This is a genomic window from Dyella japonica (assembly GCF_040545895.1).
GTDB classification, from domain to species: Bacteria; Pseudomonadota; Gammaproteobacteria; order Xanthomonadales; family Rhodanobacteraceae; genus Dyella; species Dyella japonica_D.
Genome location: NZ_JBEPMU010000001.1, coordinates 284,866 through 341,811 on the forward strand (window position 1 = coordinate 284,866; position 56,946 = coordinate 341,811).

Below are 56,946 nucleotides of genomic sequence, written 5' to 3' on the forward strand. Positions count from 1 at the left end.
ATGGGCGCTGGAAGCAATGCTTTTGGCATCGGCGCTTCCGCGCTCGGCTCGCTGGCGTCAACGGCGAGCGACTACGCCACCGCTGTTGGCTACAACGCGACAGCCGCAGGCCTCAATAGCCTTGCCAGCGGCAGCAGTGCGCTGGCCGAAGGTCCGTCGAGCACGGCAGTCGGCGGGCAGTTGTACATCACCGATCCGGACACTGGCGAGGTGCTTCTGGATGGCCCGACCTATGCCTCGGGCATGGGCGCGACGGCATTCGGTGCGGGTGCACGCGCGACGGATTCGTTTGCGACGGCGGGCGGCGCTGCCTCGCAGGCCATGGGCAAGCAATCCACCGCGTACGGCTACATGAGTCTGGCGGAAGGCAACTATTCCGCTGCCCTGGGTGCTTTCAGTCAGGCGTCCAATGACTACACCACCAGCGTGGGCTATCTCTCCACGGCCGATGGCTACCTCAGTACGGCCATCGGTGAAGAAGCAGCCGCGCACGGTGCCTACGCCACGGCCGTGGGAACGTCCGCACTGGCCGAGGCCGACCAGACCGTCGCACTGGGCGAATACGCCCGGGCGCAGGGTCCGTCGGCGACCAGCGTGGGCTACCTCAGCATTGCCACCGGCAACGAGAGTGTTTCCGTGGGTGGTGTGTCCAACACCATCTTCCATGCCACGGAAGCGTTTGGTTTCGGTGCGGTGGCCGTCGGTTCCGGTACCTACGCGCCACAGGATCTCTCCACCGCCGTGGGCTGGATCTCATCCGCCAACGCGTTGCAGAGCACGGCGCTGGGCGCCGCGGCCCACGTCAATTACGACGCGGACAACGCGGTGGCCATTGGCGCTTCATCCGTGGCTGACCGTGCCAACACGGTGTCCATCGGCGGCGGCTTCACCGGCAATCGCCAGATCGTCAACGTGGCGGCCGGCACGGAAGACACGGATGCCGTGAACGTTGCGCAGTTGAAGGGCGCATTGAGCGGCGTCACCAACTTCGTCGCTGCAGATGGCGCGCTGGATGGCAGCGAGGACGCCTTGGCCGCCGGCCAGCATGCACTCGCTGCGGGCGCGTCCAGCGCGGCACTGGGGCAGGAAAGCACGGCCATCGGCTCCAATGCCGTGGCATTCGATGACAACACCGTGGCCGTAGGTGCGGGTGCAAGCGCGCTCGGCACGGGCGCGTCGGCCATCGGCAGCCTGGCCGCCACGGATGGTGACTACGCCACCGCGACTGGTTATGGCGCAACGGCCAGCGCACGCAATGCGGCCGCCTATGGCGCAGGCGCACAAGCGCTTGGTGCGGGCAGCGTTGCCATGGGTGGCGAAGCGGTCGACACCAATGGCAATCCGCTGCTGACGGATCTCGCTGGCAACCCGGTGACCGGTGCCGCTGCCGGCATGGGCATGGCAAGTGTGGCCGTGGGTGCGAGTGCGCATGCGGATGGCAATCTCTCCGTCGCCATGGGCGCAGGTGCGCATGCGGTGAGCGACAACGCGATAGCCGTGGGTCCGCTGGCGTATGCGGTGGGTTTCAATGCGTCCGCCATCGGCCATCAGTCGCTCGCGGCAGGGGATTCCAGTGCTGCGTTCGGTGACAACGCCATGGCGGTCGGTATCTACGCCACCGCCGTCGGCGCAGGCAGTCAAGGCATTGGCGGAGGTTCTGCCGCGATCGGCAACGGAGCACTGGCCGTGGGCGCCGATGGCGTTGCGCTGGGCTACTACGCTTTTGCGTTGGGCGACAACGCTACCGCGCTTGGCCCAGGAAGCAGTGCGTTGACGGAGCAATCGGTCGCCATCGGTTGGCAATCGGTGGCGGCGGGTGCGTCGACGACGTCGATCGGTGGCTTCTCGAATGCGGCGGGCGATTTCTCCACCGCCATCGGCATCGGTGCATCCACGCCGGGCACCCGGGGCATTGCCTTGGGTATGGACGCCTATGCGTCCGGATTTCACAGTAGCTCATTGGGCAGCGCCAGCCTGGCATGGGGCGATTACAGCGTCGCCCTGGGCGATAGCGCCGTTGCTGGCAGCAACGGCGTGGCGCTGGGCGCGTCCAGCGTGGTGAATGCAGCCAACAGCGTGTCCCTGGGTTACGGCTCGGTGGCGGATCGACCCAACACCGTGTCGGTGGGTGCGGCCGCGGACTGGACCGATGGCAGCGGCACGCATCCGGCCATCAATCGCCAGATCGCCAATGTCGCGGCGGGCACCGAAGGTACGGATGCGGTCAATGTCGATCAGTTGCACGCGGCGGTGGCCAGCACGGGCGTCAACGGATCGCATTATTTCAAGGCTGACGGCGCCTCCGATGGCAGCGACGATGCATGGGCCGATGGCGCCGGCAGCGTCGCCATGGGCAGCAACGCCGTGGCGGAAGGAAAGACCAGCGTGGCGCTTGGCAACGGCGCGACGGCATTCGACGAGGACACCGTCGCCGCGGGCCGCGGCGCGATTGCCATCGGGATCGGTTCGAGTGCGTTGGGAGCGGGCGCCAATACCAATGGTGACTACGCACTTGCCGCTGGCTACAACGCCGTTGCGGCGGGTGCGCAGGCCGTGAGTTACGGCGCCGGCGCACAAGCCACCGCCAATGGGTCGGTGGCCGTGGGCGGCCAGGCGCTGGATGCATCGGGCAATCCGTTGATCACCGTTGCCGGCCAGCCGCTGGGAGCTGCCTTTGCCAACGGCATTGCCGCCACCGCCCTGGGTGCCAGTGCACAGGCGCAAAGCGCGCAGACCACGGCGATAGGCGCCGGCAGTTTTGCGATCGGGCAGAACAGCACGGCGGTGGGTTATCTGGCTGAAGCACGTGGCGTGGAATCGTCCGCGCTTGGCGCCTATGCGTTTGCCGTGTCCGATTACAGCAACGCCTGGGGCGCGTGGTCGTATGCCAGCGGGACGGGCACGACGGCGCTCGGCTATTACGCCGACGCCGAGAACGAGTACGCCACCGCACTGGGTTACACGGCGTACACCACGGGAGATCACAGCACCGCCGTCGGCGGCCTTGCTTCTGCGCCGTACGATCACGCCACGGCCTTGGGCGCAAGCGCGTTTGCGCGGGGCTATGGATCCACCGCGTTGGGCTACAACACCTTCGTGGCCTCGGGAAGCAGCGAGGCCATCGGCAGCGAAAGCTTTGCCTATGGCGACCACTCCACCGCGCTGGGCGTTCAATCCATCGCGGACCGCGATTACTCGGTTTCCGTGGGCGCATCGGGCCTGGACAAGAACGGCAATCCGGTGAACTTCCAGCGCCAGATCACCAACGTGGCCGCGGGCACGGAAGACAACGATGCAGTCAATGTGCTGCAGCTGCGCCATGCCATCGATGCAGCCGCGACCGGTGATGGCGCCTTCGCCTCGACGGTTGCCAGCACGTTTGGCGGCGGCGCGGCCTGGGATGGCCAGGGCTTCGTGGCGCCTGCATACATGATCCAGGGCAGCAGCTACGGCAACGTCGGCGATGCATTCAGTGCCGTCGACGGCGCCTTGACAGCACTGACGGGCCGCGTGGGTCTGCTCGAGCAATCGGGTTCCGGTCCCTCGTCGCCGAATGTTCCGATGGGCAGCGGCAATGGCCTGGCCGTCGGCAACAGCAGCCTGGCGACGGACGGTCGCGACACGGCCATCGGCAATGGCGCCACGGTAGGTGCCGACGGCAGCACGGCATTGGGCAGCAATGCTTCCATCAGCGCGGCCGCCACCAATGCCGTTGCCGTGGGTGCAGACACCTCAGTCACCGCCGCCTCCGGCACCGCGGTCGGGCAGGGCAGCCAAGTCACGGCGTCCAATAGCGTGGCGTTGGGCGCGAACTCAGTGGCCGATCAGGCGGACACGGTGTCGGTGGGCAGCGCCGCCGCACAGCGTCGAATCACCAACGTGGCTGCCGGCGTGGCGCCGACCGATGCTGCCAACATGAGCCAGATCAACGAGGCACTGGCGACAGCCAAGACGTATGCGGATGCGGGTGACGTCAAGACGCTGAATCAGGCTAACGCCTATACCGACAGCAAGTTCGCCAACACCGTAAGCCAGTCCGACTTCAATCAATTCCGCAACCAGGTGAACGACCAGTTCTCCCATGTCAATGACCGGCTGGATCGCGTCGGCGCCATGGGCACGGCGATGTCGCAGATGAGCATCAACACAGCGGGCCTTGCCGGCGACAACCGTGTCGGCGTCGGTGCCGGCAACTACGGAGGCCGCTCGGCCATCGCCGTTGGTTATCAGCGTGCGTTCGCCGACCATCGCGCCAGCGTTTCGGTGGGTGCCTCGGCATCGGGGTCCGAGTCGTCCATCGGTGTAGGCGGTGGTTTCAGCTGGTGATCCATGCCGCGACGGTACCGGCCGGGAAACCGCGCCGGTGCCGTCGCGGCAACTTTCCCACCAGGAGTCGTTGCCAACCGCGCTCTTGTTTGCAGGCGCGTATGCCTAGCGGAACCCAGGGGCGGCATGACCAGGACAAGTCATCGCGGCTGGCACTCGGCCCATTCGCGCAACCCTCACTCGAACTCTTGTGGAAAAACTCAACGCGATGTGCGCTGACCGACGGCCAGTGCCACCGCAGCACGGGCGATCTGCACGCCGGCGTCGGCGTCTTCCTGATTGGACTGTGCCTGTGCCAGTGCCGCTTCGTCGCTCGTCAAGTCGGTGATGCTGGACAAGCCGTGCCGATACGCGTCGAGCGACGCCTGATAGGCCAGTTCGGCCGCCCTGGTGTAATCGAGTGCTTGTTCGCGATTCGCCAGGCTGGTTCTCAGGTCGTTGTAGCTTTGTGTCACCTGTTGGGTGGCGGCAAGCTTCGCGGCGGAAAGCGCGTCCTCTGCCTCGTCCCGCTTCGAGCGTGCCAATGCCACCTTGGTCGCGCGTCCGCCACCATCGAACAGCGGAACCTCGAAGGCGACGAATACGCTGTTGCCTGTCATGTTGATGCTGGAGAACGGGCTGTTGTCGCTGCTGGTCTTGCCGATGTTCTGGAAGACCTGGGCCTCGATGCTTAGCGTGGGGTGGTAGGCCGATCGAGCGGCCTGGACGTCGGCCGCGGCGGCGGCCACATGAGCTTGCGCGGCGATGATGTCCGGCCGCGAATTCAACGCTGTCGCTATCAGCGTGTCCAGTGCAGGGGGCGCTTCAGGCTCGGCGGGCACATCGCCGGCATCGTCCAGCTCGACGCGTGCGTTCGCACTCAGCCCCACCGTCGCCACCAGGGTGGCAAGTGCTGTCTGGGCGTCACCGGTGGCGCGTGTCTGCGCCAGTTGCATGGCTGCCGTCTGCCGATGCGCCTGCGCCACTTGCACCACGGTGGCGCGACCGTGGTGCCGCTGCTCGATAACGGCCTGTTCCGTCAGCTGCGCGGCATGCAGGGCCTTGTCGGCGGCGCGTACCTTGCCCTGCGCGGCGCTGGCGTCAAAGTAAGCTTTGGAGACCTCGAAGACCAGTTTCTCCTCGGCACCGAGCAGGCTCGCGTCGGCGGCCTGCGCCATCTGCATGGACGCTTCAACCTGATTCTTCTTGCGGCCGAAGTCGAGCAGAAGCCATTTCAATTGCAGCGAGGGAATGATCTCGCGCGAGGTCGACACGATATAGCCACGCGGCGATACATTGCGCGTGATCGCCAGCGGCGTATGTTCGTTGCCGGCCAGGGTCTTGATGTTCAACTGGGGTGCGTACTGGCTGCGTACCAGCGATGTTTCAAGGTGCGCCTGCAACGCGCCCTGTTCCGCCTCGTGGAACGACGGGTTCTCGTTCAATGCCAACTCGATGAGCTGTTGCAGCGAATAGCGCCGCGCTGCCGGGTCGCTGGCGTGCTGCGCCGGGGCGGCCCCCGTCGCATCCGATTGTGCCTGCGTGGCAGTAGCGTAAAGCGAGAGTCCAAGCGAAGCGGCCAACCAGCACCACGACGACGCCCGTGTGTCAGGTCGGGTGCGTGGCATGGGTAATATCCTCTTCAAGTTGCTGGCGCGCGCGATCAAGCGGCGACTGTGGTGTGGCGTCAGTAGTCGAACGCGTCTGTGGTGATGGATTCGTTTCACACAAGGCGTCGATCCTGTCGGCCAGGGCGTCGTCGATGCCATCCGAGGGCGCGATGGGTGGCGTGGATGCACGGATGCGCAGCAGGGCAAAGGCATGCGAGGCAATGCGTTCAATCGAGCCGGGACTCGCTTGGCGCGTGGAGTCGATTGGAAGGCGTCGCCATTCAAACTGCGCGCGCGCCTGCAGGACATCAGCGTGGGCAAGGTCCTGGCTCACGGCCACCTGTTGTTCCTGTGTCGGCGGCTCGGCCTGGCGCAGCAGTTGGCTGATCTTTTTCAGTGCGGCGATACGTAGCACAGCAGCCTGCTCCGCCGCACTGACGGGCCAGATCGAGGCGAATACCAGCGTCACCCAGAGGTTGCCGATCAGGATGCCGACGACGCGGTCGCGCAGACCGGTAAGGTCGGTGGCAGGAGCGTATCCCTGCAACACGCCGAGAAAGAACGCGAACGCGATCTGCATGCCGGCGTAGGAGACGAGCTCGCTGCCCGTGGCGATCCATGCGGCAAAGGCGGATACGGTGGCGATCAGCACGCAAAGCTCGCCGATGTCGGTCAGCAGCGGAAGGACGAACACGATGCACAAGCCGGCGATGAGTCCGCCGATGATGGCGCCCGAGGCGCGCAGCGTGAACTTGTGGACGCTTTCGCCAAACGTCGTGAGCGACACGAAGAAGCAGGTCGTCACCGACGTGCGGATACCAGGCCAGTCGAGCAGGGTGTAGGTGGCATACGAGGCGAGCACCGCAATCATCACCTTGAGCGCAAACCGGGCGTGCGCGCGATTGCTGAAAGCGTCGGGCACGAAGAACCCGTGCCTCGCAGCAGGAGCTTGAGGCGGGTTGGTTGCATCGCCCCCTTGAGCTTGGTTCAGCACCCGGGCCGATGCCTGCAGCAGCGCGACGCCGCGCACATCAGCCACTTGAAGCGGCAGTGTCGTGGCTATGTCCGCGCGTGCCGCCGTCGATGCCGCGCGACGTCGCGTGAATACGCGTCCGGCTTCACGGATGGATGCCGCCGCATGCCGACGGACCTCGATGGCGTCGTCATCGAGCACGCGGGCCACGCTCAGCACTTCCAGCAGCGCGGCGATCAAGGCCTCGTCTTCTATTGCAAGAGGCTTGAGGCGCTTGTCCCAAAGGAATGCCTTGTTCTTGAGCTGATCGAGCGCCAGCAGCTCCGCCCGTAACTGCTGTGAATCGTCGGTGCCGGGATGTCCCACCTGGCTGGCCACGCGCTCGAAGATGTCTGCAGCGCGCCTGCGTGACAGCGCCACGGGACTTTCGCCGAACAGCAGGTTCATCACTGCGGTGATCACGACCGGAGCCGTGACGACCACCCATAGCCATAGCACCTCATGCACTAGCGGGTCGGTGGCTGGAATGTCGTCTGCCAGCGTCTGCGTGAGCACCAGCACGTAGCCGGCAAGGAAAGCGATGGGCCCCAATGCGCTGGTGCGTGCGAAGAACGAACCGGCAAACGCGCTGAGGGCGAGCAGTGGCAGGCGCAAGGCCGGTTCCGACGCATCGAACACATAGAGCAGGATCGAGAGCCCGATAGCGAGGCTCGCTGCCACGATGCCGCCGATCGAAGTGATCAGCGTGGACGCGACGTCTTCCTGACTCGCGACGAATACCAGGTAAGCCGCGTAGGCGGGTAGGGGAATCTGGAACGTCATGGCCACCGCAACCATGAGCGCACTGGCGGCCGCGATGCGCGCGATGGCCCGCCCGCGCGCAGGCGTGAGCGCCAGCTCGCGTCGCCACAGCGATGTCCATGTGCCGGAGCGCGTGTCAGTTGGCGCGATCATGCGTTACCCGCACCGACGCCGTGGCACCCACGCGCAGCATGGGCGCGTCACCGTTTCGTAGATGCACCCATATGGGAAAGCGCTGGGCCACCACGACCCAGTTGAGGTTGCGGTCCACCTGGGGCAATCCGGGGCCGACGGAGCCCACCGGTTGCACGCCAGGGCCCAGGCTTTCGACCACGCCGTGCAAAGGCTGGTCGTCATGCCCCATCACCCACACCGTGGCCTGATCGCCTGCGTGCAGATGCGCGAGATCGGTCTCGCGGAAATTGGCGACCGCATACCAGTGGTTGTCGTCGATCAACGTCAGCACGGGATGGCCCGCCGTTGCGAACGACCCGAGTGCCAGGTTGAGGCCCGCGATGCGTCCGTCGATGGGCGCAACGATCGAGGTTTCACGCAGGTCGCGTGTAGCGAGCTGCTGGGCGGCCAGTGCGCCAAGCAACTGCGCTTTCAGGCTCTCGACGTCGCCAATGGCTTCCCGAGCCTGCGATGCCTGCTGGATCGCAGTATCCAGCTGCGCCTGCGCGCTGCGTTCGTCCGTACGCGCCTGGTCCATCTGTTGCGTGGTGGCGAAACCTTTGGCGTACAGCGGCTCGAGTCGCTCGCGCGTGTCGTGCGCCAGCGACAGCTGTTGGCGCGCGCGTTCCACCTGATGTGTCGCCGCCTGTGCGCCCGAACCCTGTGACGTCACCTGGCGGCCGGTCAGCGCGATCTGTGCCTGCAGCGCCTGCACCTGCGCGTTCGCCTGCTGCAGCCGATACTGGAACGGTTCGGGATCCAGCTGAAGCAGCACGTCGCCTTTGCGTACGGCCTGGTCGTTGCGGATATTGATGGCCACGATACGGCCACTGACTTCCGGCGTCAGCGAGGCGCTGTAAGCGTAGATGTATGCGTCGTGGGTGCGCGGTCGTCGGTCGACGACGATCACCGCGACCACGATCAGCACGATGGCCGCGATGACCGACACGGTTGCCACGGCTTGCCCGATGATGCGAGTGGAAGACATGTGCGCCGCCTCTTTCATGCGAGCCATGCCAGCCACACGGCCAGCGTGATGGCGATCCAGAGACTCAGGTAGACCAGCACCGGCACGGGCAGCTCGCGATCAACGCCCGTTCGAACCAGCACCACGCGTACCAGTACGACGCCCAGCACGCCGATCAGCGCGCACAGCATCCAGGTCGGGAAATAGGAACCCAGAATGTTGCGTGATGGCGATTCGCTGCAGGCCGTGATCAGCGCCGTGGCCGGTAGGGATGTCAGGCATCGCAGCATGAAACGCATGCGGCCCCATCGATGCCGTTGCATCGCCGGCATCATCTGGCGGCTTGTTGTCTTCATTGAAACGAGGCTCTGGGTTGGTGGCTGCGAGCTGCCTGGGTTGTGGCATGCGATCGACGGAATGGCATGCGGCACGCTGGGGGTCGACACGACAGGAGAGGAAGCGGGCCACCCCAAGGGGTGGCCCGAGCGGCATGTCTGCCAGGAAGACGGGCGGGCGTGTCAGATGTTTTCGCGGATCATTTCCAGCACATCGGCACCACGGCCATGCAGGATCGCGCGCGCCGAATACAGCGCCATCCCCATCACCGGCTTCAGCTCGATCATGGGCGGCTTGACCAACTCCAGCTGATTGACCAGCACGTTGAGCAAGGCAGGGCCGGGCTGCGCGAGCAACTCTTCGATGGCGGCATCGAGATCGGCTGCCTTGTCCACCGTCTTGCCCCACATGCCGATGGCCTCGGCGACCTTGCCGAAGTCGGGATTCTTCAACTTGGTGAACGTGTCGAGTATGCCTTCGGCCTTCTGTTCGATCTCGACGAAGCCCAGCTTGCCGTTGTCGAATACGATGATCTTGACCGGCACTTCTTCCTGCAGCGTGGTGATGAGCTCGCCGAACAGCATGGTGAGTCCACCATCGCCGCAGCACGCGATGACCTGGCGATCCGGCGCGGCCTTCTGCAGGCCGATAGCGCTGGGAAGTCCCGATGCCATGGTGCCGTGGAGCAGGCTGCCGAAGATGCGGCGCTTGCCGTTGGCGTCGAAACAGCGGATGGCCCACACGATCGGCGAACCATCGTCGGCCACCAGCAACGCATCGTCAGCGGCATGCTGGTTGATGCGCGACATCAGGTACGACGCGGGAATGGTGTCGTCGTGTCCCGGCTTCAAATGCTTTTGCCAGTCGGCCATGGCCTTTTCGTAGCGATGCACGTATTCGACCAGGAACGCATCGTCCGTGTTGTCCTGCAAATGGGGTAGCAGGGTCTGAAGCGATAGCTTGATATCGCCCACGGCTCCGAGCGTGACGTGGTGACGGCGGCCCAGATGCGTGGGCTTGATGTCGATCTGCACGATCTTGGCGTGATCGGGATAGAACTGACGCCACGCGAAATCTGCGCCGAGCAGCAGCAGCGTGTCGCAATCCAGCAGTGCGTGGTAACCGGCTTCGTTGCCGAGAATACCGGTCATGCCGACGTTATACGGGTTGTCATAAGCCAGGTCTTGCTTGCCACGCGAGGTGTGCGCCACCGGCGCCTTCAGCTTTTCCGCGACGGCCTTTATTTCCTCCAGCGCACCTTCGCAGCCCGAGCCGGCGTAGATCGCGACCTTGTTGCCCGCGTTGAGAATCGCCGCGATTTCAGCGATTTCATCGGGGTTGGGGCGGATGTCCGGCTTGGCGTGGTGCACGCGATAGGGGAAGTCTTCCTTCACTTCGCCGTGCGAGATATCGACGGGAACGATCAGCACCGCCACGCCCTTCTGCGTCAAGGCGGCCTGGCAGGCGGCCACGGCTTTCTTGCGTGCCTGCTCTGGCGTGTAGATCTGTTCGCAATGGACCGTGCACTCCTTGAATACGCTCTTGAAATCCACTTCCTGGATGAATTCAAAACCCAGTTCGCTGCTCATCACCTGGCTCGCAATGATCACCAGCGGCGCACGATTGCGATTGGCCTCGTAAAGGCCGTTGATGAAGTGGAGGCTGCCAGGCCCGCACGAACCTGCGCACGCGGTGAGTTCGCCGGTCAACAGCGCTTCGGCGCCGGCGGCGAAGGCGCCAGCCTCCTCGTGGCGAACATGCACCCATTCGATGGTGCTCCTGTCCAGGTTCTCGGCGATCAGGTTGAGCGTGTCGCCCACGATGCCGTAGCAACGCTTGACGCCTGCTTGTTCCAGAACTTCAACGATGATTTCGGCGACTTTCTTGCCCATTGCTCACTCCAGGGGATGAAGGCGTGACCAGGCCGCGGTCACGAGATCGATGGCGGTTGAGAGACGACGCGACGGGACGTGCGGGTCGTGCCGTGGGGACGCGACGTTCTGCTGGCTCTGCAGCGAAGTTTGCGCTGAGGGTCCGCGCCGCCCCATCCCCCTGATGGGGGTAATTCGTGGCGGAACGCGTCGTGCTACGCGTCGTCGCGCTTCGGTCTCGGTGGCGGCGCACCAAGCCAGCCCTCGGCACTCGTCGCATAGACGCGGCCGCGAGCGCGATTGAGGCTGCCGAGCGGGCGAAAAGGACGCGGGCAGTTCCACGGATTGAAGGGCAGGGCATTCACTGCCCGCTTCATGGCCACGCCCCGGGCGCCCAGTGCATCCTGTCGCGGAATGGTCAGCGTGGCGATGTCGATCATCGGTGAATCCGATTCGCGCCAGTGCGCGGCACCATTTTCGATCGGCGTGCGCGCGTCATCGACATAGCGTTGCACCGCCAGGCGATAGACCACGTCTCCCTTGGCGAGGCGCGAGGCAAGCTCGGCCTCCAGGTAATCGGGGTCCGTACCGATAGATGCGCCGTTGATATCGCTGGCGACAGGGCGCAACGAATAGCGGACGGGGCCGCCATCGCCCCAGAGCAGGGGCGCCCGGCTCCAGAACTGGAGCGTCGCCACGCTGTTGCAAGGCCGGCTGCCGGTGCGCACGTTGCGGATGATGCGCAACGCTTCGGCAAATCCTTGCGTCAGGATCAGGCGCGGCACGATCAGCCATTGCTTGCCGGTGGCAATCCTGGCGACCTCGACGAATTGCTTCGCATTGCGCGCGTGCGAGGCGGGGAAGCTCGTCATCAACAGGTCGTGGTGGTCATCGTTGTTGAAGTGAATGCGCACGGCGGCGCCCCGCATGTCCGGCAACCCGTCGCCAGCACACACTGGTGATGCATTGGACAGGCGCAGCGTCACCGGAAACTGGCGTCCCGCCTGGAAATAGCCCGTGGAGAGGTCCGTCGGCAGAGCATCGTCGACCAACAATCGGGCATTGTCGAAGCCAGCGATGATCTTCGCGTGCAGTGTGCGATGGCCCGGCTTGTTCGTCTTCCGGGCGACGCGCCGTTGGATGGCCAGCATGTCCTGCGCCCACTGCTGGATCAGCCTGCGTTCGGCCTCGGCTGACCCGCCTGCGTACACCTCTTGCCAATCGACCACGAATTCGCCCTCGTTTGCTGGCATGCCGGAATCACCCTCACTGCAGGGGCGCATCCGTCGTCATGGTCCACGCGGGCCCGCCTGCGCGACATCCCCTCGATGGGGGATGTTTCCCAGGATGCGCGCGGATCGTTTGGTCCGGCAGGGGTGCGCGAAGCCCGGCCATCGCGGCGAAAAACCGAGAAAAAACCTGGACGGAACCTGGATTTCACGACAGGCCTTGAGTGCTGACCTAGCTTTTGCATGCACGAATGTGGGCGCCAGGGAGCCGGCGCCGTGCATCGAAGATGGATCGCGATCACCCAAGAGAAGAACGCCGGAGACGCCACCGAGTGCATCTGCGGCAGTAGGGAGTGCAGATGAACCTGAGGCCGGCACTCAACGTCGAAGAGGCACTGCCTGCGTCGGTCGATCTGGCGGAGATCCAGCTGTACATGCCAACAGGCGCCGGCGCGGTGCAGGCGTCAGCGCGCCGAATGATGGACGAATGCTGGGACAGCCTGCGAAATTTTCATGCCGACAACATCCTGGCGGCGACAGCGCGTCTCGCAACGCTGCTGGAGAACGACAGGGTACTGGACGGTGATCTCGCGGACGAGGCGCGGGTGCTGCTGGTGATCGGCGATGTCTGGCGCGACGATCCTGCCAGGGCGCGGGGCGCCGCGTCGAGCCTGCTTCGACGAACCCGCTCGCCCCGGCTCCATGCCGTGCTGCTCTCCGTGCTTCGCTTCTGCCACTGGCGCACGCGGGATTTCCAGGCCTTCTATGAACTGCCGCCGTCGCCTTATTCACGATCGGCACAACTCTGCGCGCCAAGGGTCGCGTGCCTGTCGATCGAGTCCGCGGCGGAAGGCGAACAGCTGCGTTTCAAGCTGGCCGAACGCCTGGCGCGCGAAGCCATGGACCTGTCCGCGCGCGTCGCGGGCATCGATCCACATGTCGCACTGCTTTCGACCTGTGTCATGGCCACGATTGCCTACGAAATGGGCGCCATCGACGACGCCGATCTTCTCATTCGCGGCCGGATACCCACGCTCGAACAACACGGCTCCATCGAAAGTGCCTGCTGGGGCCTTGCCGTGGCGGCCAAGGTGGCTCATGCACGCGGCAACACTGCGTTGGCGTTGCTGACATGGCGAAGGGGCGCTGACATCGGAGCCAGCCGCGGCTGGCTGCGGCTGACCTTGCGATGCATGGCCGAGGAGGTGGTCATGCTCGTTGCCGAACAGCACCTGGAATTGGCTGAGCGCCTACTGGCCCGGGCGGATGCCAAAGCAGGGTTTCCGCACCACGGCGACAAGCTCACGGTGCTAGAGACCTGGCCACTGGAATTGGCACACTGCCGTCTGGCCATGGCGCAAGGCGCATACACGCAGGCACGTTTGGGCCTCGCCCGCCTGCGAGATGCCGCGCTCCATATCAATCATCCGGCGCTCGTCGCGCGAGTGACCACCGTGCTGGTGGGCGCGCTGTTTGCCGACGGATGCACGCAGGAAGCGCAGGCCGAGTTGCTGGGCGTGCTGCAGCTGGGCGCCAGCGCGGGACTGTATCGAACATTCATCGATGAATTGCCCATCATCGCGCCGTGCCTTCACGCATTGCGTCTCACGGACGGCGCGCGACTGGGCCATCTCAATCCCTATATATCCAGCCTCCTTTCGGCGTCCGGGCCGGCGCCAGCGGATCGAAAGAAATCGCTTGCCTGCCGCGATCAGGCGGAATTGCTGAGCACCAAAGAGACCATTATCTTAAGGCTCATACGTATGGGCCTGTCGAACAAGAGCGTCGCCCGCGAGTTGCGCATCGCACCGGAAACCGTCAAGTCCCATGCCAAGCGAATTTTCATCAAGCTTTCCACACGGACGCGTGCCGAGGCGGTTGCCCGGGCGACCGAGCTGGGGCTCATCTGACGCGTGTCATGGCTTGCCGTTGGACGCGCCAGCATGAGGGCATTTGGTTCCTTTCGACTCGACAGCCTCAATCACGTCCTGTCCCGCGTGACGGAGCAGGGCGAAACGCTGCCGGTGGCGATAACCGCCAAGGCATTCGACGTGCTGCGCTATTTCGTGGAGCATCCCGGCCGGCTCATCAGCCATGAAGAACTGCTGGAAGCGTTGTGGAACGGCGTGGCCGTGCAGCCCGAGGTGCTGAAGGGGCACGTGCTTGCCATACGCACGGCATTGCAGGACGACGCGCAGCATCCTCGCTTCATCGAGACGCAGCGCGGGCGGGGCTACCGTTTCATTGCACCCGTCGAGTCGCTGGTCAGGGAGCCGGTGGAAACGCCGCTGTCGACGCGCACGCTCGTCGGTCGCGGCGAGTCGCTGGCGCAGTTGCGCGACTGCTTCGAATGGGTGCGGCAGCGTCGTGCGCAGACCGTCTTCGTGCGTGGCGATGCAGGCATCGGCAAGTCGGCGCTGGTCGAGCATTTCTGCCGTGGAATCGAAGCGCAGGCCGCATTGATGTCCTTCGGCCGCTGCATCGAAGGTTTCGGCGGCGTGGAGCCGTTCTATCCCGTCATCGAATGCCTGGCCCGCCTTGTCAAAGGCGACCAGGGTTCGCGCGTGCAGGATGCATTGCTGTCTCACGCGCCTTCCTGGGCGTCGCTGCTGGGTGGTTTGATGTCGCGCGAGCGCCGCGCCCTGCTGCAACGCCTGCCGGGCGTCATGGCTCGCGGCCGTGCATTGGGCGAGTTCTGCGAACTGCTGGAATTCCTTGCTGAAGCGGGGCCACTGGTGCTGCTGCTGGAAGACGTGCACTGGGCCGATCACTCGACGCTGGACCTGCTGTCTGCGCTGTCGCGTCGGCAATCCCGCGCCCAGATTCTGTTGATCTGCACGGCGCGGTCGGACAACGGATTCCATCGGGCACCCGCATTCAAGCAACTCGTGGACGATCTTCACCTGCACCAGCTGTGCAGCGTCGTCGACCTGAAAGGCCTGCGTGAAGAGGACATTGCTGACTATGTCGCTCCGCACGTGATGCCCGGGGCTCCGGACATGACGGGTTTCCTCAGGCGCCGCACGGGCGGCAATCCGCTTTTCCTGAGCATCCTGCTAGGCCATCTGAGGGAAGGCCTGTCTGTCGGCGACACTGCCGTGCCGCCCACCATCAACGAGTTGATCGAATCGAAAATTGGCGGATTGAGCGAACAGGCGCGAAGAGCGCTGGAGGCGGCCAGCGCGGTAGGCGATACCTTCAATGCGCTCGTGCCCGCCACGGCGGCCGGCATGAGCGCACGGCGCTACGAGGATATCTGCGAGGAGCTCAGCCGCTCCGGCGATTTCATCGAGCGACAGCATCTTGAACGGACAGAGTCCGGCGAGACGGTGCGCGTCTACCGGTTCAGGCATGCGTTGTATCGAGAAGTATTGCTCTCCCGCCAGGGGCCGCTGCGTCTGGCGCAGAGTCATGCACTTATCGCCAAGGAACTGGAAGCGAGCTACACGCCGGCGGGTGACTCGCATGAACCCTTTGCCCTGGCTGAGCAGTTTTCCAGTGCGCACGATTGGTCCAAGGCCATCGCCTATCTCAAGATCGCCATTCAGACGGCCAAGAAACGTTTCGCGCACAAGGACGTCCTGATCATTCTGGATAAGGCCGAGCAGGCAGCTGCGCACATGCCGGATGCGTCGCGCGCGAAGATCGAGATGGACTTGATGGAAGATCGTGCGTCCATCTACGCCGCCAGCCATGACCGTCGCGCACTGCAGGTCTTCACCCAGCTGCGCGACACCGCCAAGGCGCTGGGCCAGGTCGACGCCCAGGCGCGCGCCGAGCTGGGTTGCGGCTTCGCCATAAGCTGGGCCGACGTGCCCGCGGCCATCGGTCATCTGGAAGCGGCGTTCGCACTAACCGAAGGCCAGACCAACTCGCAGTTGCGGGCGCGCATACGCCTGGCCAGCAACGTGTGGCGCATCTGGATGGCCGGGTGGACGAAGAACCTGTCCGAGCAATGCAGCCTCAATCTCAGGAACCTGCGCAACGGCGACGACCGACAGATCACGGCCTGGGGAATGATCGAATACAGCATGGTCTGCCTGGTATCCAGCCGCTATGGCGAGGCGCTGGAGACCATCGACGAGAATCTCGACATCCTCATGCAGCATGCCGCCGACCGGCCGGAGTTCAACGTGTTCCGCGCCATATGGATGGCACACCTGGGGCGGCCGTGGGCCCATATCATGCGGGGCGATTGGGGGCGTTCGCTGCGCGAGTTCGACGCCAGTGAAGCTCTCTTCGTCTCCAACGCCAATCGCTACAGCGTCTGCACGCTGGAGACATTGCGCGGCCTGCTGCATCTGCTGGCAGGTGATTTTTCGGGCGTCCGGCGCATCTGCGAAAAGCTGGGCTTTTATGGACGCGCGACTACCGAATCGCCCGCACCGCTGTACACGCTGCAGCTGCCCAATGAGATCCGCCATTGCACCTTGCTTGCCGGCGCTGCCGAAGCCGCGCGCGGCAACGCAGAGGCGGGCATCGATACGCTCCTGCAGTTGCGCAGGGACATGCTGGATCGACCGGTGATCATGGACTGGTACTGGCAATTCCTGCTGCTATGGACGCTGTCCGACACCCTGCTGAGGATCGGCAGGGTGCAGGAGGCGAGGTCCTTCGCCGACGAAATGGTGCGCACGGCTGCCGATACCGAAGAAGGAACGTGGCAGACGATGGCGCTTGAGCTGCGAGCGCGCGTGGCGATCGATCTGGGTTATCTCGACGATGCGCAGGTTCTCGTGGAACGCGGCGAACGCGTCATCGATGACCTGGGCGCACCCATTGCGTCCTGGCGCCTCTATCAGTCAGCCGCGGCATTGCAACGTTTGCAAGGTTCCGTTGACGTGGCGGAGAAATACGAGAGGCTTCGAGACGCCGCCATCCAACGACTCGCGGCGAGCTTGCCCGAGGCTGATCCCCTGCGAGAGGCGTTTGTGCATTCCACCGTTCAGCGCCGTTGATTTTCTCGTGGCTGATCCTGTGCCATGGTTGCCATGGCCGCTTTCGGACGCAGCTTCAGTCGGTCAACGTGCGCCTCAGGTCATGGCGTTCGCGATGGCCTGAGACAGGCTCTCGACGTCCGTCAGAAACGGCAGGCGACTGGTCCGAAGCGGGTGCTCGGTCGCGGCGGCGATAATGATGCCGGCAAAGCCGCAGCCAACGAGAACCGCCGGACACGAGACGTCACCCAAGGCCTGAACTGCCGTATCGCGGTAGAGGTGGAGACTCGACGACCGTCTTCTCTCTAGTGTCAGCGCCAGGCTTGATGCCGTGTGAAAAGAGTAGTCAGGGTGCCGGCGGCGAGATATATCATGGCCTCCGGTTTACATGATGGGTCGCCTCGGTGAACACCGATTTCGGAATGTCTGCAGCACGCACCGATGTGCTTTCGCAGGTGCTCACCCTGATCAGGCTGCGTGGGGACCTCGTCTACACAACGCATCTAAGCCAGCCATGGGGCCTGCGTTTTCCTCCTGGGCCTGCGCATTTTTGTTTCGTGGAGGTCGGCGGCGCCTGGGTGACGCCTGCGGGCCAGCCGCCGCTATGGATCGAGGCCGGCGACCTGGTGCTTTTACCGCTAGGAAAAGGTCACACGATTGCTCATGCGACGGACTCGCCGATAGATAACGTCGATGCGATTGCTCCCGATCACTTCGATCGCGACAAGCTCGTTCTCCGCCATGGCGGGGAGGGGTCGACAAGCCAGCTGGTTTGCGGCTTTTTCAGCTTCGAGGGCAGCCCACTGCCTGCGGTGATGTCGGCGCTTCCTGCCTTGATCCACGTGCCAAAGGGAGATGCGGGCGCGCCGCCATGGCTTGCCGCGATCTCGCATTTCCTTGTCGACGAAGCGAGGCGGCCGGATCCCGGTTCGTCGCTGATGATTTCCCGGCTGATCGACCTGCTGGTGATCCGCACGCTGCGCAGTTGGGCGGCCAGCGAAGCGAATCGCGTAGGGTGGCTTGGGGGCCTGGCTGAGGAGCGCATCGGGCGGGTGCTGGCGGCGATGCACGCCGATCCGTTCAAGCGATGGACGGTCGAATCGCTTGCCTCTGTGGCGGCGATGTCCCGCTCGATATTTGCCGAACGGTTTACCGCCGCCGTCGGCGAGCCGCCACTGCGCTATCTTTCGCGGTGGCGCCTGACCATCGCGGCGGACATGCTTCGAAGCGGTGGGCTCAAGGTCACGGAGGCCGCCTACAAGACTGGCTACGCCTCCGACGCCGCGTTCAGTCGGGCATTCAAGAGCCACTTCGGATACGCGCCCAGCGAGGCGAAGATCCAGCAAACGGCGGTTTGAGGCGTCTTCAACCTGGCAGCGCTCCCGTCGGAGCGCTATCCCGAGTCTTGTCGGACGCCATTCACCTACTGCTGGGTGGCGCGCGCGATAAGCGAATCGAACTTGGCATCCAGCAGCGTTGCCATGGCAAGCAGGGGAGGGTTCTCCTCGATCACCATCAGCGAAGAAGGGCGCACGTACGTCACCATCGTGCCCTGACGGTCCTCGGTCTCGGTGACCAGGATCTCGACGGGTGCGAAAAGACCGGCCGTGATGTCGTGCCGAATCATCGTGACGGCGATCAGCGGATTTCCAAGAATCCAGCGAACGGTGCGCCGGTTGATCTGGAAGGTCGATAGCCAGCCGCCATGGTCGATCTCGGCAAACAGCATGAAGCCGCTTTCACCTTCGAACCGCTCTTGCACGGCGCGGACGAATTCCGTTTCAGTGATACCCGATTGCGCCAGGGTCACGATCTCCGATGGATTGACGTGTCCCATCAGGGAGCGAAGGCGCGTCAGCACCTCGTCAAATTTCACCGAGGTGGCAACTTCGATGCGCACGCCTTCGAATGGCTTGTGTTCAATATCGCGGTTCATGTGTAGCTCCTGCGAGATGAGCGAGCAGTGTTGAGTCGCTGGATGGTGTGTGTCTGCACACGCACAGGGCGATACGTTTGGTCGCCCTGTGCGTGCCGAATGCTTGCCAGGTGGGACGACCGTATCAACGGGCGGCAGCGGCTTCGATATCAGCGGCCAGTTCATCGGGTGCCGTAAGAAACGGCGTGTGGCCGGTCTGCAAAGTGAATTCGCGACGCACCGGTGTGCTGGCGACCATCTGGGCCTGGAAAGACGGGCTGATCACTTGGTCATTGGCCGTATGAATATAGACCTTGTCGACCTGGCCGAACTTGCCTGCAGTGACGTGCACGGGCGTGGCCAGCGGCGCGAGCGGCTCGTCCAGGATCAAGTCGGGAATCGCTTTGCGCAAGCCTTCTGGGGCGCCATTGGCGAACAGGTCGGCGCGCGCGGCGTACTCGATCGAGGCGATGCCCTTTTCCTTGTTGATCTGCAGGTGCGGGCCAATCTTTGCATCGGCGTCCTTGTTGGCCATCGATACCAGCGAGTCGCCATCGTGAGGCAAATAGGCGGCCGTGAACACGAGGGTCTTGATCTTCGCCGGCGCCTTTTCGGCTGCGTCGGCGATGACGATGCCGCCGAAGCTGTGGCCCACGACGACCGCGGGGCGGTTGAGCTTCGTCAGTGCGCCCACCACGGTATCGCCGTAGAGGTTCAGGCTGACCTTGTCGGGTGCAGCAGGGTTTCCTGGGCGACCCGGCAGATCGACTGCCACGACCTTGTAGCCATCGGCTTCGAGTTTGGCAGTCACATGGCCCCAGACCGAGGCGTTTTCGAACGCGCCATGGACCAGCACGATCGGCGGCTTTTCTGCCGCCATGGCGTTGGTGCCGAAGGCGAGAGCGGAGGTGATGAAGGCAGCGAGAGCGAGTTTCATGGGGAAGATTCCTGTTTTTTGAGGTTCGTGGCGGCTAGGCCGGCGTGGTAGGCATAGGTTAGGTTTTTAAGAAAAACCAGCCATACCGAAACCTCCGGAATCCATGATGGACCGTCCGATACCCATGGCTGGCGGCGGGAGAGGGGAAGTGGAGGCGCCCGGGGCAAGGCATCGAGGGCTGCGAAGCTGCGCTTCGCCGTCATGGCGCCAACACGGCGCCGCCGATATCACGCCGGCCAAGACGGCGCTTGCAATAAGTCTTATATAAGACTATGTTGTCTTCCATTGACGCAGTGAGGGCGCATGTCATGGGTGTTGGCACGAAAGGGCGCAAAGATGCACTTCGATGCAATTTCACGTCGCTGCGCCAGGCTGCGCGGCACGTGTCGCGCTTCTACGACGCGCATCTGGCAAGCACCGGCCTGGGTACGAATCAGTACACGGTGCTGGCCAATCTGGTGCTGCACGGCCCGATGACGATGGGTGAAATGACGTCACTTTTGATACTGGACCGCGCGACGTTGGGCCACAATTTGCGTCCACTCGAGCGTGATGGGCTGCTGACGATCACGGTGGGCAAGACTGATCGTCGTGAGCGCGAAGTAAAGCTGACCGACAAGGGGCGTCGTGTTGAAGCGGAGGTCCGCCCGTATTGGGATAGAGCGCAGGCGTTATTCGAGCAGGAATTCGGCAAGAACGAAGCGCTCGCCATGCGGCAAACCATGTATCGAATTGCCAGGCTGGGCCTGGTCGAGCCCGACGGAAAGCTCGCGGTCGCCTGATGACACGACGTCATCAGCCTTATTAAATACGTGCATATAAGACTAATTGGCGCGGCACGGCGAGGAGAAGCAAGTGATAGCGCGCAAAGACGTTGAATTCATCGGTGACGGTGGCATCAGGCTAAGAGCGTGGCTGTATACGCCCGCAGACATGCACGGCCGACTTCCCGCCATCACCATGGCACACGGCTATGCGGGCACGCGGCAGCATGGCATCGAGCGCTTCGCACAGTTGTTTGCGGAAAATGGCTTCGTCGTGCTGCTGCACGATCACCGAGGGTTCGGCGCCAGCGAAGGCATGCCCCGGCAGGACATCGACCCGTGGAGGCAGATCGCGGACTGGCGACGTGCCATCAGTTTTCTGGAAAGCCTGGACCAGGTCGACCCACAGCGCATGGGCTTGTGGGGAACGAGTTATGCGGGAGGACATGCGCTGGTTCTTGGCGCAACGGATCGGCGCCTCAAGTGCGTCGTGTCCCAGGTGCCAACCATCAGTGGATTCGAGCAAGGATTGCGGCGCATTGCGCCGGAGGCAGTGTCGGCCATCGAGGAGGCCTTTGCCGAGGATGAGCGTGCACAGCTACGGGGTGAGCCACCGGCTCGCCAGGCAGTAGTCAGCCTGAACCCGAACACGCCAGCCGCTTATAGGACGCAGGAGGCGGTCGACTTCTATTTGCTAGAGGCCGCCCAGGCCGCGTGGGACAACAACGTTACGCTGAGATCGACGCGAGCGGCCCGGATGTACGAACCCGGCGCCTGGGTCGCACGCGTGTCCCCCACGCCTTTACTTATGGTCGTGGCATTGAACGACACGATCACTGTGACAGATCTCGCACTCGCCGCTTATGAGCGCGCACTGCAACCCAAGAAGCTCGTAACCATTCCGGGTGGCCATTTCGATCCGTACCTGTCGCAGTTCAATGGCGCGGGAGCGGCTGCGCTGGAGTGGTTCAAAGAACACCTTACGCGAATTTGAGAGGACATCATGCACCACCTGACGTTTGACATCGCGAACGACGTTGCAACCATCACGCTGAAGCATCCACCGCAAAACCGAATTGACGACCAGATGGTCGACGAGCTTGACGAAGCGCTGGACGCCATCGCTACCAGCGGCGCACGCGCTGTCCTGCTACAGGCCGATGGCGACAATTTCAGTTTCGGTGGAGACATTCAACTGTGGCCGGATGCTCCGGCGAACGAGCTGCGGGATCGCTTTGAGCGATACATGAATGTGTTCAACCGGTTCGAGCGTCTTCCGATGCCGGTGGTAGCCGCCGTGCAGGGCCTCTGCTTTGGAGGAGGCTTTGAACTTGTGCTGCGTGCCGATGTGATTTTTGCGGGCGATGGCGCGACGTTCGGGCATCCAGAACAAACCCTGGGAATCGTGACGCTACTGGGCGGCATCTATCGCGTGGCCGAGCGAGCAGGACGTGCACGGGCATCGGAGTGGGCAATGACTTCGAAGCCCATATCGGCTAGCGAGATGAAACAGGGCGGCGTGGTCAATCGCGTGATTGCCGATGGCGATCTTGCCCGCGAGGCAAGGGCATTTGTCGAGGATCTCGCTCGAGGCCCCACGCGCGCATACGCCGCTCATAAGGCCTTGCTGCGCGTGTGGGCAGTGGGCGGCATAAGCGCGGCCGACGAGGCGATGTTCGATATAGCGATGCCGCTGTTCGCAACAAGTGATGTGCAGGCTGGCATCAAGTCGGCAGTGGAAGCTTTTAAGGCGGGCAAGCCGCGTCCCGTGCTTCATTTTTCCGGACAATAGAGAAACCAAGGAACCAAGATGAAAGAGAACATCATCACGGCGAAAGACGTGGCAGAGATTCGCGCGCTATTCCTTCGCCAGGCAGCCGCCGAGTCGGCGCATGACATTGGCGGCATGGAGGCTGTTTTGGCCCAAGCCGAGCCAGGGCAGCCCGATCCGGTAAATTTTGTCGCACGAGCCTACCGATTTTGGGGACGCGAAGCGGTACTCGAACATTTCCGAAGCGTCTTTACCGGGACGTGGCGGTTCGAGCCTGAAGTGGAGGAAATCAAGGTGCTCCCGATCAGCGCGGATGTCGCTCATATCTTCGCCCCTACCCACATTACGGCCGGGCCCGCGGGAGGCGATGAGGCGACCTATCGCTTCCTAGTCAACGAATTTGCGGTGCGCACGAGCGACGGATGGCGCATCACATCGATTGTCCCCGTGCCTGCCCAATGACGTAAGTCTGTGGATGCGACACCGGCTTAGTCTGATCGGCCCGCCGAGAGCGAAGCGATCATCGGCTTTTTGGTCAATGATTTCGCCGTGCGCCGCTGGCCATGATTGCACCCGTTTCGCTCAATCGACCACTCACACAGCGACAGAGAGTCGGCCATGAAAGCAGCTGTCTATTACGAGAATGGTGGTCCAGAGGTTTTCCGCTTCGAGGAAATCCCTACGCCCGTCTGCCAGCACAATGAGGTGCTGATTGAAGTGCTGGCCGCGTCCATTGAGGGTGGCGACCTGGTCAATCGGGAAATCCGACCGCTGGCCCGGACGCCCCATACCGCGGGCTATCAATGCGCAGGCACCATTGTCGAGGTGGGTGCTGGCGTTACGGATCGCTCCACAGGCCAGCGTGTCGTCGCCATTCTTCCTTGGGGTTCGCACGCACAATTTGCCGTGGCGCCCGCCAAGGACACGTGGGTGCTGCCGGCGGGCATGGATGTCGACCAGGCATCCGCGATACCCATCGCCTGGGGTACGGCACACGAATGCCTGTTCGAATTTGGCCAATTGCAAGCGGGTCAGTCGGTGCTGATCCATGCCGCATCCGGTGCGCTTGGGCTGGCCGCTGTACAACTGGCCAAGCGGGCCGGTGCCCGCGTGCTCGCGACGGCTTCAAGCGCTGCGAAGCTGGAGCGCCTGCTTCCCTATGGTGTCGATGTCGGCATCGACTACACCCGCGAGGATTTTGTGGCTGCCGCGCGCGCCGCGACGGAGGAGAAAGGGGTTCATCTCGTCATCGACAGTGTCGGTGGCGAGAATCTGGCACGAAGCATCCAGGCGCTGCGCTATCGCGGTCGGGTGATCAGCGTCGGCGTATCGGGGCGTGACGAATCACGCCCCGATCCGGTTTCTCTATGGCGCGGCAATAACAGCATGCAAGGGGTGTATTTCCCGAGCTCGCTGAATCTGGAGCACGATCGCGTCCACACCATGGTGCAAAGCCTGATCGAGCAGGTGGCACGTGGCGAGCTTCAGGTCGTTATCGACAAGGTGTTCCCCTTGTCCGAGGCGGCCGATGCGCATCGATACGTGCTTGAACGGAAGGCTTTGGGCCGCGTTCTGCTGCGCCCTTGAGTTCTTCGCGATTGATCCACTCCATGGAGTGGAGGCGCGCGGCGTCGTGCCGCGAAACTCGGGTTGATGGCCTGAACACATCGAGCCATTTCGACCTCACAAGCCCTTTTCATCCAAGTAATTCATGCCGATGTTGGTGGCGCGATGACAATAGGTGGCCACCAGCACGACACCCGCCAGCCTTGTACCAAGCACGCGGCCAACCGCGATACGGCCGGCCAGATCGGCGAGCCATGCGAAGTAGGCTCGCCAGTCGTAGCGCTGCGCGCGGTGGCGTTGCAGATACCAGCCTTCAATGACCACCACGATCGCGACTATTGGCGGCGGAAACAGCAGAAATATGAAAAGGGAGCGGATGCCCATGCGGCTCGTCATTCCCGTCCACGTTGCGCTGCAAAGTAGGCGAGGATTTCAGTGGGTGTGACCTTGTCGTCGTGGTTGGTGTCTATCTCGTCGAAGTGCGACGAGATGCGCGGCATGGCCTTGGCCTCATCGCGAGTCAGCATGCCGTCGCCATCGCGATCGGCTGCAGTGAAACGTCGTTGCATCGCGTCCGCCAGATGCTGTTTCTGGTCGGTGCTTAGCTTGCTTTGAGCGCACGCGGGCAGGGCGAGGATCAACGACAGGGCGAAAGGAACGAAAAGATAGTTGCGCATGATCGAGTCCGGCTTGGGGAAGTGGCCGGAACGATAAGGCGGGTGCGCCCTTTAAGGTTTGTCGTTTTGGCGATGAGTTGTGAGCGCTTGTTGCTGAGTCAATGCTTGTCGTCACGCAGGGGCAGCACCAGTGTCGCTTCGAAGCCGCCCCCTGGGAGATTGCGCAGTACCAGTCGCCCGCCATGTTGCGTGGCGATACGCCGTGTACTTGCAAGGCCTAGGCCGCTGCCGATGGCATCACTTCGTGCTTCGTTGCCGCGCAGGAAGGGTTCGCCCAATCGCGGGATCAGGTGTTCCGCAACGCCTGGGCCGCCGTCGCTGATCGCGCAACGCACTTCATTGCCGGTCACCATGAGCGACGCCCGGAAAGGTGACGCCCCATGACGTATGGCATTGCGCATGAGGTTGTCGATGGCGCGGCGCAAGGCCATTGGCTTAGCGGTCAGTGGCATCTTGTCCGGCGCCTTCACCTCCCATGCGCGCCCAGCCACGTCATTCAGCGCGGCGAGATCGCGCAGCAGACTGGCCAGATCCACCTTGCTCGCGGCTTCTTCGCTGCCATCGCGCACATAGGCGATGAACTGTGCGCTGAGGGCGTCGATGGCCTCTATGTCGGCAACCAAACCGCCGTGCAATGATGGATCGATGGACGCACTCGATAGCTCCAGGCCTAGTCGCAGGCGGGCGAGTGGTGTGCGCAGATCGTGCGATATCGCAGCAAGCAACACATCGCGTTCGCGCGCGGCGCGACGCACATCCGCCGCAGCCATGCCGAGTGCTGCATTGAGTTCCACAAGCTCGCGTGCTGCGCTGCCCGGAAGTTCCGGCGGTGGCGTGCCCGCGACCACGGAGGGCGCCGCGTCGGCGAGTCGCCTCAGCGGCCGGGTGAGGCTGCGCGCGTAGGCTGCCGCGATAAGCACCACGACCAGCGTCGAGATCAACACCGTCAGCAGCGTGCTGCGCAGGAGCGGCGCCCGCAGGTCCACGAAGGGGATGCCGATCCAGCCCTGGCTGGGCTCTTGTGCGGAAACCCAAAGCATCGGTTCGCGCAGACCGGAGATCTGCATGTTGCGGCCGGGAAGGCGGGCATGCAGTACATCACGCACGTGCCTTGCCAATGGCATGTTCGGTTCACGACGGGCGGGCGGCGAGGCTCGATGTTCGATACCCAGTGCGGCCAGGGCGGCGTCGCTGCGGCCCTCCTGCAGCAGTGCGTCGGCCGAAGCGAGTTGCACGATGAGGACGCGCGCGGTGTAGTCGGCAGCAGAGCCTGCGCCGGTGATGCGCAGCGCAAACACGGCGATCACCAGCACCAGGCATGCCGTGCCAATCAGCAGCCATACCAGTCGGGTGAATAAACCACTGGCGGGCGCGTTCATTGAAGCGCCCCGTCAGGCACGAACACGTAACCGTGCCCCCACACCGTCTGGAGCCAGCGGGGCTGGCGCGGGTCGTCTTCGATCAGGCGACGCAAGCGACTCATCATTACGTCCATGCTGCGATCGAACGCGCCGTGCTCGCGGCCGCGCGCCAGGCTCATCAGCTGATCGCGGGTCAGCGGCTGGCGTGGGCGCTTGACCAGCGCGGCGAGTACCGCGAATTCGCCGGTGGTGAGCCGCAACACCTCGCCATCGCGGAGCAGGCGGCGCGTATCCAGTTCCAGCACAAACGCGCCGAAACGAACGCTGCCTCCTTCATCCTGCGGTGCGCCGAACGGTTGGCGACCACGGCGCAAAACAGCGTTGATACGAGCTACGAGTTCGCGCGGGTTGCCCGGCTTGGGCAGGTAATCGTCGGCACCGATTTCCAATCCAACGATGCGATCAATCTCGTCGCCGCGCGCGGTGAGCATGATGATGGGTATTTCCGTGCCTTGTCCGCGCAGGCGCCGGCAGATGGAAAGGCCATCCTCGCCAGGCATCATCAAGTCCAGCACGATCAGGTCGATATGGCATCGCGCCAGTTCCTTGTCCAGTTCGCGGCCATCGCTCGCGACATGTACGTTGAAACCTTGCTCTTGGAGATAGCGCTGCAACAGCTCGCGCAGACGACGGTCGTCGTCGACGATCAGCACGTGTGGAGCCGCGGCGGTGTTCATGGCGTGATTCTGCCGTGCCGGGACGATTGCCGCGAGCCTATTTGTAACAGGATGTTCCCGGTGGCGCTCCTGGCAATATCCAGTTGCACTCTTTCGCGGTTCCGATACGCCTGCCTGGCCGGGGCGGTAGGAGCATGGCGCTGGGCCCACGGCCTTTCTTCCACTACCGGAGAGCACCATGCACAAGATCATCGTGGCAACCGGAATTGCCTTGCTCCTCAATGCCGCAACGCTTGCGCCAGCCATGGCGGCGGGCCGTTTCGTCGCTCGCGGCGTGCTGGCCCAGTCCAATGGCGGCGTCGCAAGCGGCCATGTCGCAGGATTTCGCGGCGCCAACGGTGCCGAAGGCATCCATGGTCGACGCACGGTAACTGACGGGCAGGGCAACGCCGCCACTGCCAGCGGCGGCGCTTGGCGGGGTCCGAACGGCGGCACAGCCGCGCGTTCCGGCGAAACGACACGCAACAGCGACGGCTCGTGGCAGCATCAATCGGGGTTCGCTGCCCATGGCCCCGATGGCGGCAGCATCCACAGCCAGGGCAGCGCCAGCGGCAATGGACAGGGCGACGCCAACTTCTCGCGGCAGACGACCGCCAATGGCGCACGCGGCACCTATGACGGCACAACCAGCGGTGCGAGCGGTCAAGGCGTGACGCATACCACACAGGCAACCGGTGCTAACGGCAACACGTACAACGGCGAGACGACCGTGAGCAAAACGGGCGTGACTCACACGGGCAACTGTACGAACGCCAGCGGACAGACAATTACCTGTCCCTGAGCAGAGAGATCATGAGGAGAGGGTGATGACGATGGCGCGTTGGTGGTTGAGTGTGGGACTGCTGCTAGGCGGCCTCAGTGTCGCGCGGGCGATGGACGTGCGGCATGACCTGGCCTACGGCCCGTTGCCCGCCCAGCGCCTGGATGTCTATCTGCCAGCGAAGACACGAGCGGCGCCCATCATCGTCATGGTGCATGGTGGCGCGTGGATGTTCGGCGACAAAACGAGTCGCGGTGTGGTGGAGCCCAAGGCGTTGCATTGGACACAAGCGGGCTACGTTTTTGTCTCCATTGACTATCGCCTGCTCCCGCAAGCGGGTCCACTCGAGCAAGCCAACGATGTTGCCGATGCACTGGCCTACGTGCAGGCACATGCGGCCGAATGGGGCGCCGATCCTTCACGGGTTGTACTGATGGGCCACTCCGCCGGCGCGCACCTGGTGTCGTTGCTGTCCTCGTCGCCATCCGTCGCCACCGCGCGCGGCGCCAAGCGCTGGTTGGGCACGGTATCGCTGGACAGCGGCGCCATCGACGTGCCGGGCATCATGAATGGGCCGCACGCAGGCCTCTACGATCGCGTGTTCGGCAAGGACCAGGCGCAATGGCAGCAGGCGTCACCGATGGCTCGCCTGGAGGACGATGCCCTGCCCATTCTGCTGGTGTGTTCGAGCAAGCGGATCGAGTCGTGTCCCCACAACCGCGCCTACGCAACGAAAGCTCATGAGCTTGGCGTGCACGCTGACGTCCTCATGGAGCCGCTGACTCATGCTGAGATAAATGCAACGCTGGGAGAGCCCGGCAGTTATACCGACGCCGTGGACGGGTTTCTTCACGGGCTTGGCTTGCCCTGACACGGCGCTTGATTGGGGTGCGCACCCAACTGGAAATCAAATTCAGGACGAGTGACTGCTCGTTTCCTGGACAGAACTGCGATGGGTAGGTTGTCTTGAGTAAGCGCCATCGCCGATGAGGCGTTTTGTTTTCCCTTATAGCGGCTTTGCACTTCCAATGAGGGTAGCGTCCCAGTCAGAACATACGGCGCCCGCCTCATATGTGGAGTCAAAAAATGCGAGCAGATCGCCATCCGGATCTGTCGACGCACGCAAGTCGTCATAGTCCAGAATGAATTCGCCCATGGCTGAATCCCAGCGGGCACTTGGCGGATTGATTCGCATGTTTTCGATGCCGGCCGGCTGCGGGTACGTGAACGCGTAGAATGCTGCTCTCGGATATGCGGCGCTTCCAGCCCACCAACCCATCTCGATGAGCTCTGCGTTCATGGCATTGCGACGAATGTAGTCTGCGTTGGCAGGTCCAGGGGACGAAGGCTTGCCGTTGTAGCGAACGTCCCGGATATCCAGCGTCCCCCACATGAGGCCGACTGGCTGCATCTTTCCCTGGAACCGCCCCTGTGAAATCTGCATGACGCGCTGTGTGCTCAACAGGATGCGCCACCATGCATTCGCCAATCGGGCATCGTAAGGGCGTTGTGCCGTGTCCTGGTCAAAGGGTACTGGGTTGGGAACTTCCTGCGGGCGTAGGTTGATGGAAACTTCAACACCCGCTTCACGAAGCAGCTCAAAGAGTCGCTTGACGAACTCGGCGACGGCCATGGGGCCAAGTTCAAAGTGGCCATGAAATCCAGCGCTCGTATTGCAGCGAATGGCGTGCTCAATAAAGTCCGCCCGCACTTCGTAGGCTCCGCCGCCGTGCGACAAGGGCCCCGTCGTCAGACCCCGAGCATCGACCCACAATGGCAAACCAGACCATTGCGGCTGAAATGGCTCCCTCAGTTTCAACTTGCCTATGGCCTGCAGACCCATGTGTAGAAGGTACTGCGTGCCCGCAAATTCCTCATAGGGGAGGGCAAGCCAAGGGTCGTTCACGATATCGCTCAAGGGTGACATGGCAAGACTCCCGTGTAACGAGAAGCTGGGTCCAGGTGATAGAGGCGACGGCCCAACATACGCCTTCTCACGCCAATTCGGAAAGATGTAGCGCCTGGCAATGGAGGACCGAGCGCGACCCATCCGGGAGAACACCCCGCTTACGGCTGCACTTTTCGCAGGAGACGAAGCTCGTCCTTCAGCCAGTCTGCCGAGGTCTGTACGTTGCCATCGCAGTCCACCAGATAAGGTTTGCCGCTGAAGCTGCTTTGCGTACCAGCCTTCTCGATGAATTCGTCTGCTGAACTCACCTTGTTTTGCTCTATCAAGTATTTGAGCTTTAGCTCGAGGTGATTCTTCGCATCCGCGGCATGGTAGGTCTTGCCGTTACGGATGAACGTGCAGCGGCTCTGGCCTACAAATGAAAGCAAGGCCGCCACCTCACGCTGACCTTGAGCGTCCAGCTCAGCACGCGCAACGGTGGAGGCGAGTTGTAACGCGGCCAGCAGGGCGACACTTGCGAGCAATTGAGGATGTTTCATGGCGTCATCATCGATGGATGAGGCATGTGATGCAGTGGATGCATGCACGGCCCGCAGGTATTAGGCGTATGCGAATGGCTTTGGCGTCAATGCCTTTGATCGGAAGGAGTCTGCGGTGCTTGTCGAGCGGCGTCGTGACCCGTCCGAAAAGGATTTCTGAATGCGGAGCGACGCTGATGGCAATCAATGGCCATGAGCCTGCCGACAGTCAGCAAGGATAGGCATTGGCTATGTTAAATGAATGACGTATTGGAGCGAACGCATGATCCGTTAACGCCTGGAGCGACGCGAGGGTAGAAAGATGCCTGGATATCGCTGGATGGTCGTGTTGGCCTTCACCATCATTTGCCACTTCCTTCAGGCGTGCTCCACGCTGCCCGCGCCTGAGGATAAGGAGCAGACGCATCACCTGCCGCCTGCCACCGATACCGCATCGGCGCGGTACACACATGCGGAAGTAGACAAGCACCAACACCAATCGGGCTTCCGGCTGTTGACCTTGAGTACGAATGCGCTGCTCAGTCGCGTAGCGCTCGCAGATCATGCGATGCACTCGATCGACTTGCAGTACTACATCTTCGCCAATGACATGACGGGGCATCTGATGCTGCAGCACCTCCTTGCTGCGGCCGATCGTGGCGTGCGCGTGCGGATACTCATCGACGACAATAACTTCGATGACAAGGACCATCTATTCGAGGCATTGGACTCGCATCCCAATATCGAGATCCGGCTGTTCAACCCTTTTCAGACACGCAACCCGAGCCTGGTGTCACGATTCACCCAGTTCATGCTCGAGTGGCGCCGTCTTAATCGGCGCATGCACAATAAATCGTTCATCGTCGACAACGAAGTGGCCATCGTGGGCGGGCGCAACATCGGCGATCCATACTTTGATGCCGGGAGCGATACACATTTTCGCGACCTCGATGTGGTGGCCATCGGTCCCGTAGTTCAACAGGCGTCCGAAGCATTCGATGGCTATTGGAATTGCGATGCTGCGTATCCGCTGAACAAGCTCAAGAAGACAGATGGTTCCGATCAGAAGCTCGTTGCCGCACGGCAGCTACTTCAACAGGACGTGCGCGCGTTCGCACAATCCGACTACGCGCAATCTGTGCTGGACGAGCTGCCTGATGGACCAACAGCCGACAAGCGCGGCGCATGGTTTTGGGGAGATGCCGAACTTGTGGCCGACCAGCCTGAAAAGATCGAGGCAAAGCACGATGAGCCTGCGCTGCGCATCGGCCCACGACTGAAGGCCATGATCGATAGCGCTCAGCATGAAATACTCGCGACGACACCATACTTCGTCCCGGGTGATGCTGGTACAAAGCACCTCGTATCTCTGGCGCAAAGTGGCATCACGGTCAAGATACTTACGAACTCGCTCGCCTCCACCGACGAAACAGCGGCCCATGCGGGCTACGTGCACTATCGCAAGGCGATAGTCTCAGGCGGCGTAGAGCTCTATGAGCTCAAGCCATCGTCGGGTCAGAGCCAACCATCCACGTCACTGGGGCAATCGTCCGGAATCAGCTTGCACGCCAAGACCATTGTCGTCGACAGCCGTCAAGTCTTCATCGGCTCGCTCAACATGGATCAGCGCTCGAAGCTACTGAACACTGAAATGGGCGTCATCGTGGATTCGCCCGGTTTGGCCAAGGCTATCAGTGACTTCTTCCAAACGGCGACACAGCCTTCCAACGCTTACAGGGTGGAGATTGCGCCCACTTCCCATCAGCTCATCTGGGAAGCCGACGATGAAGGCAAGCCAGTGACCTATCAGGATGATCCCGGTGCGACCACGAAGCGGCGCGCCGAAGTGACATTGCTGCGCATGCTTCCTATCGAGGGCTTGCTCTAGTTACCCGGTAGTTGCCACTCGCTCCCGTGGGTGCGGTTTCGGCGCCCATCTGACGGACCTGTCGCTGATTGGGTCGGTCCGCAGGGATCCAGTACATGCTTTTGGGCAGGGCGATGAGGGCAAGTTTGAGGCCCTGGCCATGACGCCGGCGTGCTTGGCTGCATTCTTGAGCAGCGCCTCGAGTCCTCGACGTGGCGGGCACGTCAAGCTTGACCTCGTCCGGAGGCCGCATTGCGGATGCTGAATTTGCGGTGTACAGCGTACGCTTTAACGCGTACGCTGTACACATGAGCAAGGATCGCATCTTCGCCGCCGCCAGAGCCATTCACGACCACGAGGGGGTCGCAGGACTTACGGTGCGCAAAGTTGCCACGCGCGCCGGCGTCTCGCCCATGGCGATGTATCGACACTTCGCCGACAAGGGCGCTCTCTTGAACGCGCTGATGGACGACGGCCTCGCTGCGTGGGAGAAGATCGTCCGCGCCATCCGGGCCAACGATCCGATGGAGTGGCTGGAGGCTGTGACTGAGGCTTTCCTCAAATTCGCCCTTAGCCAGCCGCACAGGTTCGATGCCGCTTTCTTCCTTCCCGCGCCCGAGGCACGGCGCTATCCCGATGACTTCGTCGCAGGCCGTTCTCCGGTCATAGCGATGATCATGATCAGGATCGATCAGGCTAAAGCGGACGGACGCCTCGGCGACACGCCGGCGGTGGATATTGCCTTGGCGCTCGCAAGCCTGGCGCAGGGGCTGGTCTCCATGCAGCGCGCCAACCGATTTTCCAGCGACAGACAGTTCCGGATGCTCTTTCGCGCCCAGCTCCTCCATTGCCTTCAATCCTTTTCCTCACGGAGAAAACAATGAGTGCCATCGCCAAAGTCGTGGCCGCGATGACGGTCGCTGTCTTCGCTCTAGCGGGGGAAGCCGTTGCGAAGCCGCTCGCTATCGTGAATGCCGAGATCTATCCGTCGCCCAATGCTCCCCAGATACACGACGGCATAGTGCTCGTGCAGGACGGCAAGATCGTCAAAGTCGGTACCCGGTCAGAAGTTTCGGTGCCCAGGGCCGCTCGAGTGATCGACGCGCATGGCGCTGTTCTCACTGCAGGCTTCTGGAACAGCCACGTTCATATCATGCCTTCAGACCTCATGGGCGCGAAGACAGCCAAGGCGGCGGCGCTCGAAGGCGGCATCCAGGCGATGCTGACGCACTGGGGCTTCACCACGGTCTTCGATCTGGGGTCTTCGACTGAAAACACGTTGGCATTGCGCAAGCGCATTGTGTCCGGCGAGATCGCCGGGCCCATGATTCTTACGTGTGGCGATCCGTTCTTTCCCGAAGGTGGCACCCCGATCTACGTGCGGCAATACCTGGCTGATCACGGTTGGGCCAATGAGGAAGTCTCGACGCCGGAAGAAGCTGCCGATCGTGCGGTTCGACAGCTCGACCACGGCACGGACGCGGTGAAGATATTCGCTGGCGCTATCGTGGGCGGCGATATCGGCGTGCTGCCCATGCGCCTGGACATCGCCAAGGCCGTGGTGGCCGAAGCGCATAAGCGAGGCAAACCTGCTTTCGCGCATCCTTCCAACTATGCCGGCATCAACGTGGCTATCGACGCCGGCGCGGACATCCTGGCGCACACCACGGCGACCGAAAACGGAAGCCACGATCCTTACGGTTGGACGCCCACGCTTATCGCGCGCATGCGCGCCCGCAACATGGCCTTGACCCCCACCATGACGCTGTTTGAGTGGGAGGCGAAGAAAATCCACCAGAAGCCGGAAATCATGGCGCAGACAATCAAATTGATTACCTCCGAAGTGAAGGATTTTTCCGCCGCCGGTGGAGAAATCCTGTTCGGCACCGACGTGGGTTACACCGATGCCTACGACACCACCGAGGAATATCGCCTGATGTCGGGCGCTCTCGATTGGCGCCAGATATTGGCCTCGTTGACCACCGCACCGGCTTCTCGCTTTGGCTATGCCGCGCACAAGGGGCGCATTGCTCCGGGCATGGACGCTGATCTCGTGCTCCTCGATGGCGATCCGGCCAACGATCCAACCGCCTTCGCCCGCGTGCGCGACACCATCCGCGGTGGTCTGGTGATCTGGGGGACAGACCGCTAGTCACGCAAGAGCGTCGTGAAAGCTTGCTTCTCGCGCTGAAAATCGGCATCGCAAAGTCGTTGCCTTGATCCCCTGATCTCGTTGCAGCCAGAATGCAGCGCATCGGGTATCGATATCCAAACCGGGATTGCAACGCGCATGACGGATGAATCGAAAGTCACGAAGGAAGATCAGGGTAACTGCGCCGGAGAAACCATCGCCGGCATTGAAATAAGCGGCAAGATCTCACGCCGTGAGTTTCTCGCGGGCACGGCCATCGCCGCAGCCGCCGGACTGATGATCGTGCCTCGCCACGTCCTGGGCGGGCCCGGCCATACGCCGCCCAGCGATCGATTGAATATCGCTGGCATCGGTGTCGGCGGCATGGGCATGCACAACATGCGCGCCTTGGCTGGGGAGAACATCGTTGCACTGTGCGATGTGGACTGGCGCTATACGGACAAGTCCTTTCGCGGAATGGTCGATGGCCTGGGAAGAATGCAGGCGCGCCTCGACAAGGCGCAGACCGCGAAAGAGCGCCAGGAACTGCAAGACGAGATCGAGCAGACCAAACTGCTTTCCAGCAAGTTCAATTCGATCAAGCGTTATACCGACTACCGCCAGATGCTCGAACAGCAGAAGGACATCGACGCGGTGTTCATTGCAACGCCGGACCATCTGCATGCCGTGATCGCCAGCGCGGCGATGGGCCACGGCAAGCACGTGTATCTACAGAAGCCACTCACCTGGTCGATTTACGAAGCCCGCGAACTATCCAGGAAAGCGAAAGACAATCCCAGGCTCGTCACGCAGATGGGAAACCAAGGCCACTCGACTGACGATGCCCGGCTGATCAACGAGTACATCGCGGCCGGCGCGATCGGCGATGTTCGCGAGGTCCACGTTTGGACGAATCGCCCGCTTGCGTACTGGCCGCAGGGAATTCCACGTCCGCAAACCAGGCCGCAGCCGGACGATGCGAACTGGAACGAAGGCGCGGTGATGGATCGGCTTGCCAATGCCATGGTCGGTAACTATCCGAAGCCAGAAGGGCTGGCGTGGGATCTCTTCCTTGGCCCTGGTCCCGTCGTCGACTACCACCCTGTGTATCACCCGTTCAACTGGCGCGGCTGGGTAGATTGGGGCGTGGGCGCCATCGGCGACATGGGAGCGCACCTGATCGACTCCCCGTTCTGGTCGCTGGACCTGGGGTTTCCGACGTCCGTGGAGACCGTCTCCACGCCATTCAACGATGCCTCGTATCCCGTGGCGACAATGACGTATTACGACTTCCCCGCGCGTGGCAGCAGGCCGCCAGTGAAGCTCACCTGGTATGACGGCGCGTTGTTGCCGCCGGGGCTGCAAGCGTTAGGAGCCGGTCAGATGAGCAAGGATGGCGGCGTCCTGTACGTTGGGGACAAGGGCAAGCTCATCCACGAAACCTACGGCGCGAACCCGCGCCTGCTGCCACAGTCGTTGCATGATTCGGTGGGCACACCTCCCCAGACACTCGCGCGCATCAAGACTTCGCACGAGATGAACTGGGTGGACGCCTGCAAGGGGAGGGCGGAAGCATCGTCGCCATTCTCGTATGCCGCACGGCTGACGGAGGTCATGCTGCTGGGCGTCGTGTCCCTTCGTGCGGGCAGCAGGATCGAGTACGACGCACAGAACATGCGTATCACCAACATGCCGGGTGCCAATGCGTTTCTGCGCCGCGAGTATCGCGATGGGTGGTCTCTCTGAAACGACGAGATAACCACAGTCAGCGCGCGACGGCCAGCCAGTGTTACCGAGGGTGGATGATGCGTTCATGCCGGCGCCAGTAAAGCCTGCCTTAAATGATCAAGGGTCGGCTTGATGGTCGATGGCCTTATTGAAGTTGATGGGCGACGCGGGCTCGGTGGAGATGAAGATCCTAGAGCTCTTCGGGCAACTGGAAATTTCCGTGGAATTTCGAGCGCTCTTTCTTGGGCTGGACCATCTTCGGCTGGACCATGGGGATGGCTGCAGACGGACTATGGCATGCGACGCTAGCCAGCGTCCCATTTACCGAATCGTTCGAAGGCTCACGCCCGGGTGCTCAGGGCAGGCTTGGCGGCACGTAAAACAGCCGTGCCGGAAGGCTCGAAAGCCATCCAGCGAGAGATGCCAGGTCGGACAAGCCGAGGCCAGAAAAGGCGTTATGTTGTTATGGTCGTGAAAACAATCACTTGTGGCGTCTCAGCGTGGGAACGTAACGCCTTTAGTTGCTTGGCATTTCAACTGATGTTGTCATTTTGCGTTGGCTGCAAGTGAACGTGTTACTTCGTCTGCGGCGCCCAGGCACGCATCAATGTGTGCAACCGAAGCAAATGAACGCCGCGGGGGCCGGCAGACGCCCGTCAAGATTCCTATGTTGATACGCCCCCAAAACGCGCCGCGCGCGATCCTTAAGCAGCGCGGGCACTGAACTCACCGCCGACGCGAGCTGCAGGGCAGCCTTGGCCGGCACGACCCCCGCTTTGCGTGCCCGATCAGCCTGGAAGCCCGCGGCAATGCTTGCACGATATTCCGGCCATGAATGACGCATGGAGCGCCGAAGCTCGGTTTCTTCCGTGAGGCAGCATATGTCTCTGCGAGTGGCCTCAGTATTTGGCGCGAGTATGAATCGTCCAGTAAGGTCTGGCAGCCGCAGTTGGTCGTCGAGGCGCAAGGATCGCGCCCCGAGCTCACGAATTGTCATAGCGCCCTCGAACAACGAAACAAGAAGTTCGTCCGCCAAGCGGTCGTCGAGATCAAAGTTTCCTGACTGAAGAAAAGTCACAAAATTGTTCGCTACTTGCGGGCACCAGAAAAGAAGGGTGGCTATATTGTGGAAGTTCTGCGTGGTGACAATCAGCAGGAAGCATCACTCTTGGTTGCCATTGCCGCTCCAAAGCAGGTATCGGAGCGGGTTAGCCGAACGAGCATGCAGCGCGTCCGTCCGCACATAGACGACTTGGCGCTTCCGCTAATCATGACGGTCATTGAGCCCGAAGAGGGGGCGTCGCGGTTCTATCAGCGGGCCATTCAATTCTATGGTAAGCCTTAACGCTGTAAGGGTTGTCACGCCCTGATAGCCCATGCATGGCCTGATTTGAGAATTGCAGCTTAGTCGAGGAGTGCCAAACGCGTGCAAGTCGCGAGTCCATTAGTTGACTGGCTCGATGGAGACTAGAGCCACTCATCAACCAGCGCGTCAACCACGGCGTTCCGTCAACATTTCCGGCCGAGTAAGGCGATTAGGGCTCGTTATCGTGGCTAGAGCGACAGTCACTTTCCCAGTATCGAGATCCGCGTCCCGCCTGGAGGGCCGATCTGCTCGCTAGCCGTAAGTGAGGGCGAGGCAAAGTGGCTTTGGTGCAAGAACGCCATCGTGGGCCTTCTCAGTTCTGCACGAGCAAAAAGCCGCTATGGAAAAGTACTTCCTCTCTTCGATCTATCTTCGATAGATGCAATCGGCGGGCGGCTGTAAGTTGCTGAGCTCGACCGCGGGCGAGGATAGGTCTGGATGGGCAGGTGGCGGCGTTCCAGCGAGCCTATGGGTGCAGCGCGACAGGCTGCCCAAGCGCGGGAATGTAGTGAGGGATGCCCCTGGCGAGTAACTGCTCGGCCATGCCACGCATCCCTCGATCATACTCGCCGTGCACAAGCAGTACCTGACGGCGCCGATGCGGCCCCAGCCAGTCCAGCAAGGCGTGCTGGTCAGCATGAGCAGAGAAGCCGTTGATCGTCCAGGTGGCGGCGCGAACCTGGATGGGTTCGTCGAAAATGCGAACCTCGCGCGTGCCATCGATGATCCGCCGCGCCAGCGTCCCTTCCGCGGCATAGCCCACAAAAACCACGCTGCACTTTTCGCGCCATAGATTGTGCTTCAGATGATGGCGCACGCGCCCGCCGGTGCACATGCCGGACCCAGCCATGATGACGGCGCCGCCCTGGATCTGATTGATGGCCATGGAGTCAGCGGTGTCGCGCGTAAAGTGAAGCCCCGGCATGTCAAAGGGATCTTCGTCCCGCAGCGTGGCGAGGAAGGGGGCGCCAAAGCACTCAGGATGACGCCGAAAGATTTCAGTCGCCGATATCGCCATGGGCGAATCCAGAAAGACCGACATGCGCTTCGGTAAGTTGCCGTTTTCCTGTCCGCGCTTGAGGAAATAAAGAACCTCCTGAGCACGTTCGAGCGCGAATGTTGGAATGATGACGTTGCCGCCGCGATCCAGCGTGGTCGATACGGCTTCGTAGAACTCGGCAATGGAAGGTTCCAGTGCGCGATGCGATCGATCGCCGTAGGTCGTCTCCATGACGACATAGTCAGCTGGCGGCGCGGGTGTGGCATCGCGAAGCAGGGGATGTCCAGGGCTGCCGACGTCGCCAGAGAACAGTACTTCGATCCTCTTTTCGCCGCCCAGAACCTCCAGTATCACCGACGCGGATCCAAGGATATGCCCGGCATCCAGAAAGCGGGCACGCAAGCCGGGGGCAACGTCAATGGTCCTTCCATAGTTGACTGGCGAGAAGAAATCCATCGTGCGAAAAACGTCGTCGAGCGTAAACAGCGGCTTTGCATCCTCAGCACCACGCCGACGGCCGCTGCGCCGCGCCTTGCGTGCATCCTCTTCCTGCAGGCCTGCCGCATCCAGCAGGATGATCCGCGCGAGATCGATCGTGGCGGAAGTCGCGTAGATTCGTCCCCGAAAGCCACGACGAACGAGCAGCGGCAACCGACCGCAATGATCGAGGTGGGCATGTGTAAGCAGAACGGCGTCCATATGCGCAGGATCAAAGACGAAAGGCTCCCCATTTGCGCGCTCTGCGTCAGGCCCACCCTGGAACATTCCGCAATCGACCAACACGCTGCGCGAGCCACATTCGACTTGGTGGCAAGAGCCCGTGACTTCGCGGGCGGCGCCATGGCAGCGATACACAACGTCAGTGGCCATGGTCGATCACCTTTTTCATGATTCCAGCCTTCTTAAGTGCCCATGTTCAATGCCGCATGAACACCGGCATGGTCATCGTTTCAAGAACCTCGCGCGTTGCTCCTCCGAGAACCCACTCGCTGAAGCGGGTATGGCCGTAAGCGCCCATCACCAGCATGTCTGCCCGCACTTCGCGGGCTCGGCTCAGCAGCTGTTTGCCGATCTCGGCATCGGCAGCTTCGAACAGCAGGCTTTCGCTACCGATGCCACGCGCCGCCAGATAGTTCGAAAGCTCAAAGGGAGGCTGCCAGTCGGCCATGCCCGGCGGAAGCTGCTGCTTCCCATGTAGCACGATCACCTTGTCAGCTTGCTGGAGCAGAGGCAGTGCGGCGTGAACGGCGCGCATGGATTCGGATGATCCATTCCACGCGATGACGATGATGCGTGGAGCCCCCGACTTGTCCGTCTGATCGGGCACCACAATGCAAGGCATTCCCGAGCCAAGGACCATGTTGCCTACCGCGCCAACCGTCCCCCACAATGTTCGCTGGGAACGTCCAATGACGATCACGTCGTGCCAGGTTCCCGCCAGGGACAGCGAACGCGTTATCTCGTCCTGGGTAACCTGCCAGTGCACCTGTGCGGCGCCAAGAGCATGCGCAAACTGCTCGAAGTTCGGGCCCGCACCAAAAGCTTCGTCCTTGAGCTGCCGCGCGGCATCCTGAAATTCCTGCGCCAGGCCCGGGGTCTCCCACGGCGGGATCATGATGACGGGGCAAACGTAAAGGCCCGTGAGTCGCGCCTGGCGGCTAGCCGCAAGCATCGCCGCATACTGGGCAGCACCATTCCAGTGCTTGAAGCTCTCACAGAAGAGAAGTATGTCACGCATGGCCTGCACCAAGGCTTTTCCCGCCTTCATGGGAGCGCTTGCTGCCGTTTGACAAGACTGATGGCCTGCTTTCCTGCACTTGGATATCGGCAAGCGAGTTGGCTGTTAGCTCGACGGCTCGAATGCTGCCGGTGGGTGAAGGGACCAATCGTGGCTGCGCCTGGGTTTTCTTTGGCGGGACCGTTGCTGTCATGGCTGACCACCGCTTGTTCGCTTTCCGGTTGGGCATGTGATTTATCCTTGCTCTGTTTGGCTGCCGGCGTTTCCTGTCTCATCCAGGGCGTGCTGCGTTGTCTCGCCCTGCCAGCGCAGGCTTTTCTTCGCTAGCTCCGCATCGTCGTTAGCCAGACCAGTCAAAAAATCCACCTGAAGGTCAGCGAAAGTTGCTGTGCTTGCACATTGCGGGACTCCGGCAACGATGGCCGTGTCCTTATCCAGACCATGATTGAAGAATGACGGCCACTCCCTTTGCGCGCGCGAGGCGTCGAACATCCATGATTCGAAAGCGTTCAAGGTCGCGATACATGCGCCCTGGCCGAAGTTTTCGCAGACGCCGGTTGCGCTTTGCCTTGTGCGAATGAAGGTCGAAATAGACGAAGGCAGCATGCCCGTAGCTCACAAGCGGTGTTTGCGTCAATGTCTGCTTTTCCATGTGCATCGATATTGACGGTGATCAACGATGACGCGGGGCATCCGCTTCGACGGAGATGCCTGTTCTGGCCTCGCAACGGAGTGCCTTGGCACGGTCCATCGGTTCATCTATCCATTCCTGCACGGCATCGCGCAGCGCCATCCGCGACGACATGGCCGCGAACGCATTCTGCTTCATGGTGGCGATGTGCCGGTCCGACATGCCGTGCCCGCGCGACCATTCGATCGCATATCCCTGCGAGGCTGTCGAATACGCGGGTTCACCGCGGAGCCCCAACACCTCTTGCGCCACCTCTAGTGGATCAATCGCATCAGCGACATTGTTCGCCAACCTCGCCAGGCGAGGGTGGGGTGCAACGGCGGTCAGTTGGTAGTGGCGCAAGCCGTGAAGCGCAGCTTCCTGTGCCAGATCCGGTGCTAACTCGCGCAGGCGTGATGCGATGGAAGCCTGCTCGGAGATCTCGACGCGAGGCCCCAGTTGACGCGCAAGATCGATGCTTTGCTTGAGGCTGCCTCTTGCCATGGATAGCGATACCTTTCGCGCTAGCAAGCGGGCGCACTGGCTGGCATAGGGGATATCCATCAGGGCAAGCGCGTCCGCGAAGCCGATAAGACCGATCCGGAGCTTGTGCCCTGTCTGCGCTGAAGGAAGCCGGGCTTTCTGTATCGCGTTCTCCAGTATCTCCACCGCCAGCGATGCCGTGCGTTCGATGGCCGCCAGATCGAGAGAATCGCCTGGCATTCCGGGCTCGCCTACAAAAACCACTACGTTGATGACGGCGGCAAGTTCGTTGTCCGGCCACGCTTCGAGCTGCGTACCAGCCGTGGCGAGAATGCGTTCGTCGAGCAGTAGTCTCCACGTCTCCATGGCATCGAGCAGGCGCTGCTCGGTATCCCGAGTCGCCAGCGCACGAGCTACACGCCCCCAGGTGTCCTGAATGGAGACGTCTTTCAGCTCGTCGCGTTCCCGCCATCGAAACCATGCATCCCAGGCTTCGACGGCACAAACATCGATGAATTCTGGTGTCTTGCTCATGATTTCCGGCGCATCCCTGATATGCGCCAGTGTCGAATCTGCCCGCGGCAACCTCATTGAGGCGCATCAATTTGCCGTCACTTGCACCTTGTTACCGACTGTTACAAATCGTTTCAAATGCGTCTTCCTACAGTGATGTAGCGCCGCTATGGTTGATAGCGCATCGACCCGTTCGGAAATTGCATGGTGCTTTTCCTTCTTTCGTCCTCCGGCGCGCCGATGGCCAGCACGCCCGTGGCGCCGAGAGCCGCCATGGTCTACGTCACAGATGACGGGGACTGTCGAACCAGGGCAGGCGGCCCGGCCTTGAACGCGGCGCTTCCATCAATAGCGGGCTCGAACGAAGGGACCGATAGATGCGGGAAATGAATCCATGCACTGCCGTGCGGCCGGCTTTGAATGCGCAAATAGCGGAGACTTGAATCATGAAAGTGAGTGATGCGATGAATGGGCAAGTACGCACTGCGCTCGCCAGCGATGACGTGGTGTTGGCCATGCAGATCATGGTGGGGGCGAAGGTGAGCGGCCTTCCTGTCGTGGATGGCGAAGGGGCGCTGGTTGGCATACTTACCGAGGGCGATCTTCTTCGACGCCCGGAGATTGACACCGTGCGTCAGCGGCCGAGGTGGCTGGAGGTTATTCTCGGTCCGCGACGCTTGGCTCAGGAGTATGTCGATACACACAGCCGCCGGGTGGCTGATCTCATGACGGCCGACGTGGTGACCATCGATGAAGACGCCCCCTTGTCGGAGGCGGTCTCCCTCATGGAGGAGCATCACATAAGGCGTCTTCCGGTGACACACAAAGGACAACTCAACGGCATGCTGAGCCGTTCGGATCTCTTGCGGGCGTTCATCCATGCGGTGCCAAGGCGCGCTGAAACCGTGGACGTGTCCGATGCCCACATTCGTGAGTGCATCGACAACGAGATCCTGCGCTGTCCGTGGATAACCCGGTCAGCGATAGTCGTCGCAGTCGAGAGGGGTGTCGTGGAGATCGATGGCGTCGTCACCAATGAGGCCATGCGGGACGCGGTTCGTGTATTGGCGGAAAACGTTCCCGGGGTGCACGCAGTCAGGAACCGACTAACGATCGAGGACCCTGCCACCAGCTATTTGTAGAACGAATCCACATCATTGAGCCTCGTCAATGCCTTCCGCCGCCACGCCCGTACCGTTGTCTCACCCTCCATCGCAGCCGAGGCAATCTCATGCATCTACGTTCCTGGCATAACATGGGCGGCAGGGCAGAGCGTCGCATCTACGCCAATGGGTTTGCCGTGTTTCTCTTCACCACGGTCGCCAGCTCCATCGCGCTGTTGGTGAATTGGGGTGGCAGCCCCGATCCGCTGGTGATATGGATATGCGGCGTCAGTTCAATGCTTCTGTTGTTCGTATGCATCGCACGATGGAAGCGATAGCGCGATGGATCCGGCCATCACGCGTGCACTAGCACCTTCATCAAAACGATCGCATTGATGAGGCGGCAACCTGAGCTGCGAAAGTGGCCGCAGTCTGCACAACTACCGATCTCGGCAAGGCCATCATCCGTGGAAGGTTTGCACCTCGCCATGAGTCATTATTGTTGGCAATGGCGCACTGTGGCTGTGGGCGTGCTTCGTACTTTCCTTCTGGCTCTAACGGACCACCAGTACGGGAGTGTTGGAGTTGGACAGCACCTTGACGACAACCGAGCCAAGGAAAAGACTCTTGAGAAGGCCGCGCCCGTGTGATCCCATGACGATCAAATCACTTCGGTTCTTCTTGGCCCACTGAACAATCTCCATGCCCGGGTCACCAACGAGCATACGTTCCTCAAATAGATGTCCGGACCTTGTCAGGACACGTTCCGGACCGCGAAGTGCCGCCCTGCTGTTGATTATGTGAAGCCGGCAGATGCTGTCCGCGTCAAGGTGCTCGGTGATGTACTCGTGCATATGGTCATCCACATGGATGAGCGTAATCTCGGCATTCGCCTGCCAATGCAAAGCGACGTACTTGGCTGCCCGTGTACTGTTTGCACTTCCGTCAATGGCTAGAAGAATTTTCATGAGATGCGCCTCGCCCCATGCTGCCGAACTGCGACGTTCCAGGCAGGTCTAGTGCGCAAGCAGCAATGGGATCCTGGAGTGCTTGAGCATGTGCCGAGTTATGCCTCCCAAGAGCCACTCGCTCATGCGAAGATGCCCCCATGCACCCATCACGATGAGGTCGATGCCGTGCTCCTCGGCCAAAGACTGAATGTGGCGCCCGGAGGCCCTGGCTCCCGCGCCGGGAAGCCAACGCGCGTGAATGCTTCGGCGCTTCAGCCACTCCCTTAGAGGTAACGAGGGTGGCGCCGCGCTTTTTCGGCCCATTTCTCCATCGAGCACGATGACTTCGGCTGCTTTCGCAAGAAGAGGATGCGAAGCCCTTATGGCACGTGCTGACTCGATCGACCCATTCCACGCGATCAAGATTTTTTCCGGCGGCCCTGAAATGTCGCTACGTTCCGGTACAAGCAGTACCGGAACGGAATCGGCGAGTATCGATCGACCCAGAAGACTGGCGCCCCCGGAAGCGAGGTTTCCCAGGCCGTCAAGACCGGCCAGGACAAGATCCGCGAATACAGCGCGACGAACCATGACGCTTTGATAGAAGCCACGATCGACGCACCACTCGCCGTTCACTCTGTGCTTGCGACATAGCGCGAGCCACCAATCACGTCGCTCCAAGGCGGCTCGCTCTTCCTCGTCAAGTACGGTGAGGGCCTCCGGCAGCGATAGCACCAATGGATCTAGCGTGATGACCTGCATGCCCGTGACATGCGCGCGGTGTTGCCGGGCCAGTGCAAGCGCTAACCGAAACAGCGCATCGTCGTCATCGCGCCGGTTGCCAACGTCAACAAGCAGGTCGCGCATGGTGCCGCCTCCAGCACACTCCACCGTAAAGATAGGCCGATCGCCGGGATGCATCGTTGAGCTTGGTCAACTTTGTGCTCATGTGGGTGAGTCCGTAACTGTCACGCAGTTCATCGTCAACGAAAGATGTCCGCGCGCCTGCTGGATACCCTCATAGGCGCCTACGGATACCAGCGCGATCAACACGAGGCCGGCGATGGCGACGGCCAAGGCAAGCCAAAGCGCCTTGCCGTCTTTTTCCATCATTCCGAGAGAAAACAGCACGACCGCTAGGCCGGGCAGCATGTTCCCAAAGGGAATTGGCAAAGCGACGATGATGGCCAGGAGGAAGCAGGCAGTGCCCACCGGCACCCTCATCCAGGCGGGCGTGGGCCATCCAGCCCTGGGATGAACCACTTTTTCGAGCCGCTGCAGCACCGGAATAGCTCGAAGCACCAGCGCTGCACTTGACCTGCCGAGCTGTCGGTTCCTTAGCGCGGCCGGTAACCATGGCCGCGTGCGCCCCATCACCAGCTGCGCTGCGACGAGTGCCATGCCTATCCCGAATGGAAGAGACGCTCCAGGAACCGGAATGGGAATCGCCATGGGCAAGGAAAGTAGGAGGAGAGCTCCCCAGGCTGATCTGTCGTCCAACAACTTCAGCATGTCACCCACGGATGTCCCGCGGCGACTCCTCTCCATGATTCGCTGGATGAGTAGTTCGGAGAGAGGAGCATCGGATGCCTTCAATGCCCTATGGGCTGGCTTTCTCCTCTCGAATCTCCTTTGACTCAACGCGAAGCCGCCGCGGACCCGCCGTCTCGTAGTTCCGCTGCCCGATTTTTCCCGCATGTGACTAGTCCCCGGAAAATTTGAACATGGACAGCACGGTGCGGTGACCGAGGGCAAGGTGAGTGATGACTGCCGTGACGTGGAGCAATAGAAAGAACCAGATGACCATACCGATGGCCTCGTGGAACTCCTTCGCGGGTTCCACGAAAGGTCGTGGCGCACCGGTTTCGGGGGACCCAAAGTAGATGGCGACGCCACTCAGTGACAGCATGGTTGCGAGCAACAACATCAGGCCTTGAATGGCGCCCGCCAGATGCTCCTGGCGCGCAGGATCCTGCCACTTCGTCGCCAGCCCTGCCGCCATATCACTTGCCAGGTCACGGAGCCTTTTTCTCGAAAACCAGGGAAAGTAGTGACCCAGTTCGTAAGGCACATAACCCAGCGGGAACAGGATCCAATGGAGTGACAGGGCAGCAAACACCATCATGCCGACGATTTCGTGCAGTTCCATGCCCAACCATCCCATGCCGTGCCTCGTGCCATCCATGAAAAGGCTGAGGAGAAGCTGCAGGACCACACCCACGGCAATGGCTGCATGCGTGACACGGAGCAGGAGTGGATACTTCATCAAGGCACCTTGTGTCTGTGTGGCAATCAGGCAAGACATGCTGGCGGCAACGGTAGGCAGCCTGATCGCCATTGTCGTGGTCGGCCTGCGTTGGTATCGAGCGAGAGATGGCCATGGCGGGCTCGGTAGCAGAAGGCCGTGAAGGTTGGTGTGCGCAACGAACTAGGAGTGCGCGGCGCGTTTTTGCGACTCAAGAATCAGGGCGAGCGATGCTAGCCAATTCAATGCGACATCAGTACGGGTATCGGCGCGTTGAGTAGCATCTCGCGGGTCACGCCTCCAAATGCCCATTCGCGGAAACGCGAATGACCATAAGCACCGGCGACGACCAGATCGGCACCCGTCTTCTTGGCATGGGCGAAGATCAGGCTGGCGATATCCATCCCCTTGGAGCCCTGCGCCGTAGAGTGGGCAGTCACGCCGTGCCGTGCCAGATGCTCGATCAATGCGTGCCGACGTATGGGATCCTTCGGGTCTGTATCACTGTCGTAGGAAAGCATTTCTACGGATTCAACCTCGTGCAAGAGCGGTAGCGCGTCATTCAACGCGCGACGGGCTTCGCGGGAAGAATGCCAAGCGACGACGATCTTTCGAGGGACCATACTCGAAGCAGGCGCCTGGCTTGGCACGATCAGAATGGGCAGGCCCGATTGCATGAGAAGCGAGGCCAGCCCCTGCGCCTGACGTGACGCCGCCGCAGGATCGCCTGACCTCCCGACGACGATGAGATCGGCGGCGAAACACTCTTTCGCCACCGCTTCCCAGGCGGTTTGGTAGAGTGCTTCAACCAGGCATACTTCGCTTGAACTGACCTGGGACTGGCTAATCTTTGCATGCGCGCGATCAGCCATCTCTTGTGCTTCGTGGCGAAGCTTGTCATGCACTTTTTCAATGCGGGGATCGGTCATGATCTCCCACGCGTTGTATGTAGGTTGCGGCAGCTCCACCACCTGCATCGGAAGGAGCTTGGCATCGAAATGCTCGGCCAGTGCAAGGCCGAACTCGAGAGCTCGCTCGTCACCATCGCTTCCCATCATGGCTATGGCTATATCCCGATACATGGCGCCACCCGCTATCGTTTCACGGTGCTATCGAAAATACGCCAGCGAATCGCGCTTATATTGATCAGCGTCAATGGGAAGAGGGGGCTACTTCAGGAGCCGCCAATCTTCTTATGACATTGCTTTGCCGTCGTTGTCGATTCGACTGTTTCAGTGATCGCACCGTCCCAGAGTCTCCCGGGATCGCAATCAGCGCTTCAAGATCAATGGGGTTCAACACAGGCGACAAGGCGCCTGCAGCGGCCATAACCTCTTTGTCCGCAGGACGACTCTTAATCGCCAAGAGCTGGCGCTGCCATGGCTGCCAGGCCGCCTTCGATCAGCTCAGCGACGCCCGGTGTCCCAAGCAGATAGTCGATGGTTCTCGCGTTGAACGCATTTACTGCTTCTTGCCTGACCTGGGGCCAGCTGTCCGCCGTGAGCTCATTGCGGCCGAGCCAGACGAGCGCGACCAGATCGATTTTTTCATCGTCGGACAGGTCGTCGAGAAAACAGTGCAGCTCCTGCAGCAGAGGCTCGTTCAAATAGTCGCCCTCATGCTCCTCAAGGGCATCGTAAACCGCCATACGAACGCAATCCTGTTCGTCATCCTCCGGCTCGAACGGCAGCAATGTCCGCGCGTCGTACTCGCGCAGTTTGTCGGTCAAATAGCTGACGGTATCGCGACCAATCGTGAGCTCGGGAGAAATATCGGCATGACTTCGTTCGGCTGATGTGTTCATAAGCTGGTTGGCGCCGTGGAGCCGCTGAGGCTCGCTGGTGAGTCTGCGCGGCACGCCCCTGTGGTGCTGGGTGGGTGCTCCTTGAATCGCCGCATGGCACTTGGCTCTTTGCGCCTCTGCTGCGCGCTAGTGCTGCATGAAAACGGGAATATCCATGGCTTCGAGTACACCGCGGGTCGCGCCACCGAGAACCCATTCGCGCAGACGCGTATGTCCATAGGCGCCCATTACCAGCAGGTCAGCCGCTGTGCGCCGAGCCATCCGCAGCAAGCCATCGCCCGCGGAATCTTCAGGCTCTGAGAGAAGCTCGCTTTCACAGGGAACACCATGCCTGGCCAAATAGGCCGGCAGGTCGAACGGTGGTTGCCATGCACGCATGCCTGCGGGTGGATGCTGTGCGCCGTGCAATATCGTCACTCTGCGCGCATGGCGAAGAAGCGGAATCGCCGCATGGGTTGCCCGAATGGCTTCCATGGAGCCATTCCAGGCGATCGCTACCGTTTGGAGCGTCATCGTGGACAGCGGCTCGTCGGGTACGACGATGCAGGGTGTCTCGGCCCCAAGCACCATGTTTCCCACGGTGGCAACGGAGCCCCAGGGCGCATGCCTGGCGCGCCCTATCACCAGTACGTCATGCCAATTCCCGGCGAACTTGAGGGCCTGTGGTAGCTGACCCTCCGCGACCTGCCAGGACGCGCTCGTCGCGCCTCGTTCGCCTGCGTACGCTTCGAACGATGGCCCAGCGCTCAAGGCCTCTTCCTTTTTTTCCTGAAGCGCTTGCGCGAGATCGGCGATCAATTCCGGCGTCTCGTAGGGTACGGGCATATCGCTTGGCGATGGTGCGACGTACATGCCAGTCACATGCCCGCCCAGCCGAGCGGCGAGGCGCGCGGCATAATCGACATGAGGCGGCCAGCGTACGAAACTTTCGCAATAGGCGAGCACGTCTTGCATGGATACTCCTGGCTTTGCCCATCATTCGACGACAAACGTCACTCGAAGCCGTGCCCGCCATTCGATGATGGTTCCATTGGAGGAAGTACGCACGGTGATATCCCTGACCCAGGCGCCTTGAATGTTCTCGATTGTCCTGGACACTTTGTTCAGGCCGCCTTGAACAGCGTCATCCAGCCCGATCTTGGACGAAGCGACGACCTCGATGGTTTTGGCGATGGAGCTCATGACGATCCCCCGATCGAAGATCATGACATTTACGAAAACTACGCCTTGGCGGCTCGTCTTTATTGATCTTGCTCAACTCGGCATGCCTGGACGTGGGGCGACTGAAGATTGACGGGGGTCAATATGGAACCCTGCGGAGATTTCACACTTGCAGCCGTGGCGGAAGGGGCGCCCACGCAGTTCAAGCACTCGGGAGGGTTTGCCATGCGTATGCCATTGGGTCCGTCTTTGCTTTTCTTGGCGCTGATTTCGACGGGATGTACGGGCTATGTGAAGAAGACCGACTTCGATGCCGCCATCAGCGAACTTCGCGCCAATGACCAGAAGCAGCAACAGGAGATAGATAGCCTGGCCAGCGAGATGCACCAGCGCTTCGCCATATATGACGCCAAGATTGCCGAGATGGGCGGTCGCGTCAAAGTGGACGTCGCTGCTCACTTCGCCTTCAACGATGCCACGCTGCGGGATGAAGACAAGCCGCTGCTGGACGACTTTGCAAAGGTCATCACGTCGCACTACCCGCAGGCCGTGATCACCGTCGAGGGGTTCGCCGACGCTGCTGGCTCGCCCGGCTACAACGCCCGGCTTGGACGCAAGCGTGCCGACGCTGTGCGTGACTATCTCCTCCAGCACGAGGGGATGTCTCAGGATAGGATTCGTGCCGTGAGTTACGGCAAAGCAGACAACCGACAGGTGCTGAAAGGGAAGTGGGGCGACGGTGCCGAACCGAATCGCAGGGTGACCCTGGTTGTCGACTACACGGGCGTCGCTTCATCGTGATGCCGTAGCCGCGGCGCCGCGTCGCGCCGTGCAGCATTGGCCGGCGCGGCAGCGAAGGGCATCCGGTGGAGAAGTGTGCAAGCCCTAGGGAAACGCAGGCCAAAACGTTCCGCTGATCATCCAGACGGCCCGAACATTGCGGCCACCACCGCGCCATCCACGAGCGTGGCGTAGCGCTCATGGATGGCGTTGCCAGCCGTGCGCGGTGTTGTTGCTTTGCGGGGATGCTATCAATCCGTAGCGGTACGGGTCGTCCAGCGTTTCTACGGCGTAGTGCCGAACAGCCGATCGAACACGATCAGAATGCCGCCATGGTTCTTGTTGACGTACGTGAGATCGCTTGCTTGATGCACGCGATGATGTGCTGGTGTATTGATAATACTCACGATAAATCCCAGACGAGGCGCAAGCCCTGCATGATTTGCCGCTAAGGCCGATTTGGAGAAAGCCGCGGGCACAAGGGCTTGCCAGCCTTTTGATGCAGTCGCATCATCGCTGCTAACGTGCTCCACGTATCCCCCCTGCTTGCTGTCCAGTCGATTCGTGAAGTTGATTGAAGTCAACTTTACGAAGGCTTCCCCTGACATGCCGCACAGAGGTCACCAAGAGTTCCATGTCGGCCGAACCAACATCCATCGCGCAGCAGCCTCTTGCCTCAAGGCAAAAGAGAAAACTTGGGGCGGGGCTGGTCACTGGCGCAGCGGATGATGATCCCAGCGGCATTGCAACCTACTCGCAGGCGGGGGCGCTTTGGGGCTATGCGACGCTCTGGACCGTCGTCCTGACGCTTCCTTTGATGATAGGGATCCAGATGGTGTGTGCGCACGTCGGCCGCGTCACGGGGCGTGGGCTGGCTGCAAACATGCGCGCGCATCTCCCGAGAACCCTCGTGCTTTTGCTTGTGTTCCTGCTGTTACTTGCCAACATCATCAACCTCGCGGCCGACATCGGCGCTATGGGTGCTGCCGTTAGTTTGCTGCTGGGTGGGCCGGCCTGGTTCTATGCACTCGCTCTGGCGACAGTATCCCTGTGCCTGGAAGTGTTCGTGCCGTTCGTGCGCTATGCGCCGTTCCTCAAGTGGCTGACGCTGAGCCTGCTTGCCTATGTGATGACGGCTTTTGTCGTTGACGTACCCTGGCGATCGGTGGTCGCGCAGCCATGGCCCACTTGGCCGTGGAGCGTTAGCTACTTCGTGGTCGTGGTCGGCGTATTTGGCACCACCATCAGTCCCTACCTTTTCTTCTGGCAGGCCGCAGAAGAGGTGGAGGAAGAAGCACAATCCCCGACCGACCGGCCGTTGATCGAGGCGCCGGAACAAGCCGCCACTTCGTTCGAGCGCATCCGCTTCGATACGGTGTTCGGCATGTCCTACTCGAATATCGTCGCGTTTTTCATCATCCTGACCACAGCCTCGGTACTGCATGGCCATGGCGTAATGGATATCCGCACGCCCGCCGATGCGGCTCGGGCGCTGGAGCCACTTGCCGGAAGATCCGCGTCGCTGCTGTTTGCCGCGGGCATCATCGGCACTGGCTTGCTCGCCGTGCCGGTCCTGGCAGGCTCGGCAGCGTACGCGGTCACCGAGGCCATGGGCATGAAATCGAGCCTGGCAGAGAAGCCGGGCAGTGCAAAGGTCTTCTACTCGATCATCATCGGGGCGATGGTGCTAGGTATTGTCTTGAGCTGCTTGCCCATCGATCCGTTGCGCATGTTGTTTCTGGCGGCGGTCATCAACGGCGTGATTTCCGTTCCCCTCATGGGTGCCATCATGTGGATTGCCTGCCAGCCTGGCGTCATGCGGCAGTTCGTCGTCGTCGGCTGGCTGCGCTGGTTGGGTTGGGGAGCGACGGCGGTGATGGCGCTGGCGGTCGTTGGCATGTTCATTCATTGAGGAGCCTCCATGAAATCCATGCGGCTCACGGCAGCGGGACAGCCTCTGGTGCTCGTGGAAGAGGCGACGCCTGTTCCGGGACCGGGCCAGGTTCGCCTCGAAATACGTGCATGCGGGGTGTGTCGTACCGACCTTCATGTCTGCGATGGAGAGTTGCCGCAGGCGCGCTATCCCGTCGTGCCCGGTCACGAGATCGTCGGCATCGTCGATGAGGTCGGCGACGGCGTGCTCTCGCCGGTGCTGGGCGACCAGGTGGGCGTGCCGTGGCTCGGGCATGCGTGCGGCCAATGTGCTTACTGCACGCGTGGACAGGAGAATCTTTGCGATACACCGGCGTTTACCGGTTGCACGCGAGATGGCGGTTATGCCACCCATGTCATTGCGGATGCCGACTTTTGCCTGCCGCTGCCTCAGACGGACTATCCCGATCCGGCCCAGGCCGCGCCGCTATTGTGCGCGGGACTTATCGGCGGCCGTGCATTGTCGTTGGCGGGTGAATGCCATCGCGTCGGCCTATATGGCTTTGGGGCGGCAGCGCACTTGCTCGCCCAGGTTGCGACGTACCAGGGCAAGGACGTTTTCGCCTTCACGCGAGAGGGCGACACCGCTGCCCAGGAATTTGCCCTTTCCCTGGGCGCGGTCTGGGCCGGGGCATCGCATTCGCGTCCACCATTTGAACTGGATGCGGCGCTCATTTTTGCGCCGGCGGGCGAACTGGTCCCCATCGCGCTCAAGGCGGTTCGAAAGGGAGGCGCCGTCGTGTGCGGCGGCATCCACATGTCAGACATTCCCAGCTTTCCCTATGCACTGCTGTGGGAGGAGCGCCGTCTGCTCTCCGTGGCCAATCTGACTCGCCAGGATGGCCGTGAATTTCTTCGAGTCGCCGCGGAGGCAAAGGTCAAGGTTCATGTGCAACGCTACCCGCTTGCGCAGGCAAATGAAGCGCTGAAGGCACTCCGGCTGGGATGGGTGCAGGGCGCCGCGGTGCTCGTCCCCTGATTTTTTCAGTGGCAGACAAGTACGGGTACTTCGGCACTCAGCAGTAATTTGTGCGTCTCGCTGCCCAAGAGCAGGCGATCGATGCCAGAGCGTCCGTGCGAGCCCATCACGATGAGGTCGCAGTTCTGTTCGCGGGCAACGCGCATGATGGCCTCATAAGGGCGATGCGCATATTCGTGTAGACCTTCCCATGGAACCTTGGCCGCCTCCGCGCGCTGCCTGGTTTCTTCCAGATAGTAGGCGGCCCGCTCATTGACCTCCTTTTCGTAAGCGTCTTCGGGAAAGATCATCAAGTCGCTGAAGTAGGGGGCGGAGGCAAACGGTTCCATCGCGTGAAATGCGACGACGCTGGCCCCCAGCTTCTTGGCAAGCTGGATGCCGAAATCCACTGCGCGCAGCGAGAGATCGGATCCGTCCGTGGGCAACAAGATTCGTTTGAACATAGCCTGCTCCAGACGTCGAAAGGTAGCGGATGCCCGCGCAACGGCGCCAAGGGCTTGCATGCAGCCTGGGCTATCTGTCGGCAATCCCATTTGACCCACGTCAATAGAACGATGTGGCGGGAGCGTTGAACCTCTGCGAGACCTGCACGAATGCGCGATGTCGATGGCGCTGGGTTGTTGATCCTCGTCAATGTTCCGGCTACCGCTCTGACGTAAAAAAAATTGGCAGGATGCTAACGAGTATCTCCAGCCATTTGGTCAAGGACAGGTCCAACAGGCCCATAGCTTGAGTAGCCGCCATGCCTACCCGCACCTCTCATCACGCCGAGATCGCCAAGCCGTTCCTTCCCTTTCTCGAGGCGATCGAGGGCGATCACTGGATCGAACCGCTTCGAGATGGAACGCCTGTTCTCATCCGTCCGCTGACGGCGAAGGACCGGGAGCGAGAGACCGCCTTCATCGAGCGGTTGTCGCACAAGGCGCGCCGCATGCGTTTCTTGGGAGATTTTGAGCATCCTTCGGCCGCCACCATCGATCGCCTCATGGACGTGGATTATCAGTCGCGCATGGCCTTTGTTGCCCTGATCCATGAAGACGGCAGGCTGCGAGAAATTGGCATTAGCCGCTACAGCGCCACGGAGGACGGCAAGAGCTGTGAGTGCGCGGTTACGGTGTCCGACGATTGGCAAGGCAAGGGGCTTGGCGTGCTTCTGATGCGTCACCTTATCAACATGGCGCGCAGGAACGGCTTCAAGAAAATGTTTTCGGTGGACGCCTCGGACAATTACGCCATGCGGGATCTCGCTGCCTATCTCGGGTTTGTCCGCCGTCCCGATCCTCAGGACAGCGCGCAAGTGCTGCACACGCTCGATCTCGCTTGAGGATACGCGGAGCCCATCATGAAGATGCCATTGAGCGCCCCCGTAGATGACGAGACGGGGCCGGCCACCGGAATGCGGAAGGGCTATAGCGACATCCTGGCCCTCGTCACCTCCTCAGGCCCATGGAGCCCGGCCGCGTTTGCGGGGGTGGACATTGCCGCGCTTTCCAATGCGCATGTCACAGGGTGTTACATCGCCCCTTCGCTTCGCTCGTTGCGGGGAGTCGACGGCGAACCGACGGTGTTGGCGCTTCTTCTGGACCAGTATCGCGACGAGCGTGACGATTACGACGCTTTTGCAGCGTTTGCGCAATCTCGTGGCGTCAGGCATGTCGCGTGGCACAGCACCAAATTGGCGCCGGCAAAAACCATGCGGTCATTAGGGGCCTGGCATGATCTCATCGTGCTCGAGCGCGATATGGCCGAGCCATCGTTGTTGACCGACGTGCTTGGCGAGGCGCTTCTCACATGCCGTACGCCTTGCCTCTTGTTGCCGCCACACTGGGACAAGCCGCTCAGCTTCAGGCATATGATGATCGCCTGGAACGGCAGCATTGAATCTATCCGTGCCACACACGCTGCGCTTCCCTTGGCACGTCTTGCGGAGGAGGTGGTGGTGATGAAGGATGGCGCCCTGAGCCTTGAGGCGAAGGATGAAACTCCTCCATTCGATCCCGTGATTTATCTGCGTTCACACAATGCGAAAGCGACGGAGAAGCCGTTCTACGCCAGTCCCTTGAATGCAGGCCCGGCGCTTCTTGCCGCAGCGAGGAAGCATTCCGTGGACTGTCTCATCATGGGAGCGTACGGCCACGCGCGCGTAAGGGAGCGGATTCTCGGAGGAGCCACCAGGCATGTCCTGGAGCATGCAGACATGCCCGTTCTCATGCAGCACTGAAAGATCGCTGCAAACAAGGGGTGGAGAGACGGCCGCGCCAGGGGGCGGGGAGGGGAGCTTGAACGCGACCGCCTCTCCAGAAAGTGCCGCAGGATGACCGTGGTGGGAACGGTCAAGGGAGTTCCATCTCCATGCCTTTTTTAAGAAGTGACCTCCTGGTTGGTCTTCGGTCGCTGGGGTATCCCTCAACCACCAGCCAGGGGCGCGCTAGGGGCGGCTCTGCCGCTGTATGGTTGCATAGCAATCTTTCTGCCAAAGTGCCGCCACGTCGTCCGGGGAGAGGGTGCTTGCGTAGATGCGCTGGATGAGTTGAAGCTCCGGAGGCACCAAATCTTCTCCCGACTTCCTTAGATCCGCCACGTAATCGCTCATCGTTTCGCCGCTCGCTCTGGCCGAGGCGATGTCGCGCACAATGTCAGCCCACTTATCGCACTGCTGCAGCTCGGACAACTTCGATGGTGCCGTCGTCGCCCCAGTTTTTGGCGAAGTCGGCAACGTCAGGGCGTTCGCGGCATGGGATCCAAACAACAGAAGCCATGCACCCAAAGCAAGGAACCTCATGGATTTCCCCGGCAACGTAGGGCAGTTATCCGATACCGCGAGCGTCGAGGCGGCAGAGAGGCATATCCGTCAAACCCTCATTGCCTCTAGTTACGCTGGCGATGCCGATATCGTCAGGCCCATGTCTTTTGGGAACCTTTTGTCGGGCCGCGGTACCCGGGTGAGGCCTTGAACTGCACGCACCATGCCCGGCCTGCCGCCATTCATGACGAACATGGTTTGACGAAGGATCCATAACTTTCTATCTGATGGCCTTTCAGTTCGATAGCCGGCCATGGCGCGACATGCGGTTCTATCCAGCTGCGCAGGGCGCTCCTTAGAGGGCTCATCGGCCATCAGCATCGATTACAACTTCGCCACCCTCTTTTTAAGATGAACCTGGCGCGACGCCTTTCAGGGGCAAACAAGCACGGGAACGCCGCACCCGCCAATGATTCGGAGCATCTCGTGGCTCAGTCGCCCGCCATGGCTCCCGGCATACTGGCGTGCGCTGGCCACGATGAGGTCGCAGTTCGCTCGCTCTGCCGCAGCGATGATCGCCATGCAGGGACGGCGATCGAAGGCGTAGCTGTCTTCGAAGTCGACGCCGGCGTCGCGGGCCATGTGGCGAACCTCGGCAAGATCCGATCGGGCGCTGCGTATCGCCTTGGCAGTATGACCGGGGCTGTCGTGGAGTATCGCGTCGGCCGCCAGAACAACCGACGCCACCGGCCTCAATACCTCAAGACCCATTACCTTTGCGCCGCTTGCCGCTGCGAGCGCGATGCCGGTCGATGCGGCCTGTAATGACTGTTCGCTGCCATCAACGGCGAGAAGGATGCGCTTGAACACATGCCGTCCTTTGGTGGTCAGGGTCGCCGTGAATCGACGATGAGGCTGATGAGGAGCAGCACGGCGCTTGAACCGCATACCCATTCGACGAACGGGATGGCTTGCTTTCCCCAGGCATGGACATAGGCCAGCGAACTAGCTACCGCGACGACGGCGAGAATGCCGCTGATCATGGAAAAACTGGGGCGCGGCTGGAACTGTCTTTTCCTTGTCGAAAACGTCATGGTCATGGCTGATTACCGGATGGTGACTGAGCGCGATAGTCACTCGCTTCTGCGCCGTCTAAGTCTCTTTCCTGACCTCATCGACGGCATGTTGTGCTGCATCTCCGAGCCAGCAGAGGCTTCTCTGCGCCAGTTCCGCATAATCGTTGGCCAACCCGCTCCAGAATTCGGTCTGAAGATCAATGAACACCCCGAGGCTTGCGCATTGCAATAGGCCAGCAAAGACGGCCGTATCCTTGTCCAAACGATGGTTGAAGAAAGACAGCCAATCCTTTTGCGCACGCGAAGCGTCGCTCATCCATGACTCGATAACGTTCAATCCGGTCGCCAGTGCGTCCCGGCTGGCGTCCTCATAAATGCCGGCCGCGCCATGCACCGTGCGGCTCGAAGAAAGGGTTGTTGGTGTCGACATGGCGGCGGCCCTGGGAGTGGTGTTGGACCGAGCGTCTGCTTTCCGTGCCGTGTCGGTATTGACGGCGATCAACGATCGTTCGGGTCGTCGGCTGAGAAGAGAGGCCAGGCTGATTTACGCAGGAAAATG

Annotated in this window: 54 protein-coding genes (1 of these 54 only partly in view); 21 read left to right on the top strand and 33 right to left on the bottom strand. The window is 61.6% G+C overall.

Annotation, left to right across the window (positions count from 1 at the left end; all coding sequences use genetic code 11):
* On the top strand, positions 1-4,326 hold the 3' portion of the coding sequence (locus ABIC75_RS01310) for an ESPR-type extended signal peptide-containing protein (protein ID WP_354012059.1). Its footprint begins 522 nt before the window's first position; 4,326 of the gene's 4,848 nt are visible here — the last part of the coding sequence; its start codon lies beyond the left edge, outside the window; the stop codon is at positions 4,324-4,326.
* Positions 4,327-4,526: 200 nt separating this feature from the next.
* Here the strand turns inward: ABIC75_RS01310 and ABIC75_RS01315 are convergent, their stop codons facing one another.
* The 6 genes from ABIC75_RS01315 to ABIC75_RS01340 form a co-directional block, all read right to left on the bottom strand.
* Positions 4,527-5,933, bottom strand: coding sequence for a TolC family protein (locus ABIC75_RS01315; RefSeq protein WP_354012060.1), 1,407 nt, complete (start codon positions 5,931-5,933; stop codon positions 4,527-4,529).
* Positions 5,914-7,842: an FUSC family protein gene (locus ABIC75_RS01320; protein ID WP_354012061.1), complete on the bottom strand. Its 1,929-nt coding sequence runs from the start codon at positions 7,840-7,842 to the stop codon at positions 5,914-5,916. The genes ABIC75_RS01315 and ABIC75_RS01320 overlap by 20 nt, the downstream gene beginning before the upstream one ends.
* Positions 7,826-8,851, bottom strand: a complete 1,026-nt coding sequence (locus ABIC75_RS01325) for an HlyD family efflux transporter periplasmic adaptor subunit (RefSeq protein WP_354012062.1) — start codon at positions 8,849-8,851, stop codon at positions 7,826-7,828. The genes ABIC75_RS01320 and ABIC75_RS01325 overlap by 17 nt, the downstream gene beginning before the upstream one ends.
* Positions 8,852-8,865: 14 nt before the next feature.
* Positions 8,866-9,129, bottom strand: coding sequence for a YtcA family lipoprotein (locus ABIC75_RS01330; RefSeq protein ID WP_354012063.1), 264 nt, complete (start codon positions 9,127-9,129; stop codon positions 8,866-8,868).
* Positions 9,130-9,348: 219 nt separating this feature from the next.
* Complete coding sequence (locus ABIC75_RS01335) at positions 9,349-11,058, bottom strand: thiamine pyrophosphate-dependent enzyme (protein WP_354012064.1); 1,710 nt, start codon at positions 11,056-11,058, stop codon at positions 9,349-9,351.
* Positions 11,059-11,252: 194 nt separating this feature from the next.
* Entirely contained in the window at positions 11,253-12,290 is a 1,038-nt protein-coding gene (locus tag ABIC75_RS01340) for a hypothetical protein (RefSeq protein WP_354012065.1), read from the bottom strand.
* A 335-nt stretch (positions 12,291-12,625) separates the two neighbouring features.
* Here ABIC75_RS01340 and ABIC75_RS01345 point away from each other — a divergent pair, with 335 nt between their 5' ends.
* Together ABIC75_RS01345 and ABIC75_RS01350 are read left to right on the top strand one after the other, a co-directional pair.
* A complete protein-coding gene (locus ABIC75_RS01345) occupies positions 12,626-14,176 on the top strand; it encodes a LuxR C-terminal-related transcriptional regulator (RefSeq protein WP_354012066.1) in 1,551 nt (516 codons plus the stop codon).
* Positions 14,177-14,209: 33 nt separating this feature from the next.
* A complete protein-coding gene (locus tag ABIC75_RS01350) occupies positions 14,210-17,224 on the top strand; it encodes an ATP-binding protein (protein ID WP_354012067.1) in 3,015 nt (1,004 codons plus the stop codon).
* A 75-nt stretch (positions 17,225-17,299) separates the two neighbouring features.
* Here ABIC75_RS01350 and ABIC75_RS01355 read toward each other — a convergent pair whose 3' ends face one another.
* Positions 17,300-17,455, bottom strand: coding sequence for a hypothetical protein (locus tag ABIC75_RS01355; protein ID WP_354012068.1), 156 nt, complete (start codon positions 17,453-17,455; stop codon positions 17,300-17,302).
* Between the two features lie 152 nt (positions 17,456-17,607).
* Here ABIC75_RS01355 and ABIC75_RS01360 point away from each other — a divergent pair, with 152 nt between their 5' ends.
* A complete protein-coding gene (locus ABIC75_RS01360) occupies positions 17,608-18,561 on the top strand; it encodes an AraC family transcriptional regulator (RefSeq protein ID WP_354012069.1) in 954 nt (317 codons plus the stop codon).
* Between the two features lie 65 nt (positions 18,562-18,626).
* Here ABIC75_RS01360 and ABIC75_RS01365 read toward each other — a convergent pair whose 3' ends face one another.
* A complete protein-coding gene (locus ABIC75_RS01365) occupies positions 18,627-19,139 on the bottom strand; it encodes a DUF302 domain-containing protein (RefSeq protein WP_354012070.1) in 513 nt (170 codons plus the stop codon).
* Positions 19,140-19,263: 124 nt separating this feature from the next.
* Positions 19,264-20,055, bottom strand: coding sequence for an alpha/beta fold hydrolase (locus tag ABIC75_RS01370; RefSeq protein WP_354012071.1), 792 nt, complete (start codon positions 20,053-20,055; stop codon positions 19,264-19,266).
* A gap of 308 nt (positions 20,056-20,363) precedes the next feature.
* Between ABIC75_RS01370 and ABIC75_RS01375 the strand changes: the two genes are divergently transcribed.
* The 5 genes from ABIC75_RS01375 to ABIC75_RS01395 all read left to right on the top strand — a co-directional run bounded on the left by ABIC75_RS01375 (position 20,364) and on the right by ABIC75_RS01395 (position 24,177).
* Positions 20,364-20,837 (top strand): MarR family winged helix-turn-helix transcriptional regulator, encoded by a 474-nt coding sequence (locus ABIC75_RS01375; RefSeq protein WP_354012072.1) that lies wholly within the window; start codon positions 20,364-20,366, stop codon positions 20,835-20,837.
* A 73-nt stretch (positions 20,838-20,910) separates the two neighbouring features.
* On the top strand, positions 20,911-21,813 hold the full coding sequence (locus ABIC75_RS01380; RefSeq protein ID WP_354012073.1) for an alpha/beta hydrolase: 903 nt from the start codon (positions 20,911-20,913) through the stop codon (positions 21,811-21,813).
* A gap of 9 nt (positions 21,814-21,822) precedes the next feature.
* Positions 21,823-22,611: an enoyl-CoA hydratase/isomerase family protein gene (locus tag ABIC75_RS01385; protein WP_354012074.1), complete on the top strand. Its 789-nt coding sequence runs from the start codon at positions 21,823-21,825 to the stop codon at positions 22,609-22,611.
* An 18-nt stretch (positions 22,612-22,629) separates the two neighbouring features.
* Entirely contained in the window at positions 22,630-23,052 is a 423-nt protein-coding gene (locus ABIC75_RS01390) for a YybH family protein (protein WP_354012075.1), read from the top strand.
* A gap of 156 nt (positions 23,053-23,208) precedes the next feature.
* Positions 23,209-24,177 carry a quinone oxidoreductase family protein gene (locus tag ABIC75_RS01395; protein WP_354012076.1) on the top strand — a complete coding sequence of 323 codons (969 nt, stop codon included), beginning with the start codon at positions 23,209-23,211 and terminating at the stop codon, positions 24,175-24,177.
* A 96-nt stretch (positions 24,178-24,273) separates the two neighbouring features.
* On the opposite strand, the gene ABIC75_RS01400 is transcribed toward ABIC75_RS01395, so the two are convergent.
* The 4 genes from ABIC75_RS01400 to ompR all read right to left on the bottom strand — a co-directional run bounded on the left by ABIC75_RS01400 (position 24,274) and on the right by ompR (position 26,931).
* The gene (locus ABIC75_RS01400) at positions 24,274-24,540 is read right to left on the bottom strand and encodes a hypothetical protein (protein ID WP_354012077.1); all 267 of its coding nucleotides are present in this window, start codon (positions 24,538-24,540) and stop codon (positions 24,274-24,276) included.
* A gap of 8 nt (positions 24,541-24,548) precedes the next feature.
* On the bottom strand, positions 24,549-24,833 hold the full coding sequence (locus tag ABIC75_RS01405) for a hypothetical protein (RefSeq protein WP_354012078.1): 285 nt from the start codon (positions 24,831-24,833) through the stop codon (positions 24,549-24,551).
* Positions 24,834-24,931: 98 nt separating this feature from the next.
* Positions 24,932-26,212: an ATP-binding protein gene (locus ABIC75_RS01410; RefSeq protein ID WP_354012079.1), complete on the bottom strand. Its 1,281-nt coding sequence runs from the start codon at positions 26,210-26,212 to the stop codon at positions 24,932-24,934.
* On the bottom strand, positions 26,209-26,931 hold the full coding sequence (gene ompR / locus ABIC75_RS01415; RefSeq protein WP_354012080.1) for an osmolarity response regulator transcription factor OmpR: 723 nt from the start codon (positions 26,929-26,931) through the stop codon (positions 26,209-26,211). Before ompR ends, ABIC75_RS01410 begins: the two co-directional genes overlap by 4 nt.
* Positions 26,932-27,109: 178 nt before the next feature.
* Between ompR and ABIC75_RS01420 the strand changes: the two genes are divergently transcribed.
* Together ABIC75_RS01420 and ABIC75_RS01425 are read left to right on the top strand one after the other, a co-directional pair.
* Entirely contained in the window at positions 27,110-27,712 is a 603-nt protein-coding gene (locus ABIC75_RS01420) for a hypothetical protein (RefSeq protein WP_354012081.1), read from the top strand.
* A 25-nt stretch (positions 27,713-27,737) separates the two neighbouring features.
* Positions 27,738-28,562, top strand: a complete 825-nt coding sequence (locus ABIC75_RS01425) for an alpha/beta hydrolase family protein (protein WP_354012082.1) — start codon at positions 27,738-27,740, stop codon at positions 28,560-28,562.
* 135 nt (positions 28,563-28,697) lie between these two features.
* Here the strand turns inward: ABIC75_RS01425 and ABIC75_RS01430 are convergent, their stop codons facing one another.
* Positions 28,698-29,618, bottom strand: a complete 921-nt coding sequence (locus tag ABIC75_RS01430) for a DUF5996 family protein (RefSeq protein WP_354012083.1) — start codon at positions 29,616-29,618, stop codon at positions 28,698-28,700.
* 140 nt (positions 29,619-29,758) lie between these two features.
* Complete coding sequence (locus ABIC75_RS01435; protein ID WP_354012084.1) at positions 29,759-30,139, bottom strand: DUF5329 domain-containing protein; 381 nt, start codon at positions 30,137-30,139, stop codon at positions 29,759-29,761.
* Between the two features lie 319 nt (positions 30,140-30,458).
* Here ABIC75_RS01435 and ABIC75_RS01440 point away from each other — a divergent pair, with 319 nt between their 5' ends.
* The 4 genes from ABIC75_RS01440 (at position 30,459) to ABIC75_RS01455 (ending at position 35,862) form a co-directional block, all read left to right on the top strand.
* A complete protein-coding gene (locus tag ABIC75_RS01440) occupies positions 30,459-32,006 on the top strand; it encodes a phospholipase D family protein (protein WP_354012085.1) in 1,548 nt (515 codons plus the stop codon).
* A gap of 287 nt (positions 32,007-32,293) precedes the next feature.
* Complete coding sequence (locus ABIC75_RS01445) at positions 32,294-32,869, top strand: TetR/AcrR family transcriptional regulator (RefSeq protein WP_354012086.1); 576 nt, start codon at positions 32,294-32,296, stop codon at positions 32,867-32,869.
* Positions 32,866-34,137, top strand: a complete 1,272-nt coding sequence (locus ABIC75_RS01450; protein WP_354012087.1) for an amidohydrolase family protein — start codon at positions 32,866-32,868, stop codon at positions 34,135-34,137. Before ABIC75_RS01445 ends, ABIC75_RS01450 begins: the two co-directional genes overlap by 4 nt.
* A 138-nt stretch (positions 34,138-34,275) precedes the next feature.
* The gene (locus ABIC75_RS01455) at positions 34,276-35,862 is read left to right on the top strand and encodes a Gfo/Idh/MocA family protein (RefSeq protein ID WP_354012088.1); all 1,587 of its coding nucleotides are present in this window, start codon (positions 34,276-34,278) and stop codon (positions 35,860-35,862) included.
* Between the two features lie 1,814 nt (positions 35,863-37,676).
* Here ABIC75_RS01455 and ABIC75_RS01460 read toward each other — a convergent pair.
* The 4 genes from ABIC75_RS01460 to ABIC75_RS01475 form a co-directional block, all read right to left on the bottom strand.
* Positions 37,677-39,080 carry an MBL fold metallo-hydrolase gene (locus ABIC75_RS01460; RefSeq protein WP_354012089.1) on the bottom strand — a complete coding sequence of 468 codons (1,404 nt, stop codon included), beginning with the start codon at positions 39,078-39,080 and terminating at the stop codon, positions 37,677-37,679.
* Between the two features lie 46 nt (positions 39,081-39,126).
* Complete coding sequence (locus ABIC75_RS01465; RefSeq protein WP_354012090.1) at positions 39,127-39,978, bottom strand: universal stress protein; 852 nt, start codon at positions 39,976-39,978, stop codon at positions 39,127-39,129.
* Between the two features lie 204 nt (positions 39,979-40,182).
* Positions 40,183-40,554 carry a hypothetical protein gene (locus ABIC75_RS01470; protein WP_354012091.1) on the bottom strand — a complete coding sequence of 124 codons (372 nt, stop codon included), beginning with the start codon at positions 40,552-40,554 and terminating at the stop codon, positions 40,183-40,185.
* 67 nt (positions 40,555-40,621) lie between these two features.
* Positions 40,622-41,635, bottom strand: coding sequence for a hypothetical protein (locus tag ABIC75_RS01475; protein ID WP_354012092.1), 1,014 nt, complete (start codon positions 41,633-41,635; stop codon positions 40,622-40,624).
* Between the two features lie 425 nt (positions 41,636-42,060).
* On the opposite strand from ABIC75_RS01475, the gene ABIC75_RS01480 reads away from it, so the two are divergent.
* On the top strand, positions 42,061-42,756 hold the full coding sequence (locus ABIC75_RS01480) for a CBS domain-containing protein (protein WP_354012093.1): 696 nt from the start codon (positions 42,061-42,063) through the stop codon (positions 42,754-42,756).
* 515 nt (positions 42,757-43,271) lie between these two features.
* Here ABIC75_RS01480 and ABIC75_RS01485 read toward each other — a convergent pair.
* From ABIC75_RS01485 to ABIC75_RS01520, 8 genes are all read right to left on the bottom strand, one after another.
* Positions 43,272-43,685: a universal stress protein gene (locus ABIC75_RS01485; RefSeq protein WP_354012094.1), complete on the bottom strand. Its 414-nt coding sequence runs from the start codon at positions 43,683-43,685 to the stop codon at positions 43,272-43,274.
* A 48-nt stretch (positions 43,686-43,733) separates the two neighbouring features.
* Complete coding sequence (locus ABIC75_RS01490) at positions 43,734-44,534, bottom strand: universal stress protein (protein WP_354012095.1); 801 nt, start codon at positions 44,532-44,534, stop codon at positions 43,734-43,736.
* 78 nt (positions 44,535-44,612) lie between these two features.
* Positions 44,613-45,365, bottom strand: a complete 753-nt coding sequence (locus tag ABIC75_RS01495) for an exopolysaccharide biosynthesis protein (protein ID WP_354012096.1) — start codon at positions 45,363-45,365, stop codon at positions 44,613-44,615.
* A 4-nt stretch (positions 45,366-45,369) separates the two neighbouring features.
* Positions 45,370-45,933 carry a cytochrome b/b6 domain-containing protein gene (locus ABIC75_RS01500; protein WP_354012097.1) on the bottom strand — a complete coding sequence of 188 codons (564 nt, stop codon included), beginning with the start codon at positions 45,931-45,933 and terminating at the stop codon, positions 45,370-45,372.
* Positions 45,934-46,154: 221 nt separating this feature from the next.
* Positions 46,155-46,994 carry a universal stress protein gene (locus ABIC75_RS01505; RefSeq protein WP_354012098.1) on the bottom strand — a complete coding sequence of 280 codons (840 nt, stop codon included), beginning with the start codon at positions 46,992-46,994 and terminating at the stop codon, positions 46,155-46,157.
* A 272-nt stretch (positions 46,995-47,266) separates the two neighbouring features.
* The gene (locus ABIC75_RS01510; protein WP_354012099.1) at positions 47,267-47,716 is read right to left on the bottom strand and encodes a DUF3775 domain-containing protein; all 450 of its coding nucleotides are present in this window, start codon (positions 47,714-47,716) and stop codon (positions 47,267-47,269) included.
* A 126-nt stretch (positions 47,717-47,842) separates the two neighbouring features.
* The gene (locus ABIC75_RS01515; protein ID WP_354012100.1) at positions 47,843-48,670 is read right to left on the bottom strand and encodes a universal stress protein; all 828 of its coding nucleotides are present in this window, start codon (positions 48,668-48,670) and stop codon (positions 47,843-47,845) included.
* Positions 48,671-48,691: 21 nt separating this feature from the next.
* The gene (locus tag ABIC75_RS01520; protein WP_354012101.1) at positions 48,692-48,898 is read right to left on the bottom strand and encodes a dodecin family protein; all 207 of its coding nucleotides are present in this window, start codon (positions 48,896-48,898) and stop codon (positions 48,692-48,694) included.
* A 204-nt stretch (positions 48,899-49,102) separates the two neighbouring features.
* Here ABIC75_RS01520 and ABIC75_RS01525 point away from each other — a divergent pair, with 204 nt between their 5' ends.
* Positions 49,103-49,678 carry an OmpA family protein gene (locus ABIC75_RS01525; RefSeq protein WP_354012102.1) on the top strand — a complete coding sequence of 192 codons (576 nt, stop codon included), beginning with the start codon at positions 49,103-49,105 and terminating at the stop codon, positions 49,676-49,678.
* A 263-nt stretch (positions 49,679-49,941) separates the two neighbouring features.
* On the opposite strand, the gene ABIC75_RS01530 is transcribed toward ABIC75_RS01525, so the two are convergent.
* Positions 49,942-50,241, bottom strand: a complete 300-nt coding sequence (locus ABIC75_RS01530) for a sterol desaturase family protein (RefSeq protein ID WP_354012103.1) — start codon at positions 50,239-50,241, stop codon at positions 49,942-49,944.
* A gap of 50 nt (positions 50,242-50,291) precedes the next feature.
* Between ABIC75_RS01530 and ABIC75_RS01535 the strand changes: the two genes are divergently transcribed.
* Entirely contained in the window at positions 50,292-51,569 is a 1,278-nt protein-coding gene (locus tag ABIC75_RS01535; RefSeq protein WP_354012104.1) for an NRAMP family divalent metal transporter, read from the top strand.
* Between the two features lie 9 nt (positions 51,570-51,578).
* Positions 51,579-52,568, top strand: coding sequence for a zinc-dependent alcohol dehydrogenase family protein (locus tag ABIC75_RS01540; protein ID WP_354012105.1), 990 nt, complete (start codon positions 51,579-51,581; stop codon positions 52,566-52,568).
* 5 nt (positions 52,569-52,573) lie between these two features.
* Here the strand turns inward: ABIC75_RS01540 and ABIC75_RS01545 are convergent, their stop codons facing one another.
* Positions 52,574-53,011, bottom strand: coding sequence for a universal stress protein (locus ABIC75_RS01545; RefSeq protein WP_354012106.1), 438 nt, complete (start codon positions 53,009-53,011; stop codon positions 52,574-52,576).
* Between the two features lie 299 nt (positions 53,012-53,310).
* Between ABIC75_RS01545 and ABIC75_RS01550 the strand changes: the two genes are divergently transcribed.
* Both ABIC75_RS01550 and ABIC75_RS01555 read left to right on the top strand, forming a co-directional pair.
* Positions 53,311-53,892, top strand: a complete 582-nt coding sequence (locus tag ABIC75_RS01550) for a GNAT family N-acetyltransferase (RefSeq protein WP_354012107.1) — start codon at positions 53,311-53,313, stop codon at positions 53,890-53,892.
* Positions 53,893-53,910: 18 nt separating this feature from the next.
* Complete coding sequence (locus tag ABIC75_RS01555; protein WP_354012108.1) at positions 53,911-54,789, top strand: universal stress protein; 879 nt, start codon at positions 53,911-53,913, stop codon at positions 54,787-54,789.
* A gap of 207 nt (positions 54,790-54,996) precedes the next feature.
* Here the strand turns inward: ABIC75_RS01555 and ABIC75_RS01560 are convergent, their stop codons facing one another.
* From ABIC75_RS01560 to ABIC75_RS01575, 4 genes are all read right to left on the bottom strand, one after another.
* Entirely contained in the window at positions 54,997-55,350 is a 354-nt protein-coding gene (locus tag ABIC75_RS01560; protein WP_354012109.1) for a hypothetical protein, read from the bottom strand.
* Between the two features lie 393 nt (positions 55,351-55,743).
* Positions 55,744-56,181: a universal stress protein gene (locus ABIC75_RS01565; RefSeq protein WP_354012110.1), complete on the bottom strand. Its 438-nt coding sequence runs from the start codon at positions 56,179-56,181 to the stop codon at positions 55,744-55,746.
* A gap of 17 nt (positions 56,182-56,198) precedes the next feature.
* Positions 56,199-56,411, bottom strand: coding sequence for a hypothetical protein (locus tag ABIC75_RS01570; RefSeq protein ID WP_354012111.1), 213 nt, complete (start codon positions 56,409-56,411; stop codon positions 56,199-56,201).
* A 52-nt stretch (positions 56,412-56,463) separates the two neighbouring features.
* On the bottom strand, positions 56,464-56,889 hold the full coding sequence (locus ABIC75_RS01575; protein ID WP_354012112.1) for a hypothetical protein: 426 nt from the start codon (positions 56,887-56,889) through the stop codon (positions 56,464-56,466).
* Between the last annotated feature and the right edge of the window lie 57 nt (positions 56,890-56,946).

Coding starts and splice junctions, on each gene's coding strand:
- ABIC75_RS01315 (WP_354012060.1), bottom strand. CDS start 5,933: ATGCCACGCACCCGACCTGACACACGGGCGTCGTCGTGGTGCTGGTTG.
- ABIC75_RS01320 (WP_354012061.1), bottom strand. CDS start 7,842: ATGATCGCGCCAACTGACACGCGCTCCGGCACATGGACATCGCTGTGG.
- ABIC75_RS01325 (WP_354012062.1), bottom strand. CDS start 8,851: ATGTCTTCCACTCGCATCATCGGGCAAGCCGTGGCAACCGTGTCGGTC.
- ABIC75_RS01330 (WP_354012063.1), bottom strand. CDS start 9,129: ATGCGTTTCATGCTGCGATGCCTGACATCCCTACCGGCCACGGCGCTG.
- ABIC75_RS01335 (WP_354012064.1), bottom strand. CDS start 11,058: ATGGGCAAGAAAGTCGCCGAAATCATCGTTGAAGTTCTGGAACAAGCA.
- ABIC75_RS01340 (WP_354012065.1), bottom strand. CDS start 12,290: ATGCCAGCAAACGAGGGCGAATTCGTGGTCGATTGGCAAGAGGTGTAC.
- ABIC75_RS01345 (WP_354012066.1), top strand. CDS start 12,626: ATGAACCTGAGGCCGGCACTCAACGTCGAAGAGGCACTGCCTGCGTCG.
- ABIC75_RS01350 (WP_354012067.1), top strand. CDS start 14,210: ATGAGGGCATTTGGTTCCTTTCGACTCGACAGCCTCAATCACGTCCTG.
- ABIC75_RS01365 (WP_354012070.1), bottom strand. CDS start 19,139: ATGAACCGCGATATTGAACACAAGCCATTCGAAGGCGTGCGCATCGAA.
- ABIC75_RS01370 (WP_354012071.1), bottom strand. CDS start 20,055: ATGAAACTCGCTCTCGCTGCCTTCATCACCTCCGCTCTCGCCTTCGGC.
- ABIC75_RS01375 (WP_354012072.1), top strand. CDS start 20,364: ATGGGTGTTGGCACGAAAGGGCGCAAAGATGCACTTCGATGCAATTTC.
- ABIC75_RS01385 (WP_354012074.1), top strand. CDS start 21,823: ATGCACCACCTGACGTTTGACATCGCGAACGACGTTGCAACCATCACG.
- ABIC75_RS01390 (WP_354012075.1), top strand. CDS start 22,630: ATGAAAGAGAACATCATCACGGCGAAAGACGTGGCAGAGATTCGCGCG.
- ABIC75_RS01395 (WP_354012076.1), top strand. CDS start 23,209: ATGAAAGCAGCTGTCTATTACGAGAATGGTGGTCCAGAGGTTTTCCGC.
- ABIC75_RS01400 (WP_354012077.1), bottom strand. CDS start 24,540: ATGGGCATCCGCTCCCTTTTCATATTTCTGCTGTTTCCGCCGCCAATA.
- ABIC75_RS01405 (WP_354012078.1), bottom strand. CDS start 24,833: ATGCGCAACTATCTTTTCGTTCCTTTCGCCCTGTCGTTGATCCTCGCC.
- ABIC75_RS01410 (WP_354012079.1), bottom strand. CDS start 26,212: ATGAACGCGCCCGCCAGTGGTTTATTCACCCGACTGGTATGGCTGCTG.
- ompR (WP_354012080.1), bottom strand. CDS start 26,931: ATGAACACCGCCGCGGCTCCACACGTGCTGATCGTCGACGACGACCGT.
- ABIC75_RS01420 (WP_354012081.1), top strand. CDS start 27,110: ATGCACAAGATCATCGTGGCAACCGGAATTGCCTTGCTCCTCAATGCC.
- ABIC75_RS01425 (WP_354012082.1), top strand. CDS start 27,738: ATGACGATGGCGCGTTGGTGGTTGAGTGTGGGACTGCTGCTAGGCGGC.
- ABIC75_RS01430 (WP_354012083.1), bottom strand. CDS start 29,618: ATGTCACCCTTGAGCGATATCGTGAACGACCCTTGGCTTGCCCTCCCC.
- ABIC75_RS01435 (WP_354012084.1), bottom strand. CDS start 30,139: ATGAAACATCCTCAATTGCTCGCAAGTGTCGCCCTGCTGGCCGCGTTA.
- ABIC75_RS01440 (WP_354012085.1), top strand. CDS start 30,459: ATGGTCGTGTTGGCCTTCACCATCATTTGCCACTTCCTTCAGGCGTGC.
- ABIC75_RS01445 (WP_354012086.1), top strand. CDS start 32,294: ATGAGCAAGGATCGCATCTTCGCCGCCGCCAGAGCCATTCACGACCAC.
- ABIC75_RS01450 (WP_354012087.1), top strand. CDS start 32,866: ATGAGTGCCATCGCCAAAGTCGTGGCCGCGATGACGGTCGCTGTCTTC.
- ABIC75_RS01455 (WP_354012088.1), top strand. CDS start 34,276: ATGACGGATGAATCGAAAGTCACGAAGGAAGATCAGGGTAACTGCGCC.
- ABIC75_RS01460 (WP_354012089.1), bottom strand. CDS start 39,080: ATGGCCACTGACGTTGTGTATCGCTGCCATGGCGCCGCCCGCGAAGTC.
- ABIC75_RS01465 (WP_354012090.1), bottom strand. CDS start 39,978: ATGAAGGCGGGAAAAGCCTTGGTGCAGGCCATGCGTGACATACTTCTC.
- ABIC75_RS01470 (WP_354012091.1), bottom strand. CDS start 40,554: ATGCTGCCTTCGTCTATTTCGACCTTCATTCGCACAAGGCAAAGCGCA.
- ABIC75_RS01475 (WP_354012092.1), bottom strand. CDS start 41,635: ATGAGCAAGACACCAGAATTCATCGATGTTTGTGCCGTCGAAGCCTGG.
- ABIC75_RS01480 (WP_354012093.1), top strand. CDS start 42,061: ATGAAAGTGAGTGATGCGATGAATGGGCAAGTACGCACTGCGCTCGCC.
- ABIC75_RS01485 (WP_354012094.1), bottom strand. CDS start 43,685: ATGAAAATTCTTCTAGCCATTGACGGAAGTGCAAACAGTACACGGGCA.
- ABIC75_RS01490 (WP_354012095.1), bottom strand. CDS start 44,534: ATGCGCGACCTGCTTGTTGACGTTGGCAACCGGCGCGATGACGACGAT.
- ABIC75_RS01495 (WP_354012096.1), bottom strand. CDS start 45,365: ATGCGGGAAAAATCGGGCAGCGGAACTACGAGACGGCGGGTCCGCGGC.
- ABIC75_RS01500 (WP_354012097.1), bottom strand. CDS start 45,933: ATGAAGTATCCACTCCTGCTCCGTGTCACGCATGCAGCCATTGCCGTG.
- ABIC75_RS01505 (WP_354012098.1), bottom strand. CDS start 46,994: ATGTATCGGGATATAGCCATAGCCATGATGGGAAGCGATGGTGACGAG.
- ABIC75_RS01510 (WP_354012099.1), bottom strand. CDS start 47,716: ATGAACACATCAGCCGAACGAAGTCATGCCGATATTTCTCCCGAGCTC.
- ABIC75_RS01515 (WP_354012100.1), bottom strand. CDS start 48,670: ATGCAAGACGTGCTCGCCTATTGCGAAAGTTTCGTACGCTGGCCGCCT.
- ABIC75_RS01520 (WP_354012101.1), bottom strand. CDS start 48,898: ATGAGCTCCATCGCCAAAACCATCGAGGTCGTCGCTTCGTCCAAGATC.
- ABIC75_RS01525 (WP_354012102.1), top strand. CDS start 49,103: ATGCGTATGCCATTGGGTCCGTCTTTGCTTTTCTTGGCGCTGATTTCG.
- ABIC75_RS01535 (WP_354012104.1), top strand. CDS start 50,292: ATGTCGGCCGAACCAACATCCATCGCGCAGCAGCCTCTTGCCTCAAGG.
- ABIC75_RS01540 (WP_354012105.1), top strand. CDS start 51,579: ATGAAATCCATGCGGCTCACGGCAGCGGGACAGCCTCTGGTGCTCGTG.
- ABIC75_RS01545 (WP_354012106.1), bottom strand. CDS start 53,011: ATGTTCAAACGAATCTTGTTGCCCACGGACGGATCCGATCTCTCGCTG.
- ABIC75_RS01550 (WP_354012107.1), top strand. CDS start 53,311: ATGCCTACCCGCACCTCTCATCACGCCGAGATCGCCAAGCCGTTCCTT.
- ABIC75_RS01555 (WP_354012108.1), top strand. CDS start 53,911: ATGAAGATGCCATTGAGCGCCCCCGTAGATGACGAGACGGGGCCGGCC.
- ABIC75_RS01560 (WP_354012109.1), bottom strand. CDS start 55,350: ATGAGGTTCCTTGCTTTGGGTGCATGGCTTCTGTTGTTTGGATCCCAT.
- ABIC75_RS01570 (WP_354012111.1), bottom strand. CDS start 56,411: ATGACCATGACGTTTTCGACAAGGAAAAGACAGTTCCAGCCGCGCCCC.